52 protein-coding genes (2 of these 52 running past the window's edge) are annotated in these 56,467 nt (G+C 53.4%); 28 read left to right on the top strand and 24 right to left on the bottom strand.

From position 1 onward, the window contains the following. Together ACK5LI_RS15020 and ACK5LI_RS15015 are read right to left on the bottom strand one after the other, a co-directional pair. Positions 1-420: the 5' portion of a hypothetical protein gene (locus tag ACK5LI_RS15020; RefSeq protein WP_416950836.1), read on the bottom strand. 159 nt of this gene lie to the left of the window's left edge; 420 of the gene's 579 nt are visible here — the first part of the coding sequence; its start codon is at positions 418-420; its stop codon lies beyond the left edge, outside the window. A gap of 26 nt (positions 421-446) precedes the next feature. Next, positions 447-917 carry an AraC family transcriptional regulator gene (locus ACK5LI_RS15015; RefSeq protein WP_416950834.1) on the bottom strand — a complete coding sequence of 157 codons (471 nt, stop codon included), beginning with the start codon at positions 915-917 and terminating at the stop codon, positions 447-449. Positions 918-1,140: 223 nt separating this feature from the next. On the opposite strand from ACK5LI_RS15015, the gene ACK5LI_RS15010 reads away from it, so the two are divergent. Beyond that, the gene (locus ACK5LI_RS15010; RefSeq protein ID WP_416950832.1) at positions 1,141-1,416 is read left to right on the top strand and encodes an HU family DNA-binding protein; all 276 of its coding nucleotides are present in this window, start codon (positions 1,141-1,143) and stop codon (positions 1,414-1,416) included. Positions 1,417-1,572: 156 nt separating this feature from the next. Here the strand turns inward: ACK5LI_RS15010 and ACK5LI_RS15005 are convergent, their stop codons facing one another. Continuing rightward, the gene (locus tag ACK5LI_RS15005; RefSeq protein WP_416950830.1) at positions 1,573-2,916 is read right to left on the bottom strand and encodes a glycerate kinase type-2 family protein; all 1,344 of its coding nucleotides are present in this window, start codon (positions 2,914-2,916) and stop codon (positions 1,573-1,575) included. 354 nt (positions 2,917-3,270) lie between these two features. Here ACK5LI_RS15005 and ACK5LI_RS15000 point away from each other — a divergent pair, with 354 nt between their 5' ends. Beyond that, positions 3,271-3,849 carry a BON domain-containing protein gene (locus ACK5LI_RS15000; RefSeq protein WP_416950828.1) on the top strand — a complete coding sequence of 193 codons (579 nt, stop codon included), beginning with the start codon at positions 3,271-3,273 and terminating at the stop codon, positions 3,847-3,849. A gap of 108 nt (positions 3,850-3,957) precedes the next feature. On the opposite strand, the gene ACK5LI_RS14995 is transcribed toward ACK5LI_RS15000, so the two are convergent. The 5 genes from ACK5LI_RS14995 to ACK5LI_RS14975 form a co-directional block, all read right to left on the bottom strand. Further along, positions 3,958-4,113: a rubredoxin gene (locus ACK5LI_RS14995; RefSeq protein ID WP_416950826.1), complete on the bottom strand. Its 156-nt coding sequence runs from the start codon at positions 4,111-4,113 to the stop codon at positions 3,958-3,960. A 476-nt stretch (positions 4,114-4,589) separates the two neighbouring features. Next, positions 4,590-5,744 carry a KamA family radical SAM protein gene (locus tag ACK5LI_RS14990; protein ID WP_416950824.1) on the bottom strand — a complete coding sequence of 385 codons (1,155 nt, stop codon included), beginning with the start codon at positions 5,742-5,744 and terminating at the stop codon, positions 4,590-4,592. Between the two features lie 430 nt (positions 5,745-6,174). Continuing rightward, the gene (locus ACK5LI_RS14985) at positions 6,175-7,278 is read right to left on the bottom strand and encodes a pyridoxal-phosphate-dependent aminotransferase family protein (RefSeq protein ID WP_416950822.1); all 1,104 of its coding nucleotides are present in this window, start codon (positions 7,276-7,278) and stop codon (positions 6,175-6,177) included. Between the two features lie 18 nt (positions 7,279-7,296). Next, the gene (murI, locus tag ACK5LI_RS14980; protein WP_416950819.1) at positions 7,297-8,154 is read right to left on the bottom strand and encodes a glutamate racemase; all 858 of its coding nucleotides are present in this window, start codon (positions 8,152-8,154) and stop codon (positions 7,297-7,299) included. Further along, a complete protein-coding gene (locus tag ACK5LI_RS14975; RefSeq protein WP_416950817.1) occupies positions 8,145-9,047 on the bottom strand; it encodes a pyridoxamine kinase in 903 nt (300 codons plus the stop codon). The genes murI and ACK5LI_RS14975 overlap by 10 nt, the downstream gene beginning before the upstream one ends. Before the next feature lie 339 nt (positions 9,048-9,386). On the opposite strand from ACK5LI_RS14975, the gene ACK5LI_RS14970 reads away from it, so the two are divergent. From ACK5LI_RS14970 to ACK5LI_RS14940, 7 genes are all read left to right on the top strand, one after another. Further along, a complete protein-coding gene (locus ACK5LI_RS14970; protein WP_416950815.1) occupies positions 9,387-9,773 on the top strand; it encodes a RidA family protein in 387 nt (128 codons plus the stop codon). Positions 9,774-9,791: 18 nt separating this feature from the next. Then, complete coding sequence (locus ACK5LI_RS14965; protein ID WP_416950813.1) at positions 9,792-10,793, top strand: D-cysteine desulfhydrase; 1,002 nt, start codon at positions 9,792-9,794, stop codon at positions 10,791-10,793. A gap of 138 nt (positions 10,794-10,931) precedes the next feature. Then, a complete protein-coding gene (locus ACK5LI_RS14960) occupies positions 10,932-12,353 on the top strand; it encodes a Na+/H+ antiporter NhaC family protein (RefSeq protein ID WP_416950811.1) in 1,422 nt (473 codons plus the stop codon). Between the two features lie 414 nt (positions 12,354-12,767). Then, positions 12,768-13,427 carry a GntR family transcriptional regulator gene (locus ACK5LI_RS14955; RefSeq protein ID WP_416950809.1) on the top strand — a complete coding sequence of 220 codons (660 nt, stop codon included), beginning with the start codon at positions 12,768-12,770 and terminating at the stop codon, positions 13,425-13,427. A 264-nt stretch (positions 13,428-13,691) separates the two neighbouring features. Next, positions 13,692-14,357, top strand: coding sequence for a CDP-alcohol phosphatidyltransferase family protein (locus ACK5LI_RS14950; protein ID WP_416950807.1), 666 nt, complete (start codon positions 13,692-13,694; stop codon positions 14,355-14,357). Continuing rightward, positions 14,350-14,997, top strand: a complete 648-nt coding sequence (locus ACK5LI_RS14945; protein WP_416950805.1) for a lysophospholipid acyltransferase family protein — start codon at positions 14,350-14,352, stop codon at positions 14,995-14,997. The genes ACK5LI_RS14950 and ACK5LI_RS14945 overlap by 8 nt, the downstream gene beginning before the upstream one ends. Further along, the gene (locus ACK5LI_RS14940) at positions 14,987-15,919 is read left to right on the top strand and encodes a phosphatidate cytidylyltransferase (protein WP_416950803.1); all 933 of its coding nucleotides are present in this window, start codon (positions 14,987-14,989) and stop codon (positions 15,917-15,919) included. The genes ACK5LI_RS14945 and ACK5LI_RS14940 overlap by 11 nt, the downstream gene beginning before the upstream one ends. An 85-nt stretch (positions 15,920-16,004) precedes the next feature. On the opposite strand, the gene fusA is transcribed toward ACK5LI_RS14940, so the two are convergent. Beyond that, positions 16,005-18,065 carry an elongation factor G gene (gene fusA / locus ACK5LI_RS14935; protein WP_416950801.1) on the bottom strand — a complete coding sequence of 687 codons (2,061 nt, stop codon included), beginning with the start codon at positions 18,063-18,065 and terminating at the stop codon, positions 16,005-16,007. 211 nt (positions 18,066-18,276) lie between these two features. Between fusA and ACK5LI_RS14930 the strand changes: the two genes are divergently transcribed. The 3 genes from ACK5LI_RS14930 (at position 18,277) to ACK5LI_RS14920 (ending at position 19,467) form a co-directional block, all read left to right on the top strand. Further along, entirely contained in the window at positions 18,277-18,780 is a 504-nt protein-coding gene (locus ACK5LI_RS14930) for a hypothetical protein (protein WP_416950799.1), read from the top strand. 82 nt (positions 18,781-18,862) lie between these two features. After that, positions 18,863-19,126: a glutaredoxin family protein gene (locus tag ACK5LI_RS14925; protein WP_416950797.1), complete on the top strand. Its 264-nt coding sequence runs from the start codon at positions 18,863-18,865 to the stop codon at positions 19,124-19,126. Between the two features lie 8 nt (positions 19,127-19,134). Continuing rightward, complete coding sequence (locus ACK5LI_RS14920; RefSeq protein ID WP_416950868.1) at positions 19,135-19,467, top strand: ferredoxin-thioredoxin reductase catalytic domain-containing protein; 333 nt, start codon at positions 19,135-19,137, stop codon at positions 19,465-19,467. Between the two features lie 230 nt (positions 19,468-19,697). Here ACK5LI_RS14920 and ACK5LI_RS14915 read toward each other — a convergent pair whose 3' ends face one another. From ACK5LI_RS14915 to ACK5LI_RS14900, 4 genes are all read right to left on the bottom strand, one after another. Then, positions 19,698-20,486, bottom strand: coding sequence for an amidohydrolase family protein (locus ACK5LI_RS14915; RefSeq protein ID WP_416950795.1), 789 nt, complete (start codon positions 20,484-20,486; stop codon positions 19,698-19,700). 351 nt (positions 20,487-20,837) lie between these two features. Continuing rightward, positions 20,838-21,077 carry a hypothetical protein gene (locus ACK5LI_RS14910; protein WP_416950793.1) on the bottom strand — a complete coding sequence of 80 codons (240 nt, stop codon included), beginning with the start codon at positions 21,075-21,077 and terminating at the stop codon, positions 20,838-20,840. Positions 21,078-21,120: 43 nt separating this feature from the next. Further along, positions 21,121-21,534, bottom strand: a complete 414-nt coding sequence (locus ACK5LI_RS14905; protein ID WP_416950791.1) for an acyl-CoA thioesterase — start codon at positions 21,532-21,534, stop codon at positions 21,121-21,123. Between the two features lie 172 nt (positions 21,535-21,706). Then, the gene (locus tag ACK5LI_RS14900) at positions 21,707-23,962 is read right to left on the bottom strand and encodes a methyl-accepting chemotaxis protein (RefSeq protein ID WP_416950790.1); all 2,256 of its coding nucleotides are present in this window, start codon (positions 23,960-23,962) and stop codon (positions 21,707-21,709) included. Between the two features lie 205 nt (positions 23,963-24,167). On the opposite strand from ACK5LI_RS14900, the gene ACK5LI_RS14895 reads away from it, so the two are divergent. Beyond that, positions 24,168-25,424 (top strand): murein transglycosylase A, encoded by a 1,257-nt coding sequence (locus ACK5LI_RS14895; protein WP_416950788.1) that lies wholly within the window; start codon positions 24,168-24,170, stop codon positions 25,422-25,424. A gap of 461 nt (positions 25,425-25,885) precedes the next feature. On the opposite strand, the gene ACK5LI_RS14890 is transcribed toward ACK5LI_RS14895, so the two are convergent. From ACK5LI_RS14890 to ACK5LI_RS14875, 4 genes are all read right to left on the bottom strand, one after another. Beyond that, a complete protein-coding gene (locus ACK5LI_RS14890; RefSeq protein ID WP_416950786.1) occupies positions 25,886-27,055 on the bottom strand; it encodes an alkaline phosphatase family protein in 1,170 nt (389 codons plus the stop codon). Further along, a complete protein-coding gene (locus ACK5LI_RS14885; protein ID WP_416950784.1) occupies positions 27,055-28,344 on the bottom strand; it encodes a homoserine dehydrogenase in 1,290 nt (429 codons plus the stop codon). Before ACK5LI_RS14885 ends, ACK5LI_RS14890 begins: the two co-directional genes overlap by 1 nt. After that, positions 28,337-29,521 (bottom strand): aminotransferase class I/II-fold pyridoxal phosphate-dependent enzyme, encoded by a 1,185-nt coding sequence (locus tag ACK5LI_RS14880; protein ID WP_416950782.1) that lies wholly within the window; start codon positions 29,519-29,521, stop codon positions 28,337-28,339. The genes ACK5LI_RS14885 and ACK5LI_RS14880 overlap by 8 nt, the downstream gene beginning before the upstream one ends. Before the next feature lie 113 nt (positions 29,522-29,634). Further along, positions 29,635-31,044, bottom strand: coding sequence for an MFS transporter (locus ACK5LI_RS14875; RefSeq protein ID WP_416950780.1), 1,410 nt, complete (start codon positions 31,042-31,044; stop codon positions 29,635-29,637). A 492-nt stretch (positions 31,045-31,536) separates the two neighbouring features. Between ACK5LI_RS14875 and aroL the strand changes: the two genes are divergently transcribed. The 13 genes from aroL (at position 31,537) to recJ (ending at position 46,684) form a co-directional block, all read left to right on the top strand. Beyond that, entirely contained in the window at positions 31,537-32,058 is a 522-nt protein-coding gene (gene aroL, locus ACK5LI_RS14870; RefSeq protein ID WP_416950778.1) for a shikimate kinase AroL, read from the top strand. Positions 32,059-32,354: 296 nt separating this feature from the next. Next, complete coding sequence (locus tag ACK5LI_RS14865; RefSeq protein WP_416950776.1) at positions 32,355-32,777, top strand: universal stress protein; 423 nt, start codon at positions 32,355-32,357, stop codon at positions 32,775-32,777. Between the two features lie 540 nt (positions 32,778-33,317). After that, positions 33,318-34,379, top strand: a complete 1,062-nt coding sequence (gene aroC, locus ACK5LI_RS14860; protein ID WP_416950774.1) for a chorismate synthase — start codon at positions 33,318-33,320, stop codon at positions 34,377-34,379. 215 nt (positions 34,380-34,594) lie between these two features. After that, the gene (locus tag ACK5LI_RS14855; RefSeq protein ID WP_416950772.1) at positions 34,595-36,790 is read left to right on the top strand and encodes an ATP-dependent RecD-like DNA helicase; all 2,196 of its coding nucleotides are present in this window, start codon (positions 34,595-34,597) and stop codon (positions 36,788-36,790) included. A 91-nt stretch (positions 36,791-36,881) separates the two neighbouring features. Continuing rightward, positions 36,882-38,258, top strand: coding sequence for an NlpC/P60 family N-terminal domain-containing protein (locus tag ACK5LI_RS14850; protein WP_416950770.1), 1,377 nt, complete (start codon positions 36,882-36,884; stop codon positions 38,256-38,258). A 247-nt stretch (positions 38,259-38,505) separates the two neighbouring features. Beyond that, positions 38,506-39,876, top strand: coding sequence for a tRNA (N(6)-L-threonylcarbamoyladenosine(37)-C(2))-methylthiotransferase MtaB (gene mtaB, locus ACK5LI_RS14845; protein ID WP_416950768.1), 1,371 nt, complete (start codon positions 38,506-38,508; stop codon positions 39,874-39,876). A gap of 575 nt (positions 39,877-40,451) precedes the next feature. Then, a complete protein-coding gene (locus ACK5LI_RS14840; protein ID WP_416950766.1) occupies positions 40,452-41,333 on the top strand; it encodes a YicC/YloC family endoribonuclease in 882 nt (293 codons plus the stop codon). A gap of 2 nt (positions 41,334-41,335) precedes the next feature. Continuing rightward, on the top strand, positions 41,336-41,590 hold the full coding sequence (locus tag ACK5LI_RS14835; RefSeq protein ID WP_416950764.1) for a DUF370 domain-containing protein: 255 nt from the start codon (positions 41,336-41,338) through the stop codon (positions 41,588-41,590). Continuing rightward, positions 41,590-42,210, top strand: coding sequence for a guanylate kinase (gene gmk / locus ACK5LI_RS14830; RefSeq protein WP_416950762.1), 621 nt, complete (start codon positions 41,590-41,592; stop codon positions 42,208-42,210). Before ACK5LI_RS14835 ends, gmk begins: the two co-directional genes overlap by 1 nt. Before the next feature lie 2 nt (positions 42,211-42,212). Further along, positions 42,213-42,917, top strand: a complete 705-nt coding sequence (gene pyrF / locus ACK5LI_RS14825) for an orotidine-5'-phosphate decarboxylase (protein WP_416950760.1) — start codon at positions 42,213-42,215, stop codon at positions 42,915-42,917. A 33-nt stretch (positions 42,918-42,950) separates the two neighbouring features. After that, positions 42,951-43,931 (top strand): tetratricopeptide repeat protein, encoded by a 981-nt coding sequence (locus ACK5LI_RS14820; RefSeq protein ID WP_416950758.1) that lies wholly within the window; start codon positions 42,951-42,953, stop codon positions 43,929-43,931. Positions 43,932-44,020: 89 nt separating this feature from the next. Next, the gene (locus ACK5LI_RS14815; protein ID WP_416950756.1) at positions 44,021-44,884 is read left to right on the top strand and encodes an HDOD domain-containing protein; all 864 of its coding nucleotides are present in this window, start codon (positions 44,021-44,023) and stop codon (positions 44,882-44,884) included. A 93-nt stretch (positions 44,885-44,977) separates the two neighbouring features. Beyond that, on the top strand, positions 44,978-46,684 hold the full coding sequence (gene recJ / locus ACK5LI_RS14810; RefSeq protein WP_416950754.1) for a single-stranded-DNA-specific exonuclease RecJ: 1,707 nt from the start codon (positions 44,978-44,980) through the stop codon (positions 46,682-46,684). Positions 46,685-47,032: 348 nt separating this feature from the next. On the opposite strand, the gene lipA is transcribed toward recJ, so the two are convergent. The 4 genes from lipA to ACK5LI_RS14790 are packed head-to-tail and all read right to left on the bottom strand — an operon-like array spanning position 47,033 to position 52,440. Further along, entirely contained in the window at positions 47,033-47,923 is an 891-nt protein-coding gene (gene lipA, locus ACK5LI_RS14805) for a lipoyl synthase (protein WP_416950752.1), read from the bottom strand. Further along, on the bottom strand, positions 47,853-48,509 hold the full coding sequence (lipB, locus tag ACK5LI_RS14800; RefSeq protein ID WP_416950750.1) for a lipoyl(octanoyl) transferase LipB: 657 nt from the start codon (positions 48,507-48,509) through the stop codon (positions 47,853-47,855). The genes lipA and lipB overlap by 71 nt, the downstream gene beginning before the upstream one ends. A gap of 51 nt (positions 48,510-48,560) precedes the next feature. Continuing rightward, the gene (locus ACK5LI_RS14795; RefSeq protein ID WP_416950748.1) at positions 48,561-50,753 is read right to left on the bottom strand and encodes a small ribosomal subunit Rsm22 family protein; all 2,193 of its coding nucleotides are present in this window, start codon (positions 50,751-50,753) and stop codon (positions 48,561-48,563) included. A 4-nt stretch (positions 50,754-50,757) separates the two neighbouring features. Then, on the bottom strand, positions 50,758-52,440 hold the full coding sequence (locus tag ACK5LI_RS14790) for an ASKHA domain-containing protein (RefSeq protein WP_416950746.1): 1,683 nt from the start codon (positions 52,438-52,440) through the stop codon (positions 50,758-50,760). 388 nt (positions 52,441-52,828) lie between these two features. Here ACK5LI_RS14790 and ACK5LI_RS14785 point away from each other — a divergent pair, with 388 nt between their 5' ends. Both ACK5LI_RS14785 and fliM read left to right on the top strand, forming a co-directional pair. Continuing rightward, positions 52,829-53,341, top strand: a complete 513-nt coding sequence (locus ACK5LI_RS14785) for a hypothetical protein (RefSeq protein ID WP_416950744.1) — start codon at positions 52,829-52,831, stop codon at positions 53,339-53,341. 142 nt (positions 53,342-53,483) lie between these two features. Next, positions 53,484-54,464, top strand: coding sequence for a flagellar motor switch protein FliM (fliM, locus tag ACK5LI_RS14780; protein ID WP_416950742.1), 981 nt, complete (start codon positions 53,484-53,486; stop codon positions 54,462-54,464). Positions 54,465-54,860: 396 nt separating this feature from the next. Here the strand turns inward: fliM and truA are convergent, their stop codons facing one another. The 3 genes in view from truA to fliJ are tightly spaced (at most 1 nt apart) and all read right to left on the bottom strand, a layout consistent with a single transcriptional unit that may run on beyond the window. Further along, positions 54,861-55,688 (bottom strand): tRNA pseudouridine(38-40) synthase TruA, encoded by an 828-nt coding sequence (truA, locus tag ACK5LI_RS14775; RefSeq protein ID WP_416950740.1) that lies wholly within the window; start codon positions 55,686-55,688, stop codon positions 54,861-54,863. A gap of 1 nt (position 55,689) precedes the next feature. Then, positions 55,690-56,427: a hypothetical protein gene (locus ACK5LI_RS14770; protein WP_416950738.1), complete on the bottom strand. Its 738-nt coding sequence runs from the start codon at positions 56,425-56,427 to the stop codon at positions 55,690-55,692. Continuing rightward, a protein-coding gene (gene fliJ / locus ACK5LI_RS14765; RefSeq protein ID WP_416950736.1) for a flagellar export protein FliJ crosses the window boundary here: on the bottom strand, positions 56,384-56,467 show its final stretch. 360 nt of this gene lie beyond the right edge of the window; only the last 84 of its 444 coding nucleotides appear in the window; its start codon lies beyond the right edge, outside the window; its stop codon occupies positions 56,384-56,386. Before fliJ ends, ACK5LI_RS14770 begins: the two co-directional genes overlap by 44 nt.

Genomic DNA, 56,467 nt, shown 5'->3' with positions numbered 1-56,467 from the left:
AGTCATTGTAACTGCCAGTTCAATATTTGTCCGGTAGTCAATGGTGCTTTCTTCTTCCAGCCACACTTTATGCAGGGTGCCTGTCACCACATAGCCTTTGCCTTCGGCAGAATTTTTATCTGTAACGTAGCTGGCAAAAACAGGACGACGTGCAAGCTCCTGATACAGCGCATCTGACACCCAGTGTGCCATGCCCGAAAGGGGAGTGAAGGGTGTGCCATCCTTGCGTTTACCCACGGATGTCTTCGCGCGGGCATCGTCAAAGCGGACAACGATGACTTTGGCTGCATCAGGTGCAGGGGCAACGATAGGAGCCTGAGAAGTATACCGCAGGCGGACATGCTCTGTCGGGCCGCATGCAGAAATAAGCATGGCGGCAGCAAGCAGGCAGAGCAGTAAAGGCATACGAAGCAAACGCATCTTTTGTAATCTCCTGAAAAAGTGTCTTACAACGGCGCAAGAGGCAGGTAGAGCCTCGTGGTCATCAGTGCGGACGACGTGTTGGCCGGACTGCCTATGTATTGTTCCATGAAGGGCTGAGTGGCCGGACACCTGCCACTCAGGGGCAACCAGTCCCATAGCAACCTCAGCCAGATGCCCTGTACCTCGTGGTAGGGGCCGGTGTATTCTGCCACCGCATATTCGCAGGAAGGTATGGTACGGACAAATACCGTATCATCATGCCGGAAATCTGCAGGAATAGAAACCGCAGCCTCATAGCGGATGCTGTGAGCGGGCGTCATATACAGGTCGTCGTGCATGATGCCCCAGTATATGACTTCAAAGGAATCCTTTGCAGTCCTGTCAAGCCAGGGGGCCAGCATAGTCCATGCTTCGGGAGCGGACGTATCATAGGGGCCGTATGTGCGGATACCCGCAACAGAGAACTCCCCCATCTTAACAACGCGTACTTCCATGGCAACCTCTTGCGCTTTTAGCCTCTATACACGACACAGAAGCCATGTCCAACTGGTAGGACGATTTTTTGCTTTTTGAGCAAAAAAAGTCAAAATCCGCTTCTGTTGCGAGTTTGCGGTTGACAAGAGGCTGATGGTCTGAAAGAAGGTCTACCTCTTAGATTGCCTTTTAGGCGACGCATAGCGTACGCCTTAATCCAACGTCATATATTGGAGATGAGAAATGACCAAAGCTGAATTGGTTCAGAAAATTGCTGCCAAGGCTGGCCTGAATTCTAAAACTCAGGCTGAGTCTGCTCTTGATGCAACCATCGCTGTAATTACCGAAGCCCTTGGCGCCGGTGATTCCGTAACCTTCACCGGTTTCGGCTCTTTCAAGGTTGCTGAGCGCGCTGCCCGTAAGGGTCGCAACCCCCGCACCGGCGAAGAGATGGACATCCCCGCTAGCAAAGTGGTGAAGTTCACCCCCGGCAAGGCTCTGAAAGAAGCTGTAAAATAAGCTTTTTTAGCTCGGGTAGTAGAAAACGCCCCGCATTAGCGGGGCGTTTTTTTGTGTGCAAAGCCATGCCGTACGCTTGTCGGCTTAGAAATACTGAACCGGCCATGTGGCCTCACTTCACAATGCCATGCTGTATGTAGGGCGTTCTCCGTGCTGTTAGTCGACATCTTCCGGGCAGTCCACAAGCAGAAGCGCCATGTCCATCACATTGGTCAGTGTAGGACCTGTTTTCAGCAGGTTTCCTGTTTTTTCCAGAAAAACGTACGAATTGTTTTGCCGCAGGCATTCTTCTGCATCCAGCCCGCAACTGCTGGCGGTACTTAACGTTGCCGCGCAGGCAAAACCGCCTGCTGCGTCCGTGGGGCCGTCGCTTCCGTCGGTTCCTGCACACAACATGGTTATATGGCTGCAGTTCTGCAGGTGCATGGCTCCGGCAAGAGCCATTTCCTGATTGCGCCCGCCAAGTCCGTCGCCGGTGATGGTAACCGTGGTCTCGCCGCCTGCCAGCAGGCATACAGGGCCGGAAATAGTTTCTCCCTTTGCGCACAGGGTGCGGGCTTCCTGCACCAGTTCCATAGCCTTTTCGCGGGCTTCTCCGGTCATTGTGCTGGTAAGAATGCGGGGGCTGTAGCCGTGCTTTACGGCTTCTGCCGCGGCGGCTTCAAGTGCCTGCGTATTGTTGGCAACCAGCACATTTTTTACATTGTCAAAGATGCTGTCGCCGGGCTTGGGTGTTTCTTCAATTTCACCACGGGCACCTGCTTCCAGTCGGGTTGTGATGCTGGCGGGAATGCTGCTGCGGATGCCGTAGGTGTCTAGAATTTCAAGGCAGCGAGCATACGTGGATGTATCCGGCGAAGTGGGGCCGGAGGCAATGACGTCCAGATCGTCCCCTACAACATCAGAAATAATCAGTGCCACAAGAGGGGCGGGATAGGCTGCACGGGCCAGCTTGCCGCCGCCGAAGATGGAAACGTGTTTGCGGATTGCGTTGATCTCGTGAATACCGGCCCCGCACGCCAGCAGGTGACCTGTCGCCTGTTGCCAGTCCGTCAGGGGAATGTTGTCGGCAAGGGCCGGAGTCAGTGCGCTAGCCCCGCCTGTCAGCACGCACAGAACCAGATCGCGCTCTGTTGCGGACTGCGCCAGTGCCAGAATCTGCCTTGCGGCATGTTCCCCTGCTGCGTCAGGAACCGGATGCGCAGCTTCATACAGCGTGACATGCTTGAGCGGGGTCGTGTGATCATACTTTACACAAATGGCCCCTTGCGAAATGCGGTCACCCAGCAGGTTTTCCAGTGCAGCCGCCATCGGGGCTGCTCCTTTACCTGCACCTACCACCAGAATCCTGTCATAGTGTTCAAGGTTGTATTCAGCGCCATCAATGCGCAGGATGCTTCCGGAAAGGGTTACATGTCTGTATACGGCTTTATCCGGCGCTACTGCCAGCAAGGCTGCGTCAAGCAGCGTTCGCAATATATTCTTCGGGTTTCTGGTCATGAAATATCCTCTGCGGGTTGTGTGTCTGATTATGCCGGCATGGTAGCTAGGCCGGTACAGTACGGTCAAGCCGGCATGTCTGCTGATTCACTACAGCGTGGGGAAGGAACGCGGGCGGCGGGCTTTGGTGTACAATATGCCCTGCACTTCATTTCAGGTATGTGCTGCTTGCACCCTGCGGGTGTGGTTATCCAAGGGTGACACCCTGTCCGGCTCATGGTAACACCTGTGTCACTGGAAATCGTAAGACCTCTTCGTAAACCGACCTGGCTCTGCCGTGTTGCCAGCCCGGTCTGTTTTGCTTCAAATATCAGCTTGAACCAAATATCAGCTTGAAGAAGGATGAATAGTCGTATGAAGTCATTTTCTCTGTTACGCCGCTTTGCTGTCTCCGCTCTGTTGCTGGCTTCTGTAATGGTTTTGCCCGGGTGTATGGGCATGCCGTTTTCCGGGGATGAACCGGAGACGAAAGATGTTCCGCTATATGAGCGTAATCAGGCAGCGGAAGAAGAAATCCGTGCGACAATTGAAGCTATGGGAGACTCCGCTGCGGGGCTGACCGTATATGCGTGGGAAAATACCGCATTCATTCTGGGAGAAGCTGATGAAGCCGCCTTCACTCAGGTTGTTCGTGCCGCCCGCAAGGCATCCGGCATAAAAGGTGTGGCAAGCTATGTGTTTCCGCCTGCCGGAGACACTGCTGATGTGCATGACAACTCCCTTGCCGGAAGAGTTATGGATGCTCTTTCTACGGTAGACGGGATTGATCTTTCCGAGATTGTAATCGATACCGTGCGCAAGGATGTTGTTCTGATGGGAACTGTCGCGTCCAACAGTGTTGCCTCGGCTGCTGTGGCTGCCGCACGTAAGGTTGAAGGTGTAAGTCGCGTACGTTCTTATCTACATTCATTGGATGGTATGGGCAGCGAGTAACTGTTTTTTTCGAATATTTCTGGCGCGGTGTTTGCCCAGTGCCTAGCTGTGCAACACTGTAAAAAAGAAGGCCGCTCTTCGTTTGAAGGCGGCCTTTGTTTTCAGGGGTTATACTTTTTCAAAGTATTCTTTTTCTGCTCCGCACAGCGGACAAACCCACTCATCGGGCAGGTCGGCAAATGCGGTTCCGGGCTGAACGCCGTTATCGATGTCACCGGCTTCAGGGTCGTACACGTAGCCACAGGGGCATTCATATTTGTCCATCGGAGCTCTCCAAGGGGATTAGAGTTGATGCAAAATGCTAAAAAATTTCTCCTGAACCGAAGCACTGTTACACCTTGCTTTCGGCAATGATGAGAGAAAAATCCATACTGTTACTTTGCGACGGTTTGAGACCATTGTCAATGGGCAGTGAAAAAAGCACGCAAAGCGAACTTACTGTGCAAAACGAATGATACACAGTGGCTTTTCTTGATACTCAGGCTTGTTATATGCTTGCAGCTTTGCGTGAAAACTTTTGCGGGGCATCCTGCATTACCGCGTCTGCCTGGAGTTTGTGTTCCAGATGGTTCCGTATAGGCGCAAATGTGGCACGAAGCCCCTGCCAGCACGATTTTTGGAACTATCGGGTCGATTGTGTGCTGCTTTACAGACAAAGTTTACGCTTGAAACAGATAAAGCCGCACCAGAGAACTGGTGCGGCTTGTTACTTTGCGGAATACTGGAGCGGAATTCGAAAATTACGCGTCGCGCTTTGAGCATGAACCCCAACTGGTCATACCGCCCATGGATTCGGGCATGCTCTTTTTGCATTGTGAGGCATAGTCATCAAGCCATGTAGCCCGCGGGTTGCGCGGGTAGATAAGTAACGAACCCGAATGGGCAGGGTTCGGAGTACGGTGACGGCGCAGGACTATCTGATCGTGTGTTACTGTTACCACTTCAATTTTACCTGTGGCGTGCGACATGGCGTAGCGTACGCGCTTGGCAGGGCCGCTCAGGCGTTTCTGCGCTTTTTGCAGAATATCGTAGCCTTCTTCAATGGGCACAGTGAAATGACGGTTGCCCTTGGTCGGGCGGCAGACAAACAGGTAATAGGGCGGCACACCGGCGCTGGCAAGTTTTGAGAACAGGTCCGCCAATGTATCGGGATTGTCGTTGACGCCACGCAGCAGCGGAGTCTGATTCGTCATTATGACACCTGCGCGCTGCAGTGCGTCAACGGCTTCAAGTGCCAGCGGAGTGAGTTCACGCGGATGGTTGAAATGGGTCTGCAGGTACAGTTTGCGTCCGGGCTTTGAATATTTTGCAAGCAGATCAAGCAGTCTGGTATTGCCCACAATAAGGCCGGGGTCAAAAACAGGCATGCGTGAACCGATACGGATAAACTGCAGGTGCTCAATGGTATCAAGCCCTTCCAGTATGCGTTCGAACTCTGCAACAGGTAGCAGTAACGGGTCACCGCCGGAAATCAGTACATTTGTAATCTCAGCGTGCTGGCGGATGTATGAAAATGCTTTGCTGATGTCCGGTGCTACAGGCTGGCCGCCCTCCATGAAAATCCGTTTGCGGAAGCAGAACCGGCACAGACCGCCGCAGGCCTTGCCTGCCAGCAGGATGGCCGTATCACGGTATTTATGCTGCATTCCGGGCACAGCGGTGTAGCGTGCCTCGTTGGACGGGTCCAGATCGCCCCAGTCTTTTGCTTCATCGGTGTGAGGAATAATTATGCGGCGTATAGGGTCTGCCGGATCGTTCCAGTCAATAAGGGACAGATAATAGTCGCTTGCGCGAAAAGCGTAATGGTCCATCACGGGACGGAGCGCACGGGTCTCTTCGGCGGTAAGGGGCAGGCTTTCCAGACAGCTTGTGTACGTAGCGTGCTGACGGGTCATGGGCATTCTCCTTCTATAACGCTGCAAGTCCCTCCTGAATACAGAAGGCAACGTATGAGCGGTTTGTCTGGGACAAACCGGCGCAGCCGGAAAAACGGCTGTACAGCATGAACGTATGCAATAGGGTGCGGCCGGAGCAAGCTGAAACGGATCGCCGTTTCAAGCCTATGAAGAACCCGGCCTTTTACTAAAAATGCGGTGCAAGGCGCCGCAAGATGGAAAGGCGCAACAAAATGAAGCCTTTAAATTGACAGGTCTGATCGAACGTAACCTGCTGGGGAAAGAGGTGAAATGTGAGACCTTCCCCTTGTGATGAAGGGACTATAGGTTGATTATATTTGATAATCAAGCTTTTTCTGCCCGAACGCTTACAGGGGTAATGCGTTCGGGCAGTTGGTATTGATGTCAGCGTGTTCCGTTTTGCAACGCCTTAGGCCTGCGGGCCAGCTTCCAGAGTGGTTTTGATGATGCCAAGAGCCTGATTCATCAGGGTTGAGTCAGCCTGTGTTCCCATGTGACCGAGGCGGAACACTTTGCCGGCCATGGGGCCGAAGCTTCCTGCAACACTAAGACCTTGTGCTGCGAGTGTTTTTTGCCATGCTCCGAAAGTCCAGCCCTCCGGAACAAACGCGGCAGTAACCGTGGGCGAATTTACTGCGCCGGCAGCGGTGAAAAGCGTGATGCCGAGATCGGAAAGGCCGTTTCTGCATTGTTGTGCAACAGCTTCGTGCCGGTCGAATACAGCTTGTTTTCCTTCTGTCAGAATGGCCTTTGCTGCGGCATGTAAGGCCGCTGTACCGTGCCAGTAGGGCGTATACGGGCAGCGGCCGTCAGCGTGAACAGTTCGGAAGGGAGCAAGAGCGTCATAGCCCGCATAGCCGCGTTGTTCGATGACCTGCCATGCGGCCGGACTGACTCCGACTATTGACATGGAAGGCGGTGCGGAAAGGCACTTTTGTGAACCGCCAAGCAGTATGTCTATATGCCACTCATCTGCTTTTACCGGTGCACCGCCAAGGCTCGCCACGGCGTCAACGTACAGCAGCGGTACGCTCATGGCCTGTTTCAAACTGCCAAGCTCCGCCAGCGGGTTAAGAGTGCCGGACGGTGTTTCGCAATGAACTGCGGTGATCATGCGTGGCCTGAAGCGGGCAATGGCTTCTTCCACCACAGCAATATCGTTAAGCGTGTCATTGAAGGGCAGCGAAATTTTTTCAACTTCACAGCCCAGACTAGCCGCCATATCGCCTATACCGTCGCCAAAGACGCCGGTAGCAATGGAAAGAACTTTGTCACCAGCCGCAAGGCAGCTTTTCAGTCCGCCCCACAGGGCCAGCATGCCTTCGCCGGTCATCAGCACCATATCACTGCCGGTTTCTGCAAGTTCAGCCAGCATAGCCTGCGTTTCGGTGTACAGGGCGAGGTAGTCGGCATCAATCTGTCCGGAACCGTAATCACGCCCCATGGCTGTCAGCACATCAGGATGCAGTGAAGTGGGGCCGGGAATCATAGGAACTTCAGTATATTTGCTCATGGCTGTTTCCTTTACCGGTTACAGGTCAACAAGCTCTACATCATCCGGCGCGATGGGCGTGCCCAGAAAAAGACCGCCTGTGCGGCTGAAGCGCGGCACATCGTCCGTAGCCATAAAATGTGTGTCGGCGCAGCCTTCTGCAGTCCGGCGCAGACCGTGCTTTTGCAGTTCTGCCTCCACTGCTTCTGCAGTTGTTGCGGCGCTGTCCACGATGGTCACATCGGGACCGATTACGTTGCGTATCGCACTGGCCAGCAACGGAAAGTGCGTGCATCCCAGAACAAGGCAGTCCGGAATTTCCGGAGTGTCCGAGCCGGAAGCCGGTTTGAAAATTGGGTCCAGATAGCGGGCGATGATGCCTTCAATGAGGGGGCCTTCCACCCAACCTTCTTCTGCCAGCGGCACAAACAGCGGGCACGGGGAGCCGCTTGTTCTGGCATCAGGCCGGATAGCGTGGATGGCACGTTCGTAGGCTCTGCCGCGGATGGTTGATTCTGTGGCGATTACAGCAATGTTGCCGTCTTTTGAGGCACGGCAGCTGGCCTGAGCGCCGGGTTCCACCACTCCGATGACAGGAATGCCGGGGTATGCTTTTCGTAAAGGTTCCAGCGCAGTGGAACTTGCGGTGTTACAGGCGACAACAAGCAGCTTTATATCGCGTTCCACCAGCTTGGCCGTGGCTTGCAGCGCATAACGGGTGATAGTCTCCGATGATTTGGTGCCGTAAGGCAGGCGGGCTGTGTCGCCCAGATACAGTATGCTTTCACACGGCATGCGTTTGCGTAGTGCTTTGAGCACAGTCAATCCGCCTACGCCGGAATCAAACATGCCGATAGGCAGGTTGCGGCGGTCATCCGCCTGTGTGATTATTTGCATCTGCATTGTTCCTTATCGTTATCCAGCAATTCAAATGAGCTGTTCATTACAGGCGCGCACAGCGTATCCAGAATGCGCTCCAGCAGAATGCCGTCGCGGCTGGGCAGGTTGTGTCCGAACGTGGCGCGTATGCCCATGGTGACAAACTGCACGGCGCGGTCCATGGCGATGGGCAGGCTGTCTCCCTGCAGCAGCGAGCCTGTGACCACGCTGGCAAAAGTATCTCCCGTGCCTGGGTAGTGCGCCGGAATGTATGGGCATTCCATTTTCCAGAAACGGTCATGCTTGCGGTTATACGCCATGACGGCACTTCTGCGGTCGTCAGCTTCTACAGGCACGCTGGTGATGATTGCTATTGATGGGCCCATAGCCGTCAGGCGGCGTAGCCATTCTTTTACTTCTTTCTGCGAAATTTCGGTGCAGTACTCTTCGTCCAGCAGGAATGCCGCTTCGGTAAAGTTCGGCGTGATGATGTCTGCCTTGGTAACCAGCAGGCGCATGCGATGAACCATTTCCATGGTCATTGTCGGTTCAATTTCTCCATTGTCGCCCATCACGGGGTCAACAACTGCGATTCCCTCCGGTGTGCGGAACATATCAATGCAGCGCGCCACAATATCCACCTGTTCCGGCGATCCCAGAAAGCCGCTGTACACCGCGTCAAACTTCAGGTTCAGCGCCTGCCAATGGTCAAGAATGCGGTGCATTTCTGCTGTCAGGTCCACAAAGCTGAAGTTTTCAAAGCCGGAAGTGTGTGTGGAAAGCACTGCGGTGGGCAGCGGGCAAACCTGAATTCCCATGGAAGACAATACAGGCATGGCCACCGTAAGCGACGTGCGCCCGAAGCCGGAAAGGTCGTGGATAGCCGCCACGCGCGGCACTGGATTGCGCATTATATGAACGTCTCCGTCGGTGTTTTTTAAACCTGCGGGCATGGTAAAACAGCAGGAAGTAATATGGCCCGCAAGGCACAAAAAGCAAACATGTGCCGTGGAAAAATGCAAGAGGCTGTTGCGAAATAATGTGCAGGCGAAAATGTGTAGAAAAAACTATCCCTCCTAAAACAGGTGGTTGGGGCGTAAAACAAAAAATAACATGTGAAATTTTGCCCAATGGCGTTGACATGGTTGAATGCTGAGGCTAAACGAAAATTGTCGACGTAATAATGTCGACATTTGAAAAAGTGTCCGCATGCGGCACACATCAATCCAACACACCGGAGAAACACAAAGATGAGCAAGAAACAGATTGTCGACACTCCAAAAGCGCCTTCCCCAATAGGCCCTTACTCGCAGGCGGCCGTTGCAGGCGACCTTCTTTTCGCATCGGGTCAGCTACCCCTTGATCCCGCAACGGGCAAGATGGTGGAAGGCGATATTCAGGCTCGTGCACATCAGGTGTTCAAAAATGTGCAAGCCATCGTCGAAGCCGCTGGTGCCACTCTTGATGATGTCGTCAAGACGACCGTCTTTTTGACGAATATGGCCGACTTCAAAGCTGTGAACGAAGTCTACGCACAATATTTTACTGCTCCTTTTCCCGCTCGTAGTGCTGTTCAGGTGGCTGCATTGCCCCTTGGCGCTGACGTGGAAATGGAAGCTGTCGTTAAACTTAAGTAATTTGTCTAGGAGAAAGTAATGAATCTCGCAAAATTTCCCAGAAGGGGCTACGTTGAAACTGCAACCCCTATCGAAGCTGTGCCTAATTTTTCCAAGGCACTCGGTGGCAAAGTAAATATTTTCATCAAGCGTGACGACCTGCTGCCCGGCTGCGCTGGTGGTAACAAAACCCGTAAGCTTGATTTCTGCATTGCAGATGCTCTTGAGCAGGGTGCTGATACCATCATCACCTGCGGTGCCATTCAGTCCAACCATTGCCGCCTGACTCTTTCATGGGCGGTTAAAGAAGGTCTGGATTGCCATCTGGTACTGGAAGAGCGCGTTGCAGGAACCTATAACCCCGATGCTTCAGGTAACAACTTCCTGTTCCAGCTGATGGGCGTTAAAAGCACCAAGGTCGTTCCCGGCGGCTCCGACATGCTGGGTGAAATGGCCAAGGTTGCAGAGCAGCTGAAAAAAGAAGGCCGTAAGCCTTACATCATTCCCGGCGGTGCATCGAACACCATCGGTTCCACCGGCTACGTTGCCTGCGCGGAAGAAACTCTTCGTCAGGCCTTTGAAAGCAGCCTGAAGCTTGACCACATTGTGGTGCCCAGCGGCAGTGCCGGTACTCATGCCGGTTTTGTGGTAGGCATGTTCGGCTGCAACGCCAATATTCCTGTAAGCGGTGTGAACGTAAGCCGTCCCAAAGACGTGCAGGAAGGCATTGTGCTTAAGCTGGCACGCGAAACTGCCAAGCGCGTAGGCGTAAAAGACGAAATTCCTGCCGAAGCCGTCACCTGCTTTGATGCATACGTCGGCCCCGGCTATTCGCTGCCTACTGAAAGCATGGTTGAGGCTGTTAAGCTGCTTGCTTCTACCGAAGGCATCCTTCTTGACCCCGTATATTCCGGTAAGGCCATGGCCGGTCTTATCGACCTCGTCCGTAAAGGACATTTCCCTGAAGGTTCCAATGTGATGTTCCTGCATACCGGCGGCTCGCCTGCCTTGTATGCATACCTTGATACTTTCAGAGGGTAATGAACCAGGCTCTGCGCCCGCATCAGATGCGGGCGCAGAATTCAATAACTGGCGGGAAGGTCCCAGGCTGCATGAAAATGCATTGTACGGTTTGCGGAGCCGGAAACACATATAGTAAAGTTGTATGCGGGAGGCATAATGACAGAGAACGGCACAGAAAAACGCCTTGAATTATATGGCGGAGTATGGGGCGGGCTTGTGCCGCTAGTTGTTCTCGTCGGAGGGCTGATCTGGCTTTCTGTCGAAGAAATGGGCGGAACCAAACCGTTTTGGGCCTGTGGCTGGATGGCTATCGTCGCAGGATTGTTTTTTGCCAAGGACAAGCATGAATATTGCCGTGCGGCTATGCGGGGTATTGGTGATAAAACTGGTATTGTTATTATTACCGCATGGTTGTTTGCAGGTGTTTTCGGCAAGCTGATGGTCAGCGGCGGTCTGGTAAAAGGGCTGCTCTGGCTGGGTATGATGACGGGCGCACAAGGCGCAGTCTTTGTACTTATCGTGTTTGTTGCTGCCGGACTTTTTGCTTTAGGCACGGGAACCAGCACTGGTACTTGTATTGCTCTTTCTCCGGTTCTTTTCCCTGCGGGATACTATCTAGGGGCTGATCCCGCGTTACTGGCTACTGCTATTCTTTCCGGCGCGGCTTTTGGCGATAACCTTGCTCCGATTTCCGATACCACCATCGTTTCTGCGTACACTCAGGGCGCAACAATGCGTGATGTCGTGCGTAGCCGCTTTCCGCTTGCAATGGTCGCAGGCGCAATAGCCTGTACGATCTTTTTACTGTTCGGCGGTGGCGGCACCATTAAGCCCCTTCCCGAGTTACAGGCTCAAATGGACCCTTCCGGTGCATTTATGCTGATTGCGCTTCTGGTGGTTGTCGCTTCGGCTTTGTCCGGTCGCCATATTATTGAATCGTTGATTTACGGCAACATTACTGCAGCCGTGATTGGCGTACTGAATGGTAACATGGCGCTGTCGGCTATCTTCAGCATCCCTGCAAAGCGTGGTGTCTCTACCGGGCTTATTCAGGATGGTATCAGTGGCGTAGTGGGTGCGATTATTTTTGCACTGCTCATTCTTGCCGTTACGCAGATTCTGGTTGAAAGCGGAATAATGAATCGTATTCTCAAGTTTGCTGAGAAGTTTATTATTAACACTGTCCGACAGGCCGAACTTTCTATTATCGGTGTGACCATTCTGGCCTCCATTCCGATTTCGGCAAATGCTCCCGCCGAGCTTCTTGTCGGTCCCAGTCTTGTCAAACCCATCGGAGAAAAGTTCAACCTTGCTCCGGCACGTCGTGCAAACCTGATGGACTGTGCTGTGTGTACCATCTTCTTCATTTTGCCATGGCATATTGTGGTGGCAGCTTGGTACGCAGCTATTGTAGCTTCTGCAGAATCTTTCGGCATCACAGCACCGCCTATTTCTGCAGCGCTTTACAACCCTTATTCGTGGGCGCTTCTGGCAGTTATATTGTTCTCGGCAATCACAGGCTGGAACAGAAAATACGCTGATAAGCAGACTGCACAAACGAATGGTTTTGAAGGTTAGCTCCTCACTGTTTTGATGAGGAAGAAGACCTTCCCCTTCTTCCTCTCAAAGGGGGCTCCTTCAGGAGTCCCCTTGCTTTGTTGTAAGAGAGCGCTTTGGCTTTCAACTACATGAATCGGTTGCCGAGAGTTATATACCCGTTTTCAGGCATAGTTGCATCATGGGTAAGAAGCGGAAATGCAAGGGGGGACGAAGCATTGAAGGGTTGCCGTAGTTCATGACCACGGCTATGTTGCCCGTCCACATCTTTGCTTTGCAACGAGCCTCAAGTTTTATCTATTGAGAACTTCAGGCGTGTAGACTGACGTATTGTTTTCTGAAGGTAAGTAAGGATAAAGCCGCTTGAACAGACTTGTTAACTTTTCTAGAATTGTCGGTGTATCAATTTCTGACGTGTCGGATCTGGGACGGGATATGATCGGAATCAAAAAACAAACATATAGTGAGCAAGTTGCTGAATATATTAAAACTTGCATACTTAAAGGCGAACTGCTGCCCGGCGATCAGGTAAAAGAAGTCGAGCTGTCTGAAAAGCTTGCGATAAGCCGCGCTCCCATACGGGAAGCTCTTCAGTTGCTTGCGCGTGAAGGGCTTATTCAGACAGAACCGCAGAAAGGTAAATATATTACCGAACTGACAGCCCAGCAGATAAAGGACAGCTATTTTACCGGCGGCGTTCTTGAGGCCGCAGCAGTTTCTCAGGCATTGCCTTTATATGATGAAAACGATGTGAGCCAGCTGGAAGAACTGGTTGAGGGCATGCGGAAAGTTGCCGAAAGCGGAGAAGATATTGATTCTCTGGCTGAGTTGGATAGTGAATTTCATAATGTTCTTTTTTCACGCATTTCTAATGAGTTGCTTATTGATTTGTGCCGGCGCTCCTGTCAGGGGATTTCAAAATTTCTGCTGTACCGGCATTGGATCAGCTTATTTTCTCCGCAGGAAGTATATGAGCGTCACGTTGCCATTGTTGAAGCGGTTAAATCCGGTAAGGCATCCAAGGTAGAAAAGACCATACGCAAACACTACATGGATTCCGGAGATCGTATGGCAAAGTACGGAGTAGAAAAATAGGCTTGTTGCCGTGAGTTGTTCGACAGGTGACGGTGAGAAGCTGTTCACTTGTTGAAACACTTTTTTTGCAGACAGAAACATAAGGCCACCCGTTCGGGTGGCCTTTATTTTTTCTTTGTTATACAGAAACCCATATTGTTATTTTTTGTAACCATCTGCACAGACCTCTTATTTGATTAAAAAAGACGTGCAATGAATGTAGTTTGTCCTGTTCGTACTCGTGCGCAGTACGTTGAGTAACCGTAATATTATGGAGACACAGTTTTGAAAGTTGAAAATAGGCGTGAATTGAAGTCCAGAAATACCAGCTGGGCAAAAAGTACAGCGCGGCTGTTGCAGCAGAAAGGGGCCACGCCGAATGGAGTTTCTGTGGCGAGTGTGGGCTTTGCCGCGCTGGCAGGCATTTGCTTCTGGCTGGCCTTTATGCCGGAGTCACAATTCGGAAGAGGGGGTTTACTTATCCTCGGTGCGCTGATGATTCAGGCTCGCCTGCTGTGCAACCTGATGGACGGACTTATCGCCATTGAAGGAGGCATGAAAAGCCCCGTGGGCGACGTATACAATGACTTGCCGGACAGAGTGGCTGACGTATTGATAATTCTTGGCGTCGGTTATGGGCTGACGCTTTATCCTCATGCTTTTGTCGTGGGGTGGGCTGCTGCGTTGTTGAGTGTTTGCACTGCTTATGTACGGCTGCTTGGCGGTAGCTGCGGTTTAGTGCAAAGCTTCCGCGGACCAATGGCAAAGCAGCACCGGATGGCGCTGCTAACGGGTGCGGCGGTTGTCAGCGTTTTTCTTTCTTCCGCATGGGCTCAGTTGATTCTTTGCGTGGGGCTGTGGGCAATTGTTGCCGGTGCGTTTCTGACATGCCTGCTTCGTGCGCGTGGTGTGATGAATGAACTTATGCAACTGGCAGATAAGGATGAGTAACACACAGTATTCGCTGACAGCTAGTGCTACGGCAAAGTTGCTGGTGTGGGTGTGCCGTCTTGTCACCGGTATCCGTGCCCGTTGGCTTGCTCCTTTACCGCAAAATCAAGCCCGCATTTATTACGCCAACCACTCCAGTCATCTTGACGGGCTGGTTATCTGGGCGAGCCTTCCGGAAGCGTTGCGCGTCACCGTGCATCCCGTTGCTGCTGCCGATTACTGGCAGAAAGGCAGAATCCGGAACTATCTGGCGAAATCAGTTTTCAAAGCTGTTCTGGTTTCCCGTCAGGCTGCGGGTGACAGGTCGCGCAATAATGCGCTGCAACTTATGACAGAGCCGTTGGAACAAGGTCACTCACTTATTTTGTTTCCGGAAGGGACCAGAGGTGCAGGTGAACGAGTTTCGGATTTTAAAAGCGGTATCTGGCATCTGGCACGCAAATGCCCGCAGGCCGAGCTGGTGCCTGTCTATCTGGAAAATCTGAACAGAGTGTTGCCGAAAGGCTCCTGCCTTGTAGTGCCTATTCTGTGTTCGGCCATTGTTGGCGAACCTGTTGCCGGTCCGCAGCAGGGCGAGACAAAAACGGACTTTCTTATACGCTTGAAAGGTGCTCTGGAGGCATTGGCAAATGATCGTTGATACCGAGTTACGCTACCTGCTTTATATATTGTTCGGCCTGCTGGCCGTTGCCAGTTGCATCGGGTTTACACTGGCAAAAACGAAAGGGAACACAGAAGTCATCAGCAACCTGAATGCCCGTATCAAGGCATGGTGGGTGATGTGTCTGCTTTCGGTTCTGGCTCTCTCCATAGGTGTTGTGGGATCATGCATTTTGTTCGGCCTTATGTCGTTTCTTGCTCTGCGCGAATGTGTGACGCTGACAACAACACGCAGAGGAGACCATGAAGCCTTGTTCTGGTGCTTTTTTATCATTCTGCCGTTACAGTATATTCTAGTAGGGGCTCAATGGTACGGCATGTTTTCCATTTTTATTCCAGTCTATGCCTTTCTGTTTATACCGGCACGAATCGCGCTTGCCGGAGATACTCAGGATTTTCTGGAACGGGCGGCTCTTATTCAGTGGGGGATGATGGTGGCTGTTTATTGCATCAGCCATGCTCCAGCACTGCTTATGCTGAATATTGAAGGCTACGAAGGGCAGAATATAAAGCTGCTGTTGTTTCTGATGATTGTTGTCCAGATGTCGGATGTTCTGCAGTATGTCTTTGGCAAGCTGTTTGGCAAACGTCCTATTGTACCCAGGCTGAGTCCCAACAAAACTGTTGAAGGATTCATCGGCGGTATTGCAAGCGCGACTTTGCTCGGCACTGCGTTGTGGTGGATTACGCCGTTTTCGCCTTGGATGGCAGGGCTTATTTCGCTGCTGATAACTTTGCTGGGCTTTGCTGGCGGCCTGTGCATGTCTGCCATTAAACGCGGACGGGGAATAAAGGACTTCGGAGCCTTTATCGAAGGGCATGGCGGGATGATGGACCGCATTGATTCGCTGTGCTTTGCCGCTCCTGTGTTTTTCCATGCGGTACGGTATCTGTACACGTAACAGAACAACGGCGACCGTCGCTGCTTTTTAGAATACATAAGGCCACCCTTTCGGGTGGCCTTTTTATTTTCCGTTTGCCTGTGCCTTATGCGGCAGCTTGTTCTGTTTCAGCTACCACTTTATCGGTCACATGGGGCGGGGCTTCTTCGTAGTGGTCAAATTCCATGGTGAATACGCCCTGTCCGCCGGTCATGGAGCGCAGGTCAGGGGCGTAGCGCATGATTTCGTTCATGGGAATATGTGCTTTAATTTCGGTGAGGCCGGCAGTGGAGTCGGAACCCAGAACTTTGCCGCGGCGGCTGGAAAGGTCGCCGATGATGTCACCCATGAATTCGTCAGGTACGGAAACGCTGACCAGCATGACAGGCTCAAGCAGGATGGGCTTGCAGCTTTCCATGGCTTTCTTCAGAGCCAGCGAACCGGCAATTTTAAACGCCATTTCTGATGAGTCTACCGAGTGGTAAGATCCGTCGTACAGCCGCACCTTAAAGTCTACCAGCGGATAACCGGCAAGGAAGCCGCGTTGCGCTGCTTCCTGAATGCCTTTGTCCACAGCGGGAATGTACTGGCGCGGAATGGAGCCGCCTACGATGGCGTCTTCAAACTCGTATCCGGCTCCGCGCGGCTGGGGAGAAATTTCCACCCAGCAGTCGCCGAACTGGCCTCTGCCGCCGGACTGCTTTTTGTGTCTGCCCTGAACCTGTGCTTTTGCTTTGATGGTTTCGCGGTAGGGCACTTTAGGTGTTTTCAATACGATATCCACTTTATAACGGCGGCGTGCACGCTCCACAGAGGTTTCAATGTGCATCTGGCCCATGCCGGAAAGCAGAATATCTGCGGTTTCTTCGTCGCGTCCGAGCCGCAGGGTGATGTCTTCATCCAGCAGCTTATGCACTGCGGCGTAAACTTTATCTTCGTCACCTTTTTCCTGCGGGGCAAGAGCGTAGGTAATCAGAGTGGGCGGCATGGTAGGCCGTGCCAGCGTAAACTGGGCTTTCTCCTCGCACAGCGTGTCGCCGGTACGGGTGCTTTTCAGCTTGGCTACTGCTACTATGGAGCCGGGGCCCAAAGCTTCTTTGCAGGGGGTCTGCTCTTTACCCACAAGGCACAGAGGGGTGCCGACACGTTCGTTTTCTTCCCGTGCGGGATTGTACAGTGCGGAATCTGCCTTCAGCGTACCGGAAAGCACACGCAGGATGCTGAGCTGACCGGCAAACGGGTCGGCAAGAGTTTTGATGACAAAGGCTGCAACGGGTTCGTCGGGAGAGGAGACGCGCTCGTTGCCTTCTTCATCCATCCACGGAGCACGGTCAAGCGGTGAGGGGAAGAGACTCTGGATAAGATCCAGCACCTGTGCGCCGCCTTTGTTGGCAAGCGCGGAACCGGCAGCAACGGGAATCAGCTCGCCGCTGAGCACGCCCTTACGCAGTGCAAGGTTCATCTCTTCGTCGGTCAGTTCACCTTCTTCAAGGTATTTTTCCATCAGTACTTCATCGCTTTCCGCAATGTTTTCAACCATGGTTTCGCGCAGAATCTGAATTTCATCTGCCATTTCCGAGGGAATTTCACCTTCGGTTACTTTGCTGTCATCGTTAAAGAACAGAGCTTTGCCTGCAAGCACATCAACTACGCCGCGGAAGTCATCCTGTTGCCCGATGGGGGTGTACAGGAGTACGGGCTTGATGCCCAGAATGTCGGAAAGACCGGCAAACGCCATATCAAAGTCGGCACGGTCACGGTCCATCTTGTTGATGAATACCATTGCCGGCAGATCAGAATCTTTTACGGCTTTCCATAACTTACGGGTGAGTGGGCGTACGCCGTCTACGGCGTCCACAACAAAAACGGCGGCATCAACGCCCGCAAGCAGGTAGTTGATGTCGCCGATAAAATTGTTGTCACCAGGAATGTCAGCTAGAAAATGTGTGTTTTTCTGCCATGGAAAGGTGGCAAAAGCAGGTTGTATACTGCCGCGCCTTTTTACTTCTTCCGGCTCGTAGTCAAGGTTGCTCGTGCCGTCTTCGATCCTGCCCAGGCGGTTGACTGCGCCGGACTGGAAAAGAAGCATTTCCGCCAGCGAGGTCTTACCACTGCCTCCGGTGCCGACCATGGCATAGGTTCTTTGGTTTTCAAGCGCTTTGGACATGTAGCTCTCCCTTGTAACGTGTGTATCGGGGAATTTGCCCCTGCGTGCAGGGGTGTTGTCCTATGCTGAGACAGACCCTTTTTCGGGTACTGCGAGTCTAATCCATAGAGAGAGTTACAGAAAGATGTCAACCCCTGATACAAAATCATGCCACTGGAAAATCGAATCCTTTCACGTTATATTTGAAAAATAACAGGAAACCGGAGGCTCAATGTATATCAACCTGTTGCTGGGTGTTATATTTCTAATTGCCGTGGTCTGGCTGGTACGAGCGTGGTTGCAGGAACGTAAACCTCCGCGTCTTTTGCTGGAAGAAGAACTCCGCCGTAAACATGAACGGCAGAAAGCGCCGGAAGAAACTGTAAAACTTCTTCGCGAAATGAGTCTGCAGCGGCTGCGTCCGGTTTTGCAGGCTGCCGAAGATATGCGCGAGGCATTACCCGCTTCCCGCCGTTTTACAGCTATGTTGTCAGATGAAGGGCTGCTGATTACTCTGCCGGAAAAAAACGGTGAAAAGCCTGTGCTGCTTGTCCGGCACAGGGTGCAGATAGTGCCGCTTGCCGGCGGAAAAGAGGCCCTTGAGGCTGCCCTTAAAGATGGCGAACGGTTTGTTCTTTCGCGTCCCGGCCATGAAGGCTGGGGCGAGATGACAGCCTATGATCAGGATGAATGTATCCGCATGGTTGCACGCGAACTTGCGAACTTTCTGGACTGATTATCCGCCGCTTTGCATTGTCAACCAAGGCTCTCCTTGGTATGCAGAAAAAGAAACTAACCCTCTCAGAAAAGGAAGCGTCATGGCTGACAAAAGCAATGTGCAACTGTATGCGCTGTCCACGTGCATACACTGTAAAAAGTGCAAAGAGTTCCTTGAGGAAAACGAGATTGCTTTCGAGTGTGTGTATGTAGACATGCTGGCTGGTGAAGAGCGTAGCGATACGATTTCCACCATCAAAAAGCATAACCCCAAGCTTTCCTTTCCTACATTAGTAGTCAATAACGGCGGTGCCGTGATTGTCGGGTTCCACAAAGACCAGATCGAGGAGGCTCTGGACTTATGAGCAAGACCATGCCCCCTGAACAGCTGTTTGAAATGCTGAAGAAATTTCAGGAACCCAAAGGCTATTACTTTAACAAAGACATGGGCATGACCATGCCTTTGATGGAAAGCCTGCTGGCTACCAAGGAACGCTACGGCTACATGGCGTGTCCGTGTCGCCTTGCCATTGGCGAATACGAAGCAGACAGGGATATTATCTGCCCTTGTGTGTACCGCGACCCTGATATGGAAGAATTCGGCGCATGCTTCTGCGGTTTGTATGTTACTAAAGAGTGGAACGACGAAACCATTGAGCATCAGGTCGTGCCGGAACGGCGCCCCCCCGAAAAGCTTTTCGGCTAGCACGCCGAACCATGTAGCGGGCAGCCTGTATTGTCGCCTTGATGAGGCGCTATGCACTTCTGTTGCAGGTCTTAAGCTGTCTTGCGCGGTGAACGTAGCTGCCTGAGAAGCAGATGCGGCAGTAGCTGTGGCTTATACGCTGTGTCGTTTCTGTCAGCAGACGGTATATCGAAAAATAAAAGCACCGGACTGATTCAATCCGGTGCTTTTTTGATGAGCAGAATTAATTTTTATAATCCCAGTGCCTTTGCTCCGTTACTGAGCAGGTCCGAAAGATCGCTGTCTGAAAGTTTCAGGCGTTTTGACAACAACTTCATTTCGTCTGCAGGGTCGAAAAGAGGCCAGTCACTGCCGAAGAGAAATTTTTCGCGCGGGTGCTTGCGCCACAACGCCTGAAGAGTCTCATCGTCGATATACTGCAACGAGCTTGAGGTATCCATGTAGACGCTTGTCCCTGCCAGAACATCCAGCGCATATTTCCAGTGCCGGTAGCCGCCAAGGTGCGCAGCGATGAACTGCACTTTGGGGAATTTTTTCACCAGTGCAGCCAGTTTAAACGGGCATGAATGGTTCTGATCTGGCGGCAGGTCATCGCCCATATGGCACATCACGATGAACGTATCGCCGATTGCTTCAAAAATGGGCTCCAGTCTGGGGTCGGTCAACCATACATTCTGGAATTCCGGATGCAGCTTGATGCCGCGAATTCCATGAGATTTAAGCCGCCTAAGCTGTGCTTCCCACTCTTCATAATCCGGATGGACACTGCCGAAGGCAATGGCACGCGGGCAGCTTTCGCTGAGCGCCATGGCAAAATTGTTGGCAGGAACAACCTGAGCTGCCGCAGTAGCCGCCGTATGCACCACATAACCGTCCAGCCCTGCTTTGCGGATGGTAGAATCAAGGTCTTCCAGCAGGCCGGAACCTACAGGCGGAATACCGTAGTGGCCTTGAAGGTGCGCGAGGGCTTTGTGAGCAATCTTTGGATGAAACGCGTGAGTATGGATATCGAGAAGCATGATGGAGGGGACAATAAGCAGGGTGGGCTGTTACGTCAATAACATGATGGAATACTATGCAATCTGACCGCGATGGTTAGGGGTTGCCTTCTGCCATTCCGGCTTATCGGATAAAGCCGGAATGCAGCCTGTCTGACTTGAAATCAGGACTTCTCAGCCAGATAAGAGCTTCGTAATCTGTCGTTAGAATCTTTTTGTTGGCTGAATGGTCTTGGTTGCCAGATATGGCGAATGCTTTCTGTCAGGTAGCAATGGCCGGGGTGCGGATAGAAAGCAGGTTGTCAGACGAACAGCAAGTACATACCCACTACGCGCATCTCCGCGCTGGATGCGTCCGTGTCCAACCCTTCTTCAAAGTCCGCCATACAGCAGGCCACATGCCGCTTCCCAGCCGCCCCAGCTCACGGACTTTCCGCGTTCCTGCACGCCGGCATATTCCACGCCCAAGACCCGTCGCAGACTCATGGAGTGCTCACCGGCAGGCACATCCCGCAGCTCTCTATCCGGCAGTGCCGCGACAAAAAGGCAATCCTCTCTTCGAGGGAGGTCGTCAAGGTCCTCCCCTATACGGGGTTGCTGCCGGTCAAACATAGAAACAGGCTGTTCGCATGTCCAAAATAAAGAGCAGAACCGGTTACGCGGTAAAAAGATTTTTCAACCACTCAGGCACTGCAACCGGCCGTCCTTTAGAGCTCACACAGGCATGTTGAGTCGAGCCGGTACACAGCAATGTGGTCTTATCTTCGTTCCAGATTTCGTAAACAAACGTCAATGACGCGCGGCTCCATTCCGTAATGCCTGCGCGTATTTTGATAAGGCCGTCAAACCTTGCAGGGCGGCGGTAACGACAGTTTGCTTCCCGCACGGGCAGCTGAATATCTTTTTCTTCCACTTCCTTATAGCTCATACCGCGTTCACGGATAAACTCGCTGCGGGCACGTTCGAAAAAGTGCAGATACTCGGCGTAATACACCACGCCCATGGTATCTGTTTCACCATATGAAATACGATGGGCAAGCCACGTTTCGGGAGTAGGAAAGTCGCTCATTATATAATCTCCGGAAGATCAGGTGAAGTATTGGAAAAAAAGCACCATAGCCCATCCTGACGGTACAGGCAAAAAGTGCATGACGGTGCGGAATATTTCAGGAATGAGCGAAAGAGCCGTGCCTGTCTGATACATTCAGTCGAATACCGCAGGAAGGCACGGCACGATTATGTCATGTTCTCAGCTTTCTCACCATGTCTGTAAGTGATTCGCTGAGACTGGTCAGACGTAAGATTGCTTCGCGGGCGGAATCCATTCCCATGGCCGTTTCTGCGGCGATGCGTGTAACTTCATCCACGGCGGAAGTAATCTCGTTGCAGGCATGGGCTTGCTCTGCCGTTGCTGCATTAATGGAATCCACTTGACTGGCTGCTTCGCCGGACTGTGTCACGATACGGGCAAGAGCCTCGCCGGATTCCTGAACCAGCAGGGTAGCGCTGCTGATTGCCTCCGCAGCTTGCTGTGCGTTTTCCATATTATTTGTCGTGGCTTGCTGGATGGCGCTAATTGCTCCTCCCACTTCGCCTGTAGCGCTCATGGTCTTTTCTGCAAGCTTACGCACTTCATCTGCGACTACTGCAAAACCCCGTCCTGCATCGCCTGCCCGGGCCGCTTCGATGGCGGCGTTCAGCGCCAGCAGATTTGTCTGGTCTGCAATGTCGTTAATTACCGACATGATTTTTCCTATGGACTCTGTCTGATCTCCCAGTGCGAGCATGTCGTTTTTAAGTGTTTCTGCCAGCTTTTGAACGTTTTCCATGGCTGCCACGGAATATTTTACAATGTCAGCCCCTTGTGCTGCCGTATCTCTGCTTCCGGCGGTAGCCTCATGCGCATGACCGGCATTGTTAACGACTCTGTCGACACTGTTGTTCATCTGCTCCATGGCATCAGCAGTCTGGCTCAACTTGTCTGATTGAATCTGAGCACTGCGGGCTACTTCATCTATCTGGTGCGAAAAACCTTCAGAAGTCATGGCCAACTCTTCCACAGCACCTTCCAGAGAGTCCGCTGCATCGTTCAAAGCCGTGCGGCGTGCCTGATCTGCCATATGGCGTGCCTGTTCCGCTTCTTCTACCGCTTGTCGCGCCCGCTCGCTTTCTGCTTCACTTTTTTTTGCCAGCGCTGCAGCCTCTCCAATTTTTTCCTTAAGGCTTTGCACCATGCGGATAAGGTCATTGCGCAGTTCTGCCAGTTCGCCCCGGAACTTGCTGTCTGGCTCTGCATCAAGATTACCGTCTGCCACTGTGCCTGTATATTTCAGTAAGGCGGAAAGCGGAGCAGAAAGGTTCACACGGATAAGAATTATGCTGATGACAAGCATGAACAGCAGAAATACAGCGGAGATCAGAAAAGTATCAAAGCGAAGTTCTGCGGCTTGGGAGAGTAAAGAATTGCGTTCTGCCGCTACGGCTGTATCGATGGCATCCGTATATACGCCCAGTCCGAGAACCCACCCCCACGGCTTGAACAACCGTACGTAAGATATTTTGGGAAAATCGCCCTGTTCGTCCGGTTTGGGCCACCAATAATCAACATATCCTTCGCCTGTATCTTTTACAGCTTCTTCCATTGCTTTGAAGATCAGCTTTCCGCGTTTGTCCTTTACGCCGGATACATCTTTTCCGTCGAGGTCGGGACGCAACGGGTTGCGAATCATGTGCAGCGAAAAATCATGTATCCAGAAGTAATTGCCGTCTTCCAGAACCTTTCCAGCCACGGCCTGAATGGCCTCCTGTTGCAGGCGTGCACTCTGGTCGTCAATCCATGCACCGGTGCCAATAATCCACCCCAGTTCCGGCAACATGCGTACCCATGAAATTTTAGGTGTGGCCTCGGCCCCTTTGGTTTTGGGCCACACATAGGCTACACTGCCTTCGCCATGCTGCTGGGCCACTTTTATCATTTCGCGAAAGAGATAGACGCCGTTTTTGTCCTGCATGTCGTACAGGCTGCGGCCTTCAATCGAAGGACTGGGATGGGCGAGAACCGTGCCTGTTTCGTTGAAGATGAAAAAGTAATTGTCTTCGTCGTAACGGATGCCCCGCACCATGGATAACAGGTCGGACCGCAACGAAGTTTCTGGTAAAATGCGTTCATTTTTCAGGTAATGCTGGTGTAGTTGCGAAGATGTGGTATCAACCAGACGCTTGAGAGGTGCTGCAGCTTCTTTTTTTAGCAGCTCCATGTCGGCAGAGCGTTCGTAATAGCTTTTCAGTGTACTTTCAGCCACGCTGACCATAGTGCGCAGCTGCGTTTTGACTTTTTCTGTCTCTGCTGCGCGAAAGCGTTCGCCTTCAGACTGTGCAAAGTTGTTCAGGCTCCATGTTGAATAAGCAAGGAAAAAGCCTGTCTGAAGGACTAACGCCGCTGTGATAAGCAGAATGATACGTATAGCCATTGACTGAAAACTTAATTTTACTTGCATTGTCGATATCCTTGGCTGCGCGGGTGCAGATTGCCTGTTCTGCTATGGCCTGCCTGAATGCTAGTATAATAGGTAACATCCCATATGGCAGGAGTATTTGATTTTTTGCAGGCAGCGGGTTCGCGGGGTTGGTGGAACCGTTGTATGGGGCTGCATCGAATCTGATCGATACAATTGAATCACTTTGAGAAGACTGAGGTTGTTTGTGAATAAACGTGTTGAATTTCCCCGATTGTTTTTATTTCGTAGCACGTTGCGGTGGCTGGCTGTTTGCAGCTGCCTGACTGTTCTGGTTATCGGTGGCTGTGCGCCGAAGCCCGAGCCGCAACTGGAACCGATGTTTCGCCCGTTAGAGACTGCAGAAGCGCAAAAGGTAGTGCGCCTGCTGGATATCAAAGCTCAGGGGGTAACGTCCTGGGCCGATCTGCAGCCTGCCGTGGAGCGGAGTCTTGCTTATGTAACGCGTCGTCCCGCAGATGGTCTGGCTCTTGATAAGTATGGCCGGAAGATTACGTGGGGCCAGTTGGAGTCCACCCTGCATTTGCTGCTCGGGCTGTTGCCGCGTCTGGATGCGGAGCCGGAACTGCTGGCGCAATACTTCACGTTATTGCGGCTAGAGCCGCAGCCTCTGTTTACCGGCTATTATGAGCCGTACATCCACGCATCTCCTGAGCGCACGGCTGCGTATCCGTTTCCTATTTATGGCAAGCCTGCAGACCTGAAAACCGTACGGCTGGAGCAGTTTCACCCCCGCTGGAAGGGGGAGGTGCTGACCTATCGCATTGAGGGGGATGAAATTCTCCCGTATTTTGACCGCGAGGCCATCGACTCGAAAAAGGCTCTGCAAGGTCGGGGGCTGGAAGTCGCATGGGTGCAGGATCTTGCGGATATTTTCTTTTTGCAGGTGCAGGGTTCCGGCAGGCTTATCATGCCGGACGGCAGCGAAAAGCATGTGCTCTATGCAGGGAAGAACGGCAGGGAATATGTATCGCTTGGAAGGGTGATGAAAGAGCGCGGCTTACTGCCGCAGGATGGTATATCCATGCAATCTATCCGGGCATATCTTGATGCTCACCCTGAAGAAGAGCGCGAACTGCTGAATACAAATCCCAGCTATGTGTTCTTTCGTATTTCAGACGATGGTCCCTACGGCAGCATTAATCAGGTGCTGACGCCATGGGCCAGCCTTGCCACTGACCGTAACACATTGCCGTTAGGCAGTGCCATGCTGTTTACAGTACCCCGCCCGCTGCCTGCCACACCGGAACAACAAGCACAGAGCGGTAAAAGTTATGTCGAGGTGCCTTTCGGCGGGTTTGGTCTGGCACAGGACACAGGCGGCGCCATTAAAGAGCATCGTATAGATCTGTTCAGCGGCAGCGGAGAGCAGGCGGAGTTTATAGCCGGTCATCTTGCGGCAAAGGGTGACGTGTATCTGTTGATTCCCAAGGTGGAAGAATAAGCACTTAAACGACAGTCATTATGCGGCGTTCCGGCTTGCGGAGCGGCACTGCAGATACTGAGTTGTTCTTTTGACTTCATTCAGCCCCGGTAGATACTTCTATCGGGGCTTTTATCATGCCCACAAAAGCGTAGCAGGCAGTGGGGTGTTTTTCCGTCTTGTGAAGCTGTGGGCTTTTTTTTAGGTTTGAGGATGCTGTAATTTTTAGCAATAAGTGCATCTCGCTGCCCGATAACCATAAAACTGGTGCGGACGAGTTTTTCAGGCTTGCGCCAAAACAGGCAGTGCGGCTACAGCTTGCTGGTGCCACCATGAACTTGTGTGTTTGGAATGATTCGCTGGGGGCTTGGGATGGGGGGCTGCTCAGGCCGTCAGATTGCTTCTTGCAGCGGGGGGGGGACTTTGCCGGAAGTGGAGACATCGCCGTCAGGCTACTTGAAGCAGCAAAGGCGGTGGCGTTTTCAGGCTCCTTGCGTCAGCGCAAGGTGCAGCAGTGCGGGGCCGCTGGGTATAATCAGACCGCTCAGGGCGGCTGTTTTTTCGCAAAAGTGCTTTCCGCAAACATCGGGCAGGCTGGTGTCATGCAGCATAAACGGCACAGGCCCGCAGTGGTGCCTGCCAGTCTGCACCGGCGTCAGGTGGTCGCAGGTCACGACGAAGACCGCATCGGGGCAGGCCTGTTTCAGCGGGTGCAGGATTTCGCTGTCAAAGCGCTCGATGGCACGGCACTTGTCGTCAAAGTGTTGTCTGTGTCCGCACAGGTCTGTGGCTTCCAGATGAACAAAGACAGTCTCATGAGTCTGTAACAGACTTGCCGCAATTTCGGCTTTGGTGCGGTAACATGTGTGCTCATCGCCGGTACAACCTATAATATCCGGTGTGGACATACCGGTGGCAACGGCAATGCCCTTTGCCAGCGGGATACCGGCAACCATGGCGGCTGTTCGGCCATGCAGTTCTTCAAATGGCGGCAATGTTGGCTTGCTTCCCTGCCCCCACGGCCAGAGCATTAACCGCTTTCCGTCAGGAGCAATGCTTTCAGGCATAGTCAGGCAGCCTGTGATAAGGCGTTGCAGGTCGGGTTCCGATTGCAGGCAGCGTAAAAAGTCTCGGAGCGGTGTACCGTGTGACTCATGCGGAGCCGGTATTTTCAGGGCGCATGCTTCATCAGGGTTGTTGTGCCGCTGGACGAGCAGATGCCTGAAGGATGTTCCCTGCACGCAGAAGAGGGACTCATGTGCTAGTGCCTGCGCCCGTCTGAAAAGAGGCAAAGCAAGCTCGTTGTCTATGTGGCCTGCAGAAAAATCATGCAACAGGCTGTGTTCATCAATAGAAACGATATTAAGCCGCCAGACGACGCTGTCGGCATCCAGCGAAATGCCGTACCCCAAAGCCTCCAGCGGGCCGCGCGGCAGTTTGTATTTTTCGGGAGAATACCCCATCAGGGCAGGCAGGCCGGTTTCTGTTCCGGCGGGCTGCATGGGGGGAATAGTGTGACAAAGGCCCGTCACTGCGTGACGGGCCATAGAGTCTAGTGTCGGAGTGGCAGCCTGTTGCAGCGGGCTATTCCCGCCGGACGGGCATGGTAGGTCGCCCATGCCGTCGGCTATGGCCACGATAACTTTACGCATTACAGGATCCGGTAGTGTACGGGCTCTGCCAGCAACAGACCGGCCTTTTGCAGATCATCCAGTGCAGCCTGCACATCGCTTGCTTTTGCTTCATGCGTCATAAACACAATGGGCACGCCGATGGGGTCTTGCCCCTTCTGGGTTGCCTGAGCAATGGATATACCTTGCTTCGCCATGGCTCCTGCAAGATCACGCAGCACGCCGGGCTGGTCGGGCACCATGACACGGAAGTAGTAGCATGATTCAGAATCCTGAGGCGGCATGATTTCCGCCGCATCAGGCACCTGTGCCACAAAACCGGTGTTGTTGGGCGCACAGTCACGCGCAACAGCCATGATGTCGCCAAGAACAGCGCTGCCGGTGGGCTTTGCACCTGCGCCAAGACCATGCAGGAACACAGGGCCCACTGCGTTGCCTTCCATGCGTACCGCGTTATAGGCACCGCCGACGCGGGCTATCAGGTAGGTGTGATGCACCAGCATGGGGAACACACCGGCCTCCAGCTTTCCGTCCACGTTGCGCACTTCACCCAGCAATTTCAGGCGGTAGCCGAATTCGCGGGCAAACTCGATGTCCATGGGATCGACTTTGGAAATGCCCTGCACAGGCAGCTTGGCGAAAGGATAATCCTTACCGAATGCCAGCCGGATAAGCAGGCACAGCTTGTGCGCGGCGTCAAAGCCTTCGATGTCCAGCGTGGGGTCCGCTTCGGCAAAGCCCAGCTCCTGCGCCTGCGAAAGCGCAGTGGCAAAGTCCAGCCCGTTTGTGGTCATCTCGGACAGGATGTAGTTGGCCGTACCGTTAAGAATGCCCACAAGTGAGTTGACCTTGTTACCGGCAAGGCTTTCGCGCAGAGTCTGCACGATCGGAATACCACCGCAGACGCTGGCTTCGTAGTACAGGCCCACATTGTTTTCCTGCGCGGCGCGGAACAGCTCGAACCCTTCTTCCGCCAGCAGTGCCTTGTTGGCGGTTACAACGTGCATTTTTGCGTTCAGAGCCTTAAGGATAAGCTCTTTGGGGGCTTCTATGCCGCCCATCAGCTCAACCAGTACGTCGATATCCGGATCGTTCAGCAGCTCTTGCGGATCAGCGGTAAGAGTGGCGCCCGCAGGCAGATCAGCCGTTCTTTTTTTCGATACATCACGAACCAGAATCGTTTTGATAACGATTTCACGGCCGGTACGTTCGATAATCCAGTCGCGGTTTTCTTCAAGTATTGAGGCAAGGCCCGTGCCCACCGTGCCGAATCCGGCTACGCCAAGCACGAGTCGTTTATCGCTAGCCACAGGAACTCCCTGATAGTACTCGTTTAATTCCCTTTATCGCCTGTTTGATGCGATGCGGGTTTTCAATGAGAGCAAAGCGGACGTGGTTGTCGCCGAAGTGGCCGAAGCCAAGGCCGGGCGATACTGCTACGCCGCCTTCTTTCAGCAGCAGTTTGGAAAACTCGACCGAGCCCATATGACGGAACTGTTCAGGAATTTCAGCCCATGCAAACATGGTGGCTTTAGGCGGGGTGATGTCCCAGCCTACGCGGTTCAGCCCCTCGCACAGCACGTCACGGCGCTGGCGATAGGTATCCACGATTTCCTTAACACAGTCCTCGGGGCCGTTCAGGCCTACGGTGGCAGCAATCTGGATGGGCTGGAAGATGCCGTAATCAAGGTATGACTTGATTCGGGTCAGTGCGTGCACCATTTCTCTGTTACCCACGCAGAAGCCCACACGCCATCCTGCCATGGAGTAGCTTTTGGACATGGAATAAAACTCTACGCCTACGTCTTTGGCTCCTTCCGCCTGCATGAAGCTGGGCGGCTCGTAACCGTCAAAGACAAGGTCGGCGTAGGCCATGTCGTGCACTACGTACATTTTGTGCTCTTTTGCAAAGTCCACAACCTTCTGGAAAAATTCCAGCGTAGCCAGCTCGGTGGTGGGGTTGTGGGGATAGCTGAGCATCAGCAGCTTGGGCTGCGGCCATGTCTGGCGGGTAGCCTCAAGCAGGTCTTCAAAAAAGTCGCGCCCTTTGCCGATGGGAATACGACGTACGTCCGCACCCGCGATGATCGCCGCGTACGTGTGGATAGGGTACGTCGGATCGGGCGCAAACACCACGTCGCCGGGCGACAGCATGGCAAGAGCAAGGTGCGAAAGGCCTTCCTTGGCTCCCATGGTAACCACGGCTTCTTTGTCAGGGTCGAGGTAAACATCAAACTTGCGCATGTACCAGTCGCAGATGGCTTTACGCAGGTTCGGAATACCCTTCGACACGGAGTAACGGTGATTGACGCCCTTGGCCGCGGCTTCGTTCAGCTTGTCGACAATATGTTGCGGTGTGGGCATGTCTGGGTTTCCCATACCCATGTCCACTATGTCCACGTTCTGACGACGTAGCTGCATCTTCAGTTCGCCCACTACGGAAAAAACGTAGGGGGGCAGTCTGTGCATGCGTGGAAATTCGTACATGGCCTTCGGCGTCCTCCGAATTAATAAAGGTGAAAACGATAAGACGAGACCATATGCGGTAGGGTACGTCGCTGTCAAAAAAAAAGCGTCGCGATCCTCATGAAAAGCGGAAATTACTCATTATCCGATGCAGGAGAAAGGGTGGCAAACAGTGATAACGCCACTCCGAATCCGCCAAGGGCGGCAAAGATGGCAAAAGACCAGCGCATGGCTGCCAGAAAATTATCCGTATTGGCAAGAGTTACTACCGCGTTTCCCATGTGTACAGACATGGCGGCTGTTACCAGCACCATGCTGAGCACCATACCCAGAGTGCGCATGCTGGCAGCCATGGCAGAGGCAATGCCGTAGTGAGATTTATCCATACTGCCCATGATGATGCTCATGTTGGGTGAGGCAAAAAGGGCAAACCCTATGCCCAGTACCACAAACATGACCAGCATGGCGGATATGGGGGTTGCGGCATCCGTCATGGCCGCAAGCAACGTGCCCAGCGTACAGCATGCCATACCGGCAGTGGCAATGCGATGCGCCGGCAGGGTGTCTGCCAGCCGTCCGCACAGGGGTGAAAGAACAGTCTGCACCAGCGGCTGCATCAGAAGAATTGTACCGGCCTCCTGCGGTGTCATGCCGCGGCTGCTCTGCAAATACAGGCTGAACAGAAAGGTTATGCCGAATGTGGCTGCATAGTTGATGAACTGCGCTGCCGTTGCAAAGGTGAATGTCCGGTTACGGCGCAGTAAAGAAAGGTCCAGAAGAGGCTTCGGGGTGCGGGACTCCACCATCAGAAAAAGCGCGCCGCAAACAACGCTGGCAGCAAGGGCAAGCTGCCCTTCAACCCCGTCGCGCAGGCGCGGACCGCCGAAAACAGCCAGCGCTACAGCCAGAATAGACAGAAAGGCTCCTGCCCAGTCGTATTTTTCGGTTATGCGCTGCCAGCCGTCGGTCAGGGTGCGCCGTGCCAGCAGATAGGCCAGTGCCAGAGGCGGAGTGCCCAGAATATACAGCCAGCGCCATCCTATATGCGTTGCAATGGCACCGCCGATAAAGGGACCGGCAGACAACCCCAGATATACACATGCCACAGCTATGCCCATGGCTCTGCCGCGTTCTTTGCGGGGGATGGCCTTGGTCAGCAGTGCCATATTGGATGCCATGGTCATGGCGGCTCCTGTTCCCTGAACAAAGCGCAGCAGAATAAAAGTGGTCATGTCGTGGGTAAAGCTGAGAAGTAGTGTGGAGATGGTGTAAAAAAGCACCCCCAGACGAAAAATCGGAGCATGTCCCGCCATGTCGGCCAGTCTGCCGAAAGGCAGCAGCAACGCGCCGGTTGCCGCCAGATATATGGACTCGACCAGCCCCAGTGCGGTGGCCCCGGCGCCGAACTCACTTCCCATCACAGGCAATGTGACAGCGACGGCTGAAAACATGAACGGCATGATAAACTGTGTGACGGCAACCGTGTACAGTATCGGTAATCCGGAAGAAATGCCTGCTTTCGGAGTCTGGAAAAAATTCATCATGTGTTCCCGCCGGATTGGTTGGACTACGATGTGCCTCTTTCAGGTCAGCATGCTCAGGGTATAGCGTAACGTGCGAATATTTATTGTCAATAATCTTTCAATCGTGAGATTACAGTATTTTATGGTTAGGTGCTGTCACGACAGGACAATTTGCTGATTAAAAAATATTTTCATCTGAGTTACAGAATTTTCAATGTATGATAGTATTACTGTATTCTGGAACGCATGAATTGCTGATAGCATTACTCGTTGATTTTGAAAGGCGCACACTTTGTTTGCTGTTGCCGGGTAAAAATGTTGAACGTAACTTGTGTAACTGTTAGGTTTTCAGCCTTTGCATGATTTGCGTGTATGCAAAGGGGCTTAAATTCTTTTGACTTTGTCACTAGTGCATGTGGCATGGCAGCTTGTTAACAATGCCAACGGAGAGTTTGCTGGCCTTGGGGAAAATTTTTTTACAATTGTTTCAAATGCGTCTTGTGGGGAGGACAAATGAAACGGATTTTTCTGGTCGGAGCACGCGCATGCGGCAAAACAACAGTGGCGCGCATTCTGGCTGAAAAACTGGGCTGGTCCGTTGTGGATGTGGATGAGGCCATTCAAAGCAAAACCGGAAAGTCCATAGCAGACATGGTGGAACAGGAAGGCTGGGAAGCTTTCAGAGATGTTGAATCCGGCGCGCTGGCAGAGAGCTGTGGGGCTGAAAAAGCCGTCATAGCCACCGGAGGGGGAATGGTGCTGCGTTCCGTGAACCGCATACTGATGCGTTCCAGCGGTCTTGTTGTATATTTGTATGTACCAGCCTCCATACTTGCAGAGCGACTTTCAAAAGAGCTTATCGCTTCACAGCGTCCCTCACTGACAGGAGACTCTCCCGTAGATGAAGTGGAAGCTGTGTTGGCGCAGCGTGAGCCTTTGTACCGCGACGCGGCACACCATATTGTAAATGCTACGCACTCTCCGGAAAACGTTGCTTCTACGATTGTTGAAATTGCCCGCAATCATCGCCCGTAACGCGTTGTTTCGTTTCGTCCGAACGATTTTGTTTATTATGGTTCTTCTGGAAAATAAGGGCGATGCGGGAGAAATGCTGTACTCAATATACGTACTGCGCTATTATGGCTGTCAGGTCTGATTCCACCGTGTCGGCTCGTTTTATTGTCGCCGAAATAAGTGGTGGACTTCTGTCAGCCTTTTTTTGTCTGCAGCAGGCTATGCAGAAAAACTGCGTAGGCTGACCCCGTCAGAGCGCTATTGCAGACATGTACCCGTGAGACGCGGTTGCGGTTATATACGCAGGAGTGCTGATTATGGAAATACGCAAAATCTTAGTTCCTGTTGACGGTTCTGCCTGCTCGGAAAAAGCGGTGGACTATGCTATTGATCTTGCACGGATGGTTGGAGCCAGCTTGCTTTTTGTGAATTGCCGCATGGCACTGCCGCCTATGCTGGGGCGGGATAGCTGGGATCAGGCCCGTGAGGCTTTGGTGAAGCGTTCAGAGGTGCTTTTGCACTCGTATTGCGACAGAGCCAAAGACGAAGGCATAGAATCCCGTTGTGTTGTTTTGGAAGGTGCCGTGGATAAAGCTATTGCAGAGACTGCAGACATGGACCATTGCGACCTCATTGTAATGGGCTCTCGTGGTCATTCCGAGCTGGAAGGCCTACTTTTGGGCAGTGTGACGCACAGGGTATTGCAACTGGCAGAATGTCCGGTGACAGTCATCCGTTAAACAGTATCAGGCTGTTCAGGTTAAGCCCGTAGAAAACTGTATAAGACCTGTTAAGCGACGTTACCGGAACGTGGTGCAGTACATCGCAGCGGAAGCGATGCGCGGAGAGTCACTGCATGGTGCTTTTTCGTGCAGTGTGAAGCCGTTATTCCAGAATCATTTGGTTATGCATTTTGCAGGCTGGTGCGCAGAGTATACTGTGTACCAGCCTGTTTGTTTACCTTGGCTGTTTTCTGCTGGAACCGGCTACTCCAAAGTGTTTTTTGATACGCCGGTTTCCGGCTGTTCGATGTACGTTTTTTCGGCTGTATTCCAAATTCCGGTCATAGTTGTTTGCAGTGTTGCACAGTAAAGGCATGTACCTGCCGGAAATATATCCTCCGTCAGGTTGTGTAGCCTGTTGCCTAACCTCATTGTTTGCAGGTATGTGTTCAGGCTGCATGGTGTATCTGCGCTGAAAAGGCGCTGTACTTTTTTCTGCGGCACGGATGTCATCAGATTCAGCAGGCAGCCTGAAAAAATTTCGGAGGAAGAAGCGACATGAGCGGCAGTACCTTTGGCCGACTTTTCAAACTGATTACCTATGGAGAATCCCACGGCGCGGGACTTGGCGGCGTGGTGGACGGTTGTCCGGCCGGTGTTGCCCTGACCGAAGCCATGATTCAGGCAGAGCTTGACCGCAGAAAGCCGGGGCAGGGCGGACCGGCTGCCACTGCCCGCAAGGAGCCGGATGCCGTAAGGCTACTTTCCGGTGTGTTTGAAGGTAAAACAACGGGCACTCCCATTGCCTTTCATGTGGATAACACTGACCAGCGCTCCCGCGATTATGGCGATATAATGCATGTGTACCGTCCCGGTCATGCCGATGCCGCCTATGACGCCAAGTACGGCATACGCGATTACCGCGGCGGAGGACGATCATCCGGTCGGGAAACGCTTTCGCGTGTGGCTGGCGGCGCTGTTGCTTCTGCCTTGCTTGCACAGTACGACATACATGTTAACGCATTTACGGTTGAACTGGGCGGCATGGCTGCACCGCTTACAGATGTGGACGGTGCGCAGCACAGACCATACTTTGCACCTGACGAAGCCATTGTTCCGCAATGGGACGAGATGGTTCGTGCCATTAAAGGGCAGGGTGATACTCTGGGCGGCATTGTTCAGGTAGAGGCCCATGGCGTACCAGCCGGTCTGGGTGAGCCTGTGTTCGACAAGCTTGATGCACGTATAGCATATGCCCTGATGTCCGTGGGCGCGGTTAAAGGCGTGGAAATCGGCTCCGGCTTTGAGGCTGCGCGGATGCACGGCAGCGCTAATAATGACAGCATGACGCAGCAGGGCTACGCCAGCAATCATGCCGGCGGCGTTCTGGGCGGCATTTCTTCCGGCCAGACTGTGGTGGCGCGCGCGGCCGTCAAACCTATTCCGTCCATAGCAAAAGAACAGCACACCATGAATGCACTGGGTGAAGAAGTTACCCTGCGGGTGGGCGGCAGACACGACATCAGCGCTATTCCGCGTGTGGTGCCTGTACTTAAAGCCATGATGGCGTTGACACTGGCCGACATGTTGCTGATGCAGAAGAGAATGCAGCTGCCATAACGGCAGGCTGGAGCACCTTGGCCATATTCTACCCTGCCTGAACCGTTCAGGTGCAGCTTGGTCTGCAAGAGCTTGTACAGGCGAGCAGGGGCATTGTCAGGTAGCCCCTGATGCGAAAGCGCTGATTCTGCTTGACGTGATGTGCCCCGCCGCCCATACCACCAGAAACTTATAATCTACGGCCTTTGCCGATGTAATACGAAACCGGAATTGAGATGCAGCAACCCACCGCACAGGAAGAACAGGATACACGGATTGAACTTGTAGGCACGCTGGAACGTGTAGTCTTTCATAATGAGGAAAACGGCTACACGGTGTTCCGGTTGAAGGTGCAGGGCAACCGGGATCAGGTAACCGTGGTGGGCCATATGGTGGACCCTCAGGCCGGTGTGGCACTGGTGCTGAAAGGCAACTGGACGGAAAATCCCAAATTCGGCAGGCAGTTTCAGATGGAAACCTTCGATCAGGTGCTGCCTGCAACGATTGAAGGTATCCGGCATTATCTTTCCTCCGGCCTTATCAAAGGCGTGGGCGAAAAGATGGCCGCCCGCATAGTGGAAAGCTTTGGCACAGATACGTTTACAGTGCTGGATGAACAGCCTGAGCGTATGCTGGAAGTGGAAGGCGTGGGCCAGAAGCTGATGGAGCGCATCCGCGACGGCTGGGCAGAGCACAGGGGTATCCGCGATCTTATCATGTTTTTGCAGCCGCATGGAGTAAGCACATCGTATGCGGTGCGCATCTATCGCCATTACGGTCAGCAGGCTCTGGCCGTAGTACGCGAAAATCCCTACCGCCTTGCCATGGATATACGGGGTATCGGCTTTCTTACGGCCGACGCTGTAGCGCAGAAGCTCGGCTTTGCACGGGATTGTGACCTGCGTGCGGAAGCGGGCCTTTTGTACATGCTGATGCGGCTGACTGAAGAAGGCCACGTATACTATCCACGCGATTCACTGGTTATCCAGACTTCAGATAAGCTGGAAATAGCCGCACCGCTGGTTGATCAGGCCATTGATACGTTACAGTTGGAAGAGCGGGTGATTCTGGAAGAGCTGGAAGAGGGCGAAGCGGTCTATCTGTCGCGGTATCATCGCTACGAATCCGGTATTTCCCACTACCTGCAACGAATCCTGCGCTCGCCGAAGGCTGTCAGCGCAGATAATGAAGATGCGCTGGTGGACGAAGTAATCAGCAAGCTGAAAATAACCCTTGCGGAAGAGCAGGAACAGGCGGTGCGCACGGCTGCCCGCAGCAAGGTGATGGTGCTGACAGGTGGTCCCGGTACCGGTAAGACCACCATCATTAATGCCATTATCAAAGTTTTTGCAGCCATGAAGGCCCGCATCCTGCTGGCTGCTCCCACGGGGCGCGCTGCCAAGCGTATGAGCGAAACCAGCAAGCGCGAGGCGAAAACAATCCACCGCCTGCTGGAATACAGTCCCCGCGAAGACGGTTTTTCCCGCAATGAAAATAATCCGCTGGCGTGCAGTCTGCTGGTGGTGGACGAAGCATCCATGATGGACACCATGCTTATGTACCATCTGCTGAAAGCCGTTCCTCTGGGTGCAACTGTGGTCTTTGTGGGTGATGTCAATCAGTTGCCTTCTGTCGGGCCGGGCAACGTGCTGCATGACGTCATTAAATCCGGCGTGGTCGACGTGGTCGAGCTTGTAGAAGTGTTCCGCCAGGCGCAGGAAAGCGAAATTATCTGCAACGCTCACCTGATCAATCAGGGGCAAAGCCCTTCGCTGGAATCGTCCAAAGACAGGCTGACAGATTTTTATTTTATCCGTGCCGATGATCCGGAACGGGCTGTGGATATGGTTGTCGATCTGGTGAAAAATCATATCCCGAGACGGTTTAAACTGGATTCGATTAATGAGATTCAGGTGCTCACGCCGATGCACAAAGGCACGGCAGGCGCGGCCAACCTGAATACACGCCTGCAGGATGCATTGAACCCGCAGTCGCTGGTGCTGCAACGCGGCGAGAAGCAATTCCGGCTGGATGACAAGGTCATGCAGATACGGAATAACTACGAAAAAGATGTGTTCAACGGTGACATCGGTCGCATCTGCCGCCTTGATAAGGAAGAGCGGGAACTGACGATCCGGTTCGACGATGAGCGTAATGTGGTGTATGAATTTTCGGAGCTGGATGAAATTGTGCCCGCCTATGCCATTTCAGTGCACAAGTCGCAGGGGTCGGAGTATCCGGCAGTGGTTATGCCTGTACTGACACAGCATTTTGTACTGCTTCAGCGCAATTTACTGTATACAGGGGTCACCCGCGGCAAAAAGCTGGTTGTTCTTGTCGGATCGGCAAAAGCAATGGCCATTGCCGTGAAGAATAATAAGATGCAAAAACGCTATACCTATCTGGCCCAGCGTCTTCGTCAGGCATTATAATGTACTGCAAGGCCGTCCGCTGGTGGGCGGCCTTTTTTTATGATTATTACGGCGGTGCACCGGGGGGGGTACTGTCGGCAGGAGTGTATTTATGGCACGCATTCGTATTCTGTTCTGTATGCTTGTTGTTAGCATGTTGCTTACGGGCTGTGGCAAACGTATTGAGCAGCCCCCGTTTCCTGCTCCGCCTGTGGTGGAAGACTTCAGCCGGTATCCGCAGAATCTTATGGATTACGCCAGCCGTCTTGCCCTGCCGGAAGCACCGCTGCTGACAGAGGCAGAACAGAAAGCGCAGACAAAACGTTATCTGCAGCGTTTTTTTGCAGCCTGGGACATGCGAAAGGCAAGCGTGCCCCGTGCGGAGGCCTTTGCTGATCTTAACGCGCACCTGAAGCGGGGCGGATGGGGGGCAAACCTGCTGCCGGTTCCTGATAAAAGGTGGAGCAGGGTGCGCAGCCTGAGCAATATGAATGCCTACCCATCTATGGCGCAGCCAGCCATAATCACAGCGAATACATCACTCAGGATGGCACCGGACGAACAACCGTTCTTCCGCGATCCTGACAAGGCAGGCGAAGGCTATCCCTTTGACTATTTCCAGTACAGTGCGTTGTGGGCAGGTATGCCCGTTCTGGTTGTGCATACTTCGTCAGACGGTGAGTGGGTGCTGTGCGAATCGCCTGTGGCGCTTGGCTGGGTGCGCACGCGCGATGTGGCTTTTGTGAATGATAAATTTATGAAAGCCTATAAAACAGACGACTATGCGGCAATTCTGCAGGATAATACTCCGCTGCGCGGCGGTGACGGCACATGGTACGGCAAAGGCCATATCGGAGCTGTTTTTCCTGTGAGTGAAGCCACGCAGCAGGGGCTTGTGCTGCGTGTGCCGGTGCGCGGTGCAGACGGCGGCGCCGGCATCCGTGAAGTTACAGTGGAGTATGCCCATGCTGCGCGTATGCCGCTGCCCGTTTCCGCCGCTGCCATAGCTATGGTGGGCAATACAATGTTGCAACAGCCCTATGGTTGGGGCGGCTTTCTGGAAAACCGCGACTGCTCTGCAACGTTACGCGATCTTTTTACGCCGTTCGGCATCTGGTTGCCCCGTAACTCATCAGTCCAGGCACGGGCGGGTCAGCTTGTTGATCTGATGCCGTACAAGCCGGAAAAGCGCGAGGCCGTTATCCTGCAACAGGGAAGGCCGTTCTTCAGCTTTATCTGGATGCGTGGGCATATAGGGCTGTATCTGGGGGCGATGGATGACGGGGAAGGACATTCTGTCCCTTTGATGTTCCACAATGTCTGGGGGGTGCGGACAGGCGGCAAAGGACGCACGCCCGAAGGGCGGCTTATCGTCGGGCGGGCTGTGGTGTCGTCTCTGCACGTGGGCGAAGAATATCCGGATGTGCAGGAAAACTGGATGCTGGAGCGAATCCGCGGATTGACTCTGCTACCGCCTGTTGTGCAGTAGCGGAATGTGCGGACAGTTCTGCTTCAGGCTGCGGGTTGCTTCCGGCTTTCCGGCCCTTTTAATTTTGCTGGACGCTGTTCATGCTGCCTGACCAAAACTCATTTGTGCAGGCTGAATACAGAATTTATATTGTAAACAGCGTGTTACAGCGGCACTACCTTTTTGCGGACATTCCGGCTATACACCCCCGACACCTGAACACGATTTTTTATGCCGCCAGCAGTGCGGTTATGTATAGAAAGTAAATATGACAGATAACAATATCCGTTTTTACGCGGCAACTCTGGGTTGCAAAATTAACCAGTACGAAACGCAGGCGTTGCGTGAGGTATGGCTGGAACGCGGCTTTACAGAGGTAGATAGTGCCGAGGCCGCAGACATTATTCTGGTGAATTCCTGCGCCGTTACGGCAAAAGCCGTCAGCGACGTGCGCAGCACCGTGCGGCAGGCCAATCGTGCCAACCCTGATGCCCTCATTGTGGTGACCGGTTGCGCGGCACAGGTGATGGCGGAAGAGCTTTCTGCCCTGCCCGGTGTTGCCAGAGTGGTTCCGCAGGAAGCAAAAGCCAGCTTAAAGCGTTGGCCCGACCTTTCCGGCGAGCCTGTAGCCGATGAACAGGAGTCTGCCCTGGCAACGGAAGCACCGGATGACGGAGACGGACAGAGAACCGGAGCGCAGGAAGATGTGTCGTTTCCTGATATGCAGGTCAGCGACTACACGCGTGCCCGCGCCGTGGTAAAGGTTCAGGATGGCTGCTCGCATCGTTGTACCTATTGTATTGTGCCGCTTACCCGCGGCCCGTCACGCAGCCGTGCCCCGCATGATATTGTGGCGGAGGCAGAAAGGCTGCTGGAAGGCGGTTTCCGCGAACTTATTTTAAGCGGGGTCAACCTGCGGCAGTATGGGCGTGATCTTGCCATGCCGCTGGACTTCTGGGATGTGGTTGCCCGTCTGGGCAAAGAGCTTGCTCCCCGCTGGGCCGGCAAAGCCCGTCTGCGCATCAGCTCGCTTGAGCCGGGGCAGCTGGGCGATAAGGCGCTTGAAACGCTTGCTGCAAATCCGCTGCTCAGCCCGCAGCTGCACCTTTCTTTGCAAAGCGGCAGCCCTACGGTTCTTAAACGTATGGGGCGCGGACATTACAAGCCGCAGCCGCTTCTCGGATTTTTGCAACAACTTCGTGATATCTGGCCTGTGTATGGTCTGGGTGCAGATATTCTGATGGGTTTTCCCGGTGAAACGGAGCAGGAATTTGAGGAAACGCTGGCCTTTTGTAAGGAATTGCCGCTTACCTATGCGCACGTGTTTCCGTACTCTCGCAGACCGGGAACCGCTGCTGCCGATATGAAGGACCAGTTGTCGGTGGCGGTGAAAAAAGCCCGTGCAGCCGCAATCCGCGCTGTAGCGGCGGAGAAAAAAGAAGCCTTTCTGCAGTCTCTTCTGACGCATGACACCGTGCATGTGGTGCTGCAAAGCTCTTCTCCGGCAAAGGGTGTAAGTGAGTTTTATACAGACTGCCGATTTGATTCACAGCCGGAAAATGCTACACTCAGAGAAATAGTTGGGGCTCGTCCCGTGTCGGTACGCAAAGGGACTTTAATAGTTACCCCGTGCAGTTAACGTTTTGTATTTTGGACCGCTGGCTACAGGAAACAACGAAAGTGCCGTAACTGCAATCAATCGCAAGTGGTTACAGCAAGTGCCCTGATTCGAACGAGTTGATTTTAAAATATTGACGAGACTGCAAACGGCTTACTGCGGCGTTCGAAGTATCATGGCAACAGGCAGATGCCTGCAGCAAACTGCCAAAGAGGGGCGGCCCTTGCAATTGTCTTGCTGCAACTGTTTGTCTGTTAAGGGTCTTACGTTCCTGCCCTGTCGTTGGGCATTGCTGTAAAGCGTAGTTACGACACTGCCAGCTAAGGCCTTGCAAACAGTTATCCAGACTGGTTGCTGTTGCACCTCTCTTTCTTATGGCGTATGGAACGCCACATCGTTGCGGGGCAACCCTTGGCACCTGTAAACCGGCAGACAAGTGCCGGAGAAAATAATGACTGTATTTATGTGGTTTCATCAATTTGCAATGTGCATGGTCGGCGTAAATAACGCTGTGTATACCAGTGCAGTGCGCGATGAAGCCTTTCAATAATAATTTTCCGCCCTGCTCAGCAGGGCGGTTTTGCATGGAGATTGCTATGCTTCGCAGTATGACCGGCTTTGGCCGATGCACCAAGGAAAGCCCTGACTGGACTCAGACATGGGAAATTCGTAGCGTGAACAGCCGTCACCTTGACCTTAAATGGCGTATGCCCGGCTTTTTGCGCGGGTATGAATCGCGTTTGGAAAAAGTTGTCCGCAAATTCGGCTCCCGTGGTCGCGTAGATGTGTCGCTTTCTCTGGACGTGCGGCGCCAAGGGCTGGACGGTGTCAGCTTCAATACCCGTCAGGCAGAGTCCATGCTGCAGCAGTTGACCGGCTTTGCGGCTCAGCGCGGCGATACCTTTACCCCTGATTATAACCGTCTGTTGAACCTTTCTTATCTATGGGAAGATGCTTCTGATGAACTGGATGAGGGTTTGCTCACCAGTCTTGAAGAAGGCCTTGCTGCAGCGCTTGCAGACTGGAACCTTGCACGTGAAGCAGAAGCGGCAGCTCTGCTGGCCGACCTTGAAGAGCGCATCGGCCGCATGAAGGACTGGGCTGCTGTGATCGGCGAAAAAGCACCTTCCATCAAAGAAGATAAGTTTACCAACCTGCGCGAGCGTATTGCCGAAATTCTGGAACGTGACGGGCTTGAGCTTGATCCCAACAGATTTTTGCAGGAAATCACAATCCAGTCGGACAAGCTGGACATCAGCGAAGAGCTGACCCGTATGAATGCCCACCTTGAACGCCTGCTTGAACTGCTCAAAGCAGGAACGGACGCGGGTAAACGGCTTGATTTTACCCTGCAGGAATGCTTCCGCGAGATTAATACCTGCGGTAATAAAGTGCAGGACCCTTCCATTTCACGGGTGGTTGTGGACTTTAAAAACGAACTCGAAAAGTGCCGCGAACAGGTTCAGAATATCGAGTAGCCATGCAGAAACAGAGATTGCTCAACATCGGTTTCGGCAACTTTATCGTTGCAGACAGAGTGATTACGATTGTGAACCCTGCGTCTTCACCCATGCGCCGCCTGCGTGAAGACGCACGAGAGCAAGGACGCCTTGTGGATGCTACGCAGGGGCGTAAAACACGTTCGATCATTATTACCGATTCAAATCATGTTATTCTCTCTGCCATACAGGCAGAAACTATAGGTCAACGCTTCACTCAGGAGGACAACAACTGATGGTCCGCAGCCGCTCCGGCATTGTGCTTGTATTATGCGCGCCTTCCGGCACGGGAAAAACAACCCTTACGCAACGCCTGCTTAAGGAATTTCCCCGCTTTGCCTTTTCTGTTTCCTATACTACCCGCCAGCCCAGAGAGGGCGAGCAGGATGGTCGCGAATACAAATTTGTGACTGAAGAAAAATTTATCAGGCTGCGTGACGAAGGTTTTTTTGCCGAATGGGCAGAGGTGCACGGTAATTTCTACGGTACCCCGCTGGAAGATACCCGTGAGCTGCTGGCAGAAGGTCGTGATGTGCTTTTTGACATAGACGTGCAGGGTGCTGCCCAGTTGAAGGGCAGCCTCAAGCAGGGGTGCTATGTGTTCATTCTGCCGCCTTCCGGCGAAGAGCTGGAACGCCGTCTGCGTGCGCGCGGCACTGATCCGGAAGACACCATTACCCGTCGTCTGGCGAATGCGCGCCGTGAGTTGCAGCAGGCACACTGGTTCAATGCATGGATTGTGAATGATAACCTTGATCAGGCATATGACGAACTGCGTGCGGCGTATCTGGCTGCAACGCTTTCTCCCATGTGCCGTCCTGATCTTGTGGATGAATTACTTGCGGAGTGGAGTTAGTCATGGCTGAACTTGTAGTTGCACTTGATTACCCTGAAAGTGAAAGCGCACTGGCTATGGCTGAAAAGCTGAAAGGCACTGTTCGCTGGGTTAAGGTCGGCCTCGAACTGTACACTGCCACCGGCCCGTCTATTCTGCAGCGCCTGAAAGATATGGGCTTCATGGTGTTTCTTGACCTGAAGTTTTTTGACATCCCCAATACCGTGCGTGGTGCTGTACGTTCCTCTGTGCGTGCCGGTGCCGATATGGTGAATATCCATCTGTTGGGCGGCGGGCGTATGGCTCAGGCTGCTGTGCAGGGACTGCGCGAAGGGTACGAAGGTCCAGCTTCGCCTCATACTCCTGTCTTGTTGGGTGTTACCGTGCTTACCAGCATGTCGCAGGAAGATTTACCGCCCTCCATGAATGTGGAACTGCCTGAACTGGTTACTATGCTGGCTGCATCCGGAAGCGAGTGGGGCTTGAACGGGGTTGTTTGTTCAGGTTATGAGGTGGAAAGCATAAAAGCCCGTTGTGGTAAAAGCTATATCTGCCTTACGCCCGGTATCAGACCTGCGGCGGCAGATGATGACCAGCGCAGAACAATGACTCCGCAGGAAGCAGTACGTGCAGGTGCTGACTATCTGGTAGTGGGCAGGCCCGTTACAGGAGCAGAGGACCCTGCAGCAGCGGCTGCCGCGATCCTGTTGTCTATGCAAGAAGCATAGTGACAGCTTGCTTGGTGTAATAAGGAGGGAAAAATGTCGCAGGATAAACAGGAAGCTTCGGCTGCACATCCTGATAGAAAACGGATTAAAGGTGTTTTTTCCACACAGGAAGTCCGTAAGGTCGGCACAGGAACCACCACCCGTAAGACCATTCAGAAAGCATTCTGGATGGTGGAAGAGCTGGATAACGGCGTGGTAGAAGTTCAGCCGCTGAACAGCAATTACATTCCCTCAGGCCCGAAGCGAAAGGTCAATGTTGATGACGTGATAAATACGTTTCAGCCCGAGCCGGAATTTTATGTGCAGACGGTTTTTCCTAAAATGCAGGAACTGACCAAGACCGTTGCCCGCGCAGACAGACACCGTACACGTGGTGAACACTTCAGCGCAGAGTATGAATATGGCAATGCACTGCAGGTAGACGAAGAAAACGTTCGCGCAAACTTCGGTCTCGGGCTGACGTATCTTGAGCGGGGGGAATCCGCCAAGGCAGACAATATTTTCGAGCGCCTTGTTAAGCTGGAAGCAGCCTTTGAGCCTGAACACAAGCACCTGTTTAACGAATTCGGCATCAGCCTGCGTAAAAACAAGATGTTCGATCAAGCTATGGAATACTACGAGCGTGCCGTGGAGCTTTCCGGCAGCGATGAGAACCTTCAGTACAACATGGCCCGCGCATGCCTTGAAAAGAAAGATTATGCCAAAACCATGGAGCATCTGCTGAAATGCCTTGAAGCGAACCCCACGCTTGAGGCTGCCGTTAAGTTTTTGGTGTGGATGAAGGCAAAAGATCTTATTCCGCAGGAGATGCGCGGGGCTGCAGTGGATATGCTGAAGGTGGTCAAAGCTGCACAGGACGGGACAGCTCCCGCTTCCGGTGCTGAAAAGCCCGCTGCTGCTGACCCGAAAGCCGGAATCCAGAAAGCGGCTGAAAACAGCGCAGCCGGCGGTGCAGCACCAAAGCCGGAAGAGTCCGCGGAAGATGAGGGTACGGCTACCCCTATCGAACTGTAGCCGGTGTACATGACTGAGCAGGGTGTTAGCCCCTGTAACCGCCTTGTCTGGTAACTGTGGCGCGGCATGACGGCGCTACCGGAATGCATATGAGCAGACAGGACAGCGCAAATCAGTTTTTGCAGCGTGCGTTGGAAGCGCAGGCAGACCTGCCTATGGAGCAGGGGCTTATCCGTGACCTTTTTGCAGGTACAGCGGAAACATCTGCGTTGTCCTTGCCTGAAGTGGGCGAAATGATCAGCCGCGATCCGGCGCTTTCTGCCCGTGTGCTCTCTCTTGCCAACTCTGTTTACTACGGGCTGCAATCACAAGTTTCTTCTGTCGGCAGGGCTGTGACAGTGCTGGGACTGCGTGAAGTGCGTAATCTGGTACTGATCATCGGGCTTTCTGCTGTCACAAACAGTCATCCTGTTCCCGACGTTTTTTCGTTACGGGATTACTGGCTGCACCAGTTGCGGGTGGCGGCGTTTGCAAAGACCATTGCGGCGCATACGGACGATCTGGACCCGGAAATGATGTACACCGCGGGCCTGTTGCACGATATCGGCAAGCTGTTTATGGCGGCGCTGGCACCGGCAGACTGGACTGCCATACGAACCTTGGCTGTGAAAAGTGATCTTGCGGATCATCAGGCCGAGGATTTGTGGTGGGGACTGGATCATGCCCTTGCAGGTGCGCGTGTTCTGGAATACTGGCAACTGCCGACGGAACTGACAGAGACCATCAGCTGGCATCATTCTCCGCTGCTGGCAGAGGGCGATTTTGCAAGATCCGCCAAAGTGTTGCATCTTGCCGATATAGCGCTGATCGCCTTTGAGCATCGTAAAGAATTGCCGGATGAGACTGCGCATATTCTGAGTGAGTTTGTTGCAACACCCGAAGCGCTGAGAGCTTCTCTGGAAACGCAGTTTGCCGGAGAACGTATAGGACAGCTTGCTGCGTTATTGGTCTGAATTTTTATATAGTTTTACTACACAGTCCGCAGCGGAAAGAGCCTGCTGCGTTTTTTTATTGCTGATTTTTGTTTGAGTATAACGAGGTTTTTTGTGGCGAAACAATGGATTCGACGTGATGGTGAACAGTTGCCTGCAACGGCGGGCGGCTGGGCAGAACAGCTCGGTGTATCCGACCTGCTGATAGACCTGTTGTGGGCACGAGGGTTGCGCACCGTCGAAGAGATGGATGTCTACCTGAGTCCGGGGTTACGGCATCTTGCACCGCCTGCCTGCTGGCCGGGGCTTGATGACGCCGCGCAGGTACTGGCAGAAGGACTGTCGCAAGGACTGCCTTTTGCCGTGTGGGGTGACTACGACGTTGATGGCGTGACTTCTGTCGCGCTGGTCAAAAGCTTTCTGGCGGCCCATGATATAGCTGTGCAGCATCATATTCCCAACCGCTTTGAAGAAGGCTACGGCATGAATGTTGAGTGGGTGGAAAAGCTGGCAGAACAGGGAATCCGCCTGTTGCTGACTGTCGACTGCGGTATTTCCGACCACGCCCCCATTGCCAGAGCCCGCGAACTGGGCATGACTGTGGTGGTATCTGACCACCATCTGCCCGCAGAAACATTGCCGCAGGCCAATGCTATTTGTAATCCGCGTCTTGCTGACTGCCCGTGCCCTGCATTGGCGGGTGTGGGTGTGGCGTTTTTTTTGATGGCGGCTCTTAACGGCAAGCTTGCACAGCGGACAGGCAAAAAAGCTGATATCCGCCCGCTGCTTGATCTGGTAGCGCTTGGAACCATTGCAGATGTTGTCGATCTTTCAGGGCAGAACAGGATACTGGTGAAAAACGGTCTGTTGTTTATGACGGATGCCCAGCGTCCCGGTATTGCAGTTCTTAAGGAAGTCAGCGGGTACAGTGTTTCTGCCTCGTTGGGAGCAGGACAGGTTGCCTTTGGCCTTGCTCCGCGCATCAACGCTGCAGGCCGGTTAGGGCAGGCGGATGTTGCACTGGCGTTGCTGATGGCGCCTGATTATGACTCTGCGGCTCCTTTGGCGGCAAAACTGGATGCCATGAATCAGGAGCGCAAAGACGAAGAAGACCGCATTCTGGGTGAAGCAAAAGTGCAAGCCGAAGGTCAGCTGGAGCAGATGGGGCTGGTTTTGTATGCACCGGACTGGCATGCCGGAGTTATCGGTATTGTTGCCTCACGCATTGTGGAAGAGTTTTACCGACCTACGCTTATTCTATGCGATGAGGGCGGTGTGATTAAAGGCTCCGGCCGCAGCACAAGCGAATTTCATCTGCATGAAGGACTGACCCGCTGCGCAGATTTGCTGCTTGGCTTTGGCGGGCACAAGCAGGCTGCAGGTATGAGTCTGCCGCACGATAACCTGAAAGAGTTGCGCAAACGTTTTAATGACGTTGTTGTTGAGGCGTGCGGGGCAAAGCCTCTGACTGCCCGGCTGAAGGTGGACGCCGAGCTGGGTTTCGAAAAAGCGTCAGACTTTTCGCTGCTGAAGGAACTTGAGCTGCTGCAACCATTCGGTATGGGCAATGCGGAGCCGACTTTTTCATCTCCTTTGCTGGAGGTACGGGGTAACCGTAAGTTCGGCAAAAATCATATGCAGCTGGAATTGCTCGACCCCGTATGCGGGGTTACGCTGCGCGCAAAAGCATGGCGTCAGGCTGACAACATGCCCCGCGATATGAAAGGCAGAAAAATGCGTCTGGCCTACACTCCGCGTATTGACCGCTACAATGGGCTGGCCTCCGTGGATTTGCGTATCAAGGACTGGGAGCTGCATTAAGCTGAGTTGGCAGATAACTGGCTAAATATTGTAAACATGCCCGCCGGAGGAAAATCTCCGGCGGGCATGTTTTTTGGGGGAAAGAGAAAACTGCGGGGGCAAGTTGTCTGAAGGATTATTTTACAGAGGCGAGGATGCTGCATGGGTGCCGCCAGATGTTGACCTGCATGTTCAGTATGCTGTGGCTATGCCGGAAAAAAGCATAGAGGGCTAGGCCTACATCAGTTTTTTAGGGTCACAACCAACACAGCTACGCGGGAAAGCTGGACTTCGAGAACGCCCTGCAGTGGTTGCAGGCTTTTAAATCAAGTTCTGCGGCCAAAGAGAGCAGCTATATCCTTAGTGTGTTTACGCCTGCTCTGCCTTTTGCTTTTCCTGCACAAACATTGATGCGTTATAGCTGCTGCGGACCAGCGGCGCGCTGAACATATGCGTAATGCCTTTGCTGCGACCATATGCGGCATATTCTTCAAAAATATCGGGATGGACGTACCGTTGCACGGCGGGGTGCCCTTTTGAGGGGCGCATGTATTGCCCGATGGTGACTATGTCGCAATCAATGGCGGCAAGGTCGTCAATCACGCCTCGCACTTCATCATCTGTTTCACCAAGCCCCACCATCAGGCCGCTTTTGCTGATGCCGTCCTGCGTTTTTACACGGCGCAGCAGTTCAAGGCTTTGCTCATAATCAGCTTGCGGGCGAATGCGGCTGTAATGCACAGGCGGTGTTTCCACATTGTGGTTGATAATATTCGGCCCTGCGTTGATGACGGTCTGCAATGCTGCTGCATCGCCCTGAAAATCCGGAATGAGCACTTCTATGGTGCAGTCCGGCAGAATTTTTCGAATGGCACGAATGGTAGCCGCGAAATGGGCAGAGCCTCCGTCCGGCAGATCATCGCGGGTGACGGAAGTGACAACCACATGCTTCAGTTCCAGCCGTTGAGCTGCCAGTGCCACCCGTGCGGGTTCATCCGGTTCGGGCGGCAGCACGTCACCCGGCTCGATATTACAAAAAGCGCAGTTGCGTGTGCAGGTGCCGCCAAGGATGAGAAACGTTGCCGTGCGGCTGGAAAAGCACTCGAACATGTTAGGGCATTTGGCAGACTGACAGACCGTGTGCAGGTTCAGGTCGCCCACCAGTTCGCGGGTTGCCGTGTACGTTTGGTTACACGGAATCTTTGTGCGAAGCCACGGCGGAATCCGTAAAAATGGTACGGAATTCTCTGGCGCAGACATTTTTTACCTCCTGCACGGTCACGCTCTCGTCGTTCAGTTCTGCCTGTAGCGAAGTGGCTTTTGCATCGGCCAGTCCGCACAGCGTTATCATTTCAAACAGGCTCACGTCGCGGCAGACGTTGAGCGCCAACCCGTGGTACGAGGTCCAGCGACGCATTGCAATGCCGATGGAGCAGATTTTGCGGTTTTCAATCCATACACCGGGGCGCCCCTCGCAGCGTTGTGTCTGCAGGCCGAAGTGGGCCAGAGTGCGGATGACAACTTCTTCAAGGTCGTAAAAAAGGGACCGCATTCCTCCGGGGCGGCTGGCAATGCGGAAGACCGGATAGGCCACAAGCTGCCCGGGAAAGTGGCAGGTAATGTTGCCGCCACGGGCTGTCCGGGCTGTTTCTATGCCCATCTGTTCCAGCATATTGTCGCTGACGTGCAGGTGTTCCCTGCCGCCGTTGCGGCCGAATGTGATAACCTTGGGGTGCTCCAGCAGATAGAGGGTGTTTTCAGCCCCTTGGGCAACGTCTTCCACCCGTGCCTTCTGCAGCTCTTCCGCCTGAGTGTAAGAGATGAGTCCGAGATCGATTATTTGCATGGCACGTACGATGAGCGGGGCATAATGCCCCGCTTGATATTTTGGTATAACTTACCGGTTACGTTTTTTACCGTTGTCATTACGGGCGGACTTGCCCGAAGGGCGTCCTTTGCCGGAACGTCTGCCGGTGGTGTCCTTGCCCCGACCATTGTCATAGTCAGAACGGTATCCGCCGTCAGGCTTGCCGGAAGAACGCTTTTCTCTGCGGTTTTGATTATCCGAACGGCTGGAACGATCATCATGATCGTGGAGCTTCCTGCGGTCCGAACGTTCAGGGCGGTCCGAACGCTCAGGATATTCAGAGCGCTCTTTTCGGTTTTCGCGATCAGTCTGGTTCTTGCGTCCGTATTTATCGGCACGGCCATTACGTCCGTTCCGACGACTGTCCTGCTGTTTACCGGAACCTTCGTCACGACGATCGCCGTATTTGCCGTCGTTCCGGCCGCGCTCCGACTTTCTGTCGCAGGAATTGCCGGAGGCTTCATCAGAATATCTGTCAGATTTTTTTCCGCTGTCGTCAGACCAGCGCTGGCGGCCATCACGACCGTCCTGCCTGTAACCGCGGTCTTCCCGCTTGTCCCGCCCGTCGCTCCGGTCGCGCTGCGGGCGGGAGTTCGGGCTGCCATCTGCAGCTTCACCGTACGCCCTGCGGTTACCGTCACGGTTGCGGCTGTCATCTGCGCCGCGGCGGTCCTGCCGGCGCTCTCTGCTATCGTAACGGTCTTCACGCGGGTATCTGTCATTCCGGTCATTATCGCGATTCGGGCGCCGGTCATCACTTCGCGAAGGCCGTTGCTCGTAAGCGCTGTAACCGTCTTTCGCAGTCCGTCCTTTATTTGTTTGCGCCTTGTCGCGACTGAATCCGGCACCTCTGCTTGATGTTTCAGTATAGTCCCTGTCTGATTCCTGCCAGCGGGCTGATTTGTCTGTGGCGGTAATTTTGTTTCGGGCTTCCACAATGAGTGCGCCTGATTTGATATCCCGCCACTTTTTATCTGTAATATCAAGAGGCCAGCGTACGGGAGCCAGTGCGCCGGAATGAATCTGTTCCGCATTAAGCAGCAGGACAAGTCCGTTTCCGGAACAACCGTAACGGGCTTTGCCGAACTGATCATATACGGAAAAAGGCTCGGAAATGACACGGACGAGGTCGCTGTCTTTTTCGGGGAAACGGGCGGCGATTGAACTGTCGTCCAGTTCGTCCCAGTCGTCCCACTCTTCGGTGGCATCCATGCCTTCTTCGTCGTCCCACTGCGGCAGGTCGTTTGCATCGAAGTGTTGCGGCGTGATGTGATCAAGACCGCGTTCATCGGCACTTTGTGCTGGAATGCGTTGTGCGAAAATATAGCTGAGGCTTACATTGCGTTTTTCAAAACGTGCCTCACCGGAAAGTGAGACAAGCCAGTCCGGCGCAAGGTGGGAAGGCAGGTTGAAATGACACCATGCGCCGTCATTTTCCCCGTTCATGGGGCATTGACCATAGTGCGGACACGGAGCCAGCGGTGCGCAACCGCACTCCATAAAACCCTGACGGGCGCGGGAAAGCGTCTGGCCGCCGTGGCGGGTTCCCGGCTCCATCATCAGCATGCGGCCTTCGGGGCGCAGGCAGGAAGCCATGTTGCGGATGACGGTTTCCATGCGTTCACCGGGCTGCTGGCGCTTGCCGGGTTTCAGTTCGTTAAGCACGTTGGCTCCCAGCAGCAGGGCAACGCGACCCCGGTTTTCGCGCAGTACCGCTTCCAGAGGTACGCGTAACAGCTTCATGCGCCAGGGCAGCGGCGTGCCTGCCGCTTCGGCCATGGTTTGCAGCACGGCAAGTCCGGCCTCCATGGGCTTGCTGGACATGTCGGCACAGATAAATGTCAGTTCTTTTGTACGCAGTTCTGGGCGGCTGATCCAAAGAGCCTGAGCCATGGTCAGCGGTCCGCTGCCTACATCAAGCAGCAGCGGATTGTCGGTATTTTCCAGCCCCAGATCAAGTGAGGGCAGCAGCCATGCCAGCCGGTACAGGTTCCACGGCAGAAAATAGTGCACGTAGGCACTGATCTGGCGCGGCGCTGTCCAATAGCCCTTGCGCATGTCAGAGCGGTCACTGGTAAGCACGCGTGAAAGATCGCGGATGGCGTACGGCAGCTCGCGTCTGTGCGCAGCCTTCATGGGCAAAGCCTTGAGTAGTATTTTTTGATAGTCGGCCAGCTGTTGCAGTATCTGGCGCGAAGGTGGTGTCAGAATTCCCTGATGCATATAATTATGAAAAGCGCATATGGCGCATGTAGTTGATGGTGAAATCGGGTGCAGCTGTAAGGTCTACAGAAGTGGTGGAAGCGCTCCAGTCAGCCGCCCACTGGCGGCATTCCGGACGGGTCAACAAACGGATGGCACCCTGCAGTGATGAATTGCCTACTGCCTTCGTACGCGGGCCCAGCTCTGCCGGTATAAAACCCAGCGCTTCGAGGTCTGCTACAGCAACGTGCTGCCCCAGCGTTCCGGCCAGAAAAATATGGCTTACGTCCGAAGGTGAGAGCGAGGCTTCGCACAGCAAGCGCTCAAAGGCAAGCGAGAAAGCGGCTTTTACCTTTAGAATCTCTTCCACGTCATGGGCAGAAAGCGTAACACCTTGCGCCAATACAAGTTTTGGCCCGTCACGATCTGCACTGTTTTCCGGCTGTATAATGTTGCGGGCAAGGCGCTGGCCGATGGGAGATGTGGAGGTTAAGTTGAACTGTCCTTCTCTGGTCAATACTCCTGTACGCAGCAAAGCATGAATGAGTGATAAATATCCGGTTCCGCTGATGCTTCGCATGGCTCCGGCGTTTTGCAAGCTGCCAGCTTTTACGTCGGCAGGGCGCATGGATGCCGGTGCTGCGGCTACCGCATTACCTTCTGCGTTGAGAACTGCGGGAGTAAGGCCAATTGGTGTCACGGCAAAGGCCGTTGCCGCACCTTCCTGAGCCATGCTGCCATGTGTCAGGCCTATGCCTTCCAGCGCAGGTCCCATGGCAACGCTGGTAATCAGTGATTTTTGTGGCGACAGAGCCAGTACAAATTCTCCGTTGGTGCCAAGGTCCGCCAGTATGAACGGGAACTCGGGGGCTGTTTCAGTGCAGCATAAATGGGCCATTCCCGCGCTGATGTCGCCACCTACAAAAGGCGCAGGTTGCGGCGGGATATAAGCCGGAGGAAGCGTGTTGTGCTTTGGGCTGCCTGTCGCCCTGCTGGTTCCGGCCGATGCAATATCCAGCTCGACAACGTCGTCACCATGGTAATTCAGGCTGTATGGCGCACGGGAGAGACCTTCCACGGGCAGGTCCAGCAGGATGTTGGTCATTGCCGCGTTACCGGCAATGGCACAGGAGGCAATTTGCTGGCCTGTTTCTACCTCTAATTCTTCGATAATGCTTGCAATACGCTTTTTTACCAGCATTGCCAGACGGGCCCTCATGGCTGGCTCGCGGGCTGATGCCAGACGAGACATTACCTCACTGCCTGCCCCCATCTGCGGGTTGGTTTCGCTGCCTTCGGTAACAATGCGGACACTGTCTTGCTCCTGCCCCACTGCGGCCCAGTGCAGACTTGTTGTTCCCAGATCGACGGCAAGCATCATCTGGCCGTCAGCTTTGCCTGCGGGCGACCGCCTGCGGACAGGCGTGATATCCGGCAGGTGCACTTGCATGCCTTCCTGCACGACGTGGCGACAGCCCAGCCGCCAGCCTTCTGCTATTTCCGTATCTGAAAAATAAGCAAGATCATCGCCGGATGGCGACGGGGCATGGTCCAGCCGCATACGGCATTGCCCGCAGCGTCCTATGCCGGAGCAGAGTGCGGGGGCGTCTGCCTGACCGCTTGTATACACAGCTTGCGCCAGTGAAGAACCGGCGGGAGCTGTAGCGGCTGTGCTTTTACCTTGTGTAAAAAAAGTGAATGTAATCATCTGAAAAAGGTCAGGCTGCAGTGGCTGTATGTTTTGTTTACAGGCTGCGTACTGTTTCTGTGTACTGTTACATTGTGTTTCTGCGTCTGGACAACATACTCACTGTGCAGGTGCCCGTACAGCGGCTTGTATTCATTTTTTTGTATGAAATAAAACCTGATGGAAATAACTGACAAAATTTCTTCCCGTAAGCAATATGAGTAATAAGGGCAGACGTTATGAGGCATGAAGTTTCAGCTGCATTTTGAGTGTTGTTTCATGCTGTGCGACTACACTATGTAACACAGATTGCCTGAATATGTGTAATGGGTTAATAAAACAGAAATTGCAGGTGTTGCTCTGGTGTTTTGGTAAGGCACTTTCTGGATGTAGGCTTCGGGATAGAACAATGACCTTGTTTATTACCGTTCTGATTATTTTTGCGCTGACTCTTGTTGGACTTGTTGTGAACTATTCCATCACGACTAAAAATCTTGATTCCATCAGAAGGTTGCGTGGTGAGATACAGCAGCTTGGCATCCGCAAAGAAGAAGCTATGGAACGGGTAACAGGTCTGCGGCAGCACGAAAAGATGCTGCGTGTACAGCTTGATGATATTGAAAGGGGGTTGCCGCCCATTGACCTGAGTTTTACAGACGCAGCGCCCGCAGAAGGTCAGAATGGTGAACAACCTGCTGACTATTCCGGGATGCTTGCAAAGCCCAAAAAAGTTGCCCGCGGTGAAAATGCCGTTCTAGAAAGCTTTGTACGCGAAAAGCGTATTACTCCCGCTCAGTTGCAAAAGGCCAGAGACTACAAAACGCAGACCGGATCTGAATACTCCCTTGAAGATATTCTTGTCATGTTGGGTTATCTGCGGCAGGAAGACGTGGAGGTTGCCAAGCGACGCTTTGGTGCATAATCTAATGTGTGCGGTGGCATGGCATTGATTATGCATTTCTACACCGTGACGGCGTGTTTTGCCGTTTTTTTGGCAACCTGCCGTATATCTTGACTTGTGACGGGCCAAATGCCTGAATACTGAGCGGAGCCGTAGATACAGTATGAACAAAATACTGGCACAGGATGAAGTGGATGCCCTGTTACGAGGGCTTTCCGGCGGTGAAATAGAGACCGAATCAGAGATTCCTGAAGATGATTCCGGCATAGTGTCCTTTGACCTTGCCAATCAGGACAGAATCATCCGTGGTCGTATGCCTGTTCTGGAAATCGTCAACGACCGCTTTGCCCGTCTGTGTACCAATGCGCTTAGCAACGCCGTACGTAAACGTGTGGAACTGAACCCCATATCAATTGATATGACCAAGTTCGGCGATTTTATGCGTTCGTTACCGGTTCCCACCAGTATCAATATTTTCAAGATGGAACCCCTGCGCGGTAATGCAATTGTGGTTGTAGATTCGCGTCTGGTCTTTGCTTTGGTCGAAAATTTCTTTGGCGGCGCCGGAAGTCAGCCGAAAATCGAGGGCCGTGAGTTTACGCGGATTGAGCAGGCTATTGTAGACAGAGTCATCAAGATTGCATTGGACAACATGGAAGAATCGTGGCGTCCGGTGCATGAGGTGAATCTTGAACTGGTACGCTCTGAAATCAACCCGCAGTTTGCAGCCATTGTTCCCCCCAGCGATGTTGTTGTGGTGATCACATTTGAGGTTGAACTGGAGTCTGCTATCGGCTCTCTGACCATGTGCCTGCCGTATGCGACTATTGAACCTATCCGTTCAAAGCTGCATGCCAGCTTTCAGACAGAACGACTGGAAGTTGACCATGCATGGGTTGCCCGTTTGAAAGAACGTTTGCTCGAAACGCCTGTTGAAATGAAAATACGCTTCGGTGAGACAAAAATTACCGGTAACCAGTTGCTTCGCCTTAAAGTCGGTGATGTGCTCTTGCTGGATACCGACACTGACGATCTTCTGGAAGGAACAGTGGAAGGTGTTCGTAAATTCTGGGGTATCAGCGGTATTGTGAAAGCAAACAAGGCGTTTCAGGTTATTCGTGAAGAAGAACCTAAGTACACGTAAGATGTTAATACGACAGATAGTAACGAAAGAGCGGCGCGAGTCGCTCTTTTTTTATGGTATTGCCGGAAAGTGCTTTGAACCGCTGGTCTTATGTCTGCCTCTGAAGAGAGGCACTTTAAGGTGCCTTTGCCGTTGAGATTGTGTTAGCCGTGCTTTATGGCCATGTGGAAGACGAGCCTTGGTAGCTGGTGCATTATAACAACTTTTACAGCACCAGCCTGAGTGGTTCGGGTAAATTTGCTATGATCCGGTTGGGGGCTATAAGGGGGAATCCCTGAGAAGTGCAAACTGTATGGACTACTTGCAGGGCACCAAGGATACATACCAAACGGACATCAGGATTCGATGACTTGCAGAGAAACAAAGGCGAGGACTGGCGTTTGCAGGGCGCCGGAGCTAGTTGGCTACCTTGTCATCATAGAATACGCGTTCCATGGTCAGGCCGCACGCGGGGGCTGTTGGCGCGGACAGATTGCGGTCACATGCTGCGATGATTGCGGGAACCTGTTTCGGTGTGCACTTGCCGGAACCGACCCAAAGGAGCAGCCCCATCATGTTGCGCACCATCTGCTTTAAAAATCCGTCAGCTTCAAAATGCCATGCCAGTTCAAGCGGGGCATCCGGTCGGGCATTATGATCGGCAGGAAACACGTGCGGAGGTAGTGCAGGAGTGCGGGTTATGCTGTGAACTGTGCGCACGGTGGTGGCAAGCTCGGTGCCGGTATTCTGGAACGAGGCAAAATCGTGTGTGCCGGTCATCAGCTTAGCAGCCGCATCCATAGCGGCGATGTCCAGAGGACCTGTAACGTGCACAAAAGGACGGCGCTGGGGCATGACGAAAGCCCGTGAAAGCCACAGGCGATAAGTGTAGCGCTTGTTGGTGGCATCAAAACGGGAGTGGAAATCGTCTGCAACTATGCGTGCATCCAGTACTGCCACATCTTCCGGCAGCTTGGCATTCAACGCACGCCGCCAGTCTATCCCAGCTTTATCGTCCGGAATATCCAGATGAGCTACCTGACCTTCGGCGTGAACGCCTGAGTCAGTGCGCCCCGCACCGTGAACACGCACATGGTGGCCCAGTATGGCTGCTGCGGCTTCTTCTACCGCAAGCTGAACAGTCGGCTGCGGGCTGCGGGCTGTGCTGCCGCTGGGCAGACATTGAATCTGCCAGCCCGCAAAGCGGGTTCCTACGTACGCGATAAGCAGTTTCAGACGCGCCATACTATTCGAAAGGCAATTGCATTTTGGTAAGAGCTTCAGAAAGGCGGGCTGCCTTTTGTGCATTAACAAAGGACAGTATTTCGCCTGCCTGTCTGCCTCGCATGCCTGCCAGAATCCTGACAGCAATTTTTTCGTCCAGTGTTTCAAGCACGGCAGCGGCCTGTTTCGCTTTCATGTTTGAATATACATCCACAAGGTGCCGCAGCTTTTTGTCTTTCACTTCGCCTGCTTCTTCCAGCATTTTTGCAAGGCGGTCTTCCAGTGCTTGCAGATTCTGGATTTTTGTATCCAGCTCTCGCTCCAGCTTGCGCAGGTCTGTCTCGCGGCGGTTTAGTTCTTCTTCTTTGCGCAGCAGCGCTTCCCGCTGCATGTCGGTACCGGCGCTTTCTGCTGCCGTATCCGATGCTGCAGGGTCTTCAGCCGCAACGGCCTGAGAGGTTGAAAGCAGTGGCAACGAAGCAGCTACTGGTGCAGCAATTGATCTGCCCTGTGAAATACCTTCGCCGGAAGCTACAAATCCGGCTGCTCCACCGCCGGTAGAAAGCGCTTCACTTTTGGATGCGGCAGGCAAAGTTGCGGGAGTCGAAACCGCAACGGGCTGCGACAACGTGAATCCGGTCAGCGTTCCGTCCCACATCAGCGTTCCCAGAACGGTCAGCTTCATGCAAAGGACAAGAAAAAGCCATTTGCAAAGCTTAGAAAGACGGAGGCTGGTAGCGAAGTGTGGCTGTTTCGTCATTGATATGCTGTTCCTTGAGCTTTTCTTCGTGGTCGTACCG

Origin of the sequence: Oleidesulfovibrio sp., assembly GCF_047973035.1 — a bacterium.
GTDB lineage: Bacteria > Desulfobacterota > Desulfovibrionia > Desulfovibrionales > Desulfovibrionaceae > Oleidesulfovibrio.
Note: the sequence above shows the minus strand (reverse complement) of the source record. Positions and strands in the feature narration are given on the sequence as shown.

What these genes read in the sequence shown, in the direction of transcription:
- ACK5LI_RS15015 (WP_416950834.1), bottom strand. Translation starts at nt 917, where the DNA reads ATGGAAGTACGCGTTGTTAAGATGGGGGAGTTCTCTGTTGCGGGTATC.
- ACK5LI_RS15010 (WP_416950832.1), top strand. Translation starts at nt 1,141, where the DNA reads ATGACCAAAGCTGAATTGGTTCAGAAAATTGCTGCCAAGGCTGGCCTG.
- ACK5LI_RS15005 (WP_416950830.1), bottom strand. Translation starts at nt 2,916, where the DNA reads ATGACCAGAAACCCGAAGAATATATTGCGAACGCTGCTTGACGCAGCC.
- ACK5LI_RS15000 (WP_416950828.1), top strand. Translation starts at nt 3,271, where the DNA reads ATGAAGTCATTTTCTCTGTTACGCCGCTTTGCTGTCTCCGCTCTGTTG.
- ACK5LI_RS14995 (WP_416950826.1), bottom strand. Translation starts at nt 4,113, where the DNA reads ATGGACAAATATGAATGCCCCTGTGGCTACGTGTACGACCCTGAAGCC.
- ACK5LI_RS14990 (WP_416950824.1), bottom strand. Translation starts at nt 5,744, where the DNA reads ATGACCCGTCAGCACGCTACGTACACAAGCTGTCTGGAAAGCCTGCCC.
- ACK5LI_RS14985 (WP_416950822.1), bottom strand. Translation starts at nt 7,278, where the DNA reads ATGAGCAAATATACTGAAGTTCCTATGATTCCCGGCCCCACTTCACTG.
- murI (WP_416950819.1), bottom strand. Translation starts at nt 8,154, where the DNA reads ATGCAAATAATCACACAGGCGGATGACCGCCGCAACCTGCCTATCGGC.
- ACK5LI_RS14975 (WP_416950817.1), bottom strand. Translation starts at nt 9,047, where the DNA reads ATGCGCAATCCAGTGCCGCGCGTGGCGGCTATCCACGACCTTTCCGGC.
- ACK5LI_RS14970 (WP_416950815.1), top strand. Translation starts at nt 9,387, where the DNA reads ATGAGCAAGAAACAGATTGTCGACACTCCAAAAGCGCCTTCCCCAATA.
- ACK5LI_RS14965 (WP_416950813.1), top strand. Translation starts at nt 9,792, where the DNA reads ATGAATCTCGCAAAATTTCCCAGAAGGGGCTACGTTGAAACTGCAACC.
- ACK5LI_RS14960 (WP_416950811.1), top strand. Translation starts at nt 10,932, where the DNA reads ATGACAGAGAACGGCACAGAAAAACGCCTTGAATTATATGGCGGAGTA.
- ACK5LI_RS14955 (WP_416950809.1), top strand. Translation starts at nt 12,768, where the DNA reads ATGATCGGAATCAAAAAACAAACATATAGTGAGCAAGTTGCTGAATAT.
- ACK5LI_RS14945 (WP_416950805.1), top strand. Translation starts at nt 14,350, where the DNA reads ATGAGTAACACACAGTATTCGCTGACAGCTAGTGCTACGGCAAAGTTG.
- ACK5LI_RS14940 (WP_416950803.1), top strand. Translation starts at nt 14,987, where the DNA reads ATGATCGTTGATACCGAGTTACGCTACCTGCTTTATATATTGTTCGGC.
- fusA (WP_416950801.1), bottom strand. Translation starts at nt 18,065, where the DNA reads ATGTCCAAAGCGCTTGAAAACCAAAGAACCTATGCCATGGTCGGCACC.
- ACK5LI_RS14930 (WP_416950799.1), top strand. Translation starts at nt 18,277, where the DNA reads ATGTATATCAACCTGTTGCTGGGTGTTATATTTCTAATTGCCGTGGTC.
- ACK5LI_RS14925 (WP_416950797.1), top strand. Translation starts at nt 18,863, where the DNA reads ATGGCTGACAAAAGCAATGTGCAACTGTATGCGCTGTCCACGTGCATA.
- ACK5LI_RS14920 (WP_416950868.1), top strand. Translation starts at nt 19,135, where the DNA reads ATGCCCCCTGAACAGCTGTTTGAAATGCTGAAGAAATTTCAGGAACCC.
- ACK5LI_RS14915 (WP_416950795.1), bottom strand. Translation starts at nt 20,486, where the DNA reads ATGCTTCTCGATATCCATACTCACGCGTTTCATCCAAAGATTGCTCAC.
- ACK5LI_RS14910 (WP_416950793.1), bottom strand. Translation starts at nt 21,077, where the DNA reads ATGTTTGACCGGCAGCAACCCCGTATAGGGGAGGACCTTGACGACCTC.
- ACK5LI_RS14905 (WP_416950791.1), bottom strand. Translation starts at nt 21,534, where the DNA reads ATGAGCGACTTTCCTACTCCCGAAACGTGGCTTGCCCATCGTATTTCA.
- ACK5LI_RS14900 (WP_416950790.1), bottom strand. Translation starts at nt 23,962, where the DNA reads ATGCAAGTAAAATTAAGTTTTCAGTCAATGGCTATACGTATCATTCTG.
- ACK5LI_RS14890 (WP_416950786.1), bottom strand. Translation starts at nt 27,055, where the DNA reads ATGCGTAAAGTTATCGTGGCCATAGCCGACGGCATGGGCGACCTACCA.
- ACK5LI_RS14880 (WP_416950782.1), bottom strand. Translation starts at nt 29,521, where the DNA reads ATGTACGAATTTCCACGCATGCACAGACTGCCCCCCTACGTTTTTTCC.
- ACK5LI_RS14875 (WP_416950780.1), bottom strand. Translation starts at nt 31,044, where the DNA reads ATGATGAATTTTTTCCAGACTCCGAAAGCAGGCATTTCTTCCGGATTA.
- aroL (WP_416950778.1), top strand. Translation starts at nt 31,537, where the DNA reads ATGAAACGGATTTTTCTGGTCGGAGCACGCGCATGCGGCAAAACAACA.
- ACK5LI_RS14865 (WP_416950776.1), top strand. Translation starts at nt 32,355, where the DNA reads ATGGAAATACGCAAAATCTTAGTTCCTGTTGACGGTTCTGCCTGCTCG.
- aroC (WP_416950774.1), top strand. Translation starts at nt 33,318, where the DNA reads ATGAGCGGCAGTACCTTTGGCCGACTTTTCAAACTGATTACCTATGGA.
- ACK5LI_RS14855 (WP_416950772.1), top strand. Translation starts at nt 34,595, where the DNA reads ATGCAGCAACCCACCGCACAGGAAGAACAGGATACACGGATTGAACTT.
- ACK5LI_RS14850 (WP_416950770.1), top strand. Translation starts at nt 36,882, where the DNA reads ATGGCACGCATTCGTATTCTGTTCTGTATGCTTGTTGTTAGCATGTTG.
- mtaB (WP_416950768.1), top strand. Translation starts at nt 38,506, where the DNA reads ATGACAGATAACAATATCCGTTTTTACGCGGCAACTCTGGGTTGCAAA.
- ACK5LI_RS14840 (WP_416950766.1), top strand. Translation starts at nt 40,452, where the DNA reads ATGCTTCGCAGTATGACCGGCTTTGGCCGATGCACCAAGGAAAGCCCT.
- ACK5LI_RS14835 (WP_416950764.1), top strand. Translation starts at nt 41,336, where the DNA reads ATGCAGAAACAGAGATTGCTCAACATCGGTTTCGGCAACTTTATCGTT.
- gmk (WP_416950762.1), top strand. Translation starts at nt 41,590, where the DNA reads ATGGTCCGCAGCCGCTCCGGCATTGTGCTTGTATTATGCGCGCCTTCC.
- pyrF (WP_416950760.1), top strand. Translation starts at nt 42,213, where the DNA reads ATGGCTGAACTTGTAGTTGCACTTGATTACCCTGAAAGTGAAAGCGCA.
- ACK5LI_RS14820 (WP_416950758.1), top strand. Translation starts at nt 42,951, where the DNA reads ATGTCGCAGGATAAACAGGAAGCTTCGGCTGCACATCCTGATAGAAAA.
- ACK5LI_RS14815 (WP_416950756.1), top strand. Translation starts at nt 44,021, where the DNA reads ATGAGCAGACAGGACAGCGCAAATCAGTTTTTGCAGCGTGCGTTGGAA.
- lipA (WP_416950752.1), bottom strand. Translation starts at nt 47,923, where the DNA reads ATGTCTGCGCCAGAGAATTCCGTACCATTTTTACGGATTCCGCCGTGG.
- lipB (WP_416950750.1), bottom strand. Translation starts at nt 48,509, where the DNA reads ATGCAAATAATCGATCTCGGACTCATCTCTTACACTCAGGCGGAAGAG.
- ACK5LI_RS14795 (WP_416950748.1), bottom strand. Translation starts at nt 50,753, where the DNA reads ATGCATCAGGGAATTCTGACACCACCTTCGCGCCAGATACTGCAACAG.
- ACK5LI_RS14790 (WP_416950746.1), bottom strand. Translation starts at nt 52,440, where the DNA reads ATGATTACATTCACTTTTTTTACACAAGGTAAAAGCACAGCCGCTACA.
- ACK5LI_RS14785 (WP_416950744.1), top strand. Translation starts at nt 52,829, where the DNA reads ATGACCTTGTTTATTACCGTTCTGATTATTTTTGCGCTGACTCTTGTT.
- fliM (WP_416950742.1), top strand. Translation starts at nt 53,484, where the DNA reads ATGAACAAAATACTGGCACAGGATGAAGTGGATGCCCTGTTACGAGGG.
- truA (WP_416950740.1), bottom strand. Translation starts at nt 55,688, where the DNA reads ATGGCGCGTCTGAAACTGCTTATCGCGTACGTAGGAACCCGCTTTGCG.
- ACK5LI_RS14770 (WP_416950738.1), bottom strand. Translation starts at nt 56,427, where the DNA reads ATGACGAAACAGCCACACTTCGCTACCAGCCTCCGTCTTTCTAAGCTT.